Source organism: Enterobacter sp. 3U4 (assembly GCF_057224565.1).
In genome coordinates this window covers 4461661-4519331 of record NZ_CP136665.1, presented here as the reverse complement: position 1 = coordinate 4519331, position 57671 = coordinate 4461661, and the positions used below count along the sequence as shown (strand labels likewise).

Annotated in this window: 49 protein-coding genes (2 of these 49 only partly in view); 21 read left to right on the top strand and 28 right to left on the bottom strand. The window is 57.2% G+C overall.

The genetic code is table 11. The features are described 5' to 3' along the window. The 4 genes from nirB to RVY89_RS21415 form a co-directional block, all read left to right on the top strand. Positions 1–297, top strand: the 3' portion of a protein-coding gene (gene nirB, locus RVY89_RS21430; RefSeq protein ID WP_484826409.1) for a nitrite reductase large subunit NirB. It extends 2247 nt beyond the left edge of the window; only the last 297 of its 2544 coding nucleotides appear in the window; its start codon lies beyond the left edge, outside the window; its stop codon occupies positions 295–297. Further along, the gene (nirD, locus tag RVY89_RS21425; protein ID WP_202772468.1) at positions 294–620 is read left to right on the top strand and encodes a nitrite reductase small subunit NirD; all 327 of its coding nucleotides are present in this window, start codon (positions 294–296) and stop codon (positions 618–620) included. Before nirB ends, nirD begins: the two co-directional genes overlap by 4 nt. A gap of 109 nt (positions 621–729) precedes the next feature. Continuing rightward, positions 730–2103, top strand: a complete 1374-nt coding sequence (gene cysG / locus RVY89_RS21420; RefSeq protein ID WP_484826408.1) for a siroheme synthase CysG — start codon at positions 730–732, stop codon at positions 2101–2103. A 143-nt stretch (positions 2104–2246) separates the two neighbouring features. Further along, on the top strand, positions 2247–2417 hold the full coding sequence (locus RVY89_RS21415) for a YhfL family protein (RefSeq protein WP_008503029.1): 171 nt from the start codon (positions 2247–2249) through the stop codon (positions 2415–2417). A gap of 143 nt (positions 2418–2560) precedes the next feature. Here RVY89_RS21415 and trpS read toward each other — a convergent pair whose 3' ends face one another. The 12 genes from trpS to RVY89_RS21355 form a co-directional block, all read right to left on the bottom strand. Further along, positions 2561–3565 (bottom strand): tryptophan--tRNA ligase, encoded by a 1005-nt coding sequence (gene trpS / locus RVY89_RS21410; protein WP_484826407.1) that lies wholly within the window; start codon positions 3563–3565, stop codon positions 2561–2563. Further along, positions 3558–4319: a phosphoglycolate phosphatase gene (gene gph, locus RVY89_RS21405; protein WP_484826406.1), complete on the bottom strand. Its 762-nt coding sequence runs from the start codon at positions 4317–4319 to the stop codon at positions 3558–3560. Before gph ends, trpS begins: the two co-directional genes overlap by 8 nt. Then, positions 4312–4989 carry a ribulose-phosphate 3-epimerase gene (gene rpe / locus RVY89_RS21400; RefSeq protein ID WP_024907923.1) on the bottom strand — a complete coding sequence of 226 codons (678 nt, stop codon included), beginning with the start codon at positions 4987–4989 and terminating at the stop codon, positions 4312–4314. The genes gph and rpe overlap by 8 nt, the downstream gene beginning before the upstream one ends. Before the next feature lie 41 nt (positions 4990–5030). Further along, positions 5031–5843, bottom strand: coding sequence for an adenine-specific DNA-methyltransferase (dam, locus tag RVY89_RS21395; protein WP_371899023.1), 813 nt, complete (start codon positions 5841–5843; stop codon positions 5031–5033). A gap of 67 nt (positions 5844–5910) precedes the next feature. Continuing rightward, the gene (gene damX / locus RVY89_RS21390; protein WP_484826405.1) at positions 5911–7227 is read right to left on the bottom strand and encodes a cell division protein DamX; all 1317 of its coding nucleotides are present in this window, start codon (positions 7225–7227) and stop codon (positions 5911–5913) included. Positions 7228–7319: 92 nt separating this feature from the next. Continuing rightward, a complete protein-coding gene (aroB, locus tag RVY89_RS21385) occupies positions 7320–8408 on the bottom strand; it encodes a 3-dehydroquinate synthase (RefSeq protein ID WP_024907920.1) in 1089 nt (362 codons plus the stop codon). 57 nt (positions 8409–8465) lie between these two features. Beyond that, complete coding sequence (gene aroK, locus RVY89_RS21380; RefSeq protein ID WP_003861630.1) at positions 8466–8987, bottom strand: shikimate kinase AroK; 522 nt, start codon at positions 8985–8987, stop codon at positions 8466–8468. Positions 8988–9273: 286 nt separating this feature from the next. Then, positions 9274–10497: a DNA uptake porin HofQ gene (gene hofQ, locus RVY89_RS21375; protein ID WP_484827976.1), complete on the bottom strand. Its 1224-nt coding sequence runs from the start codon at positions 10495–10497 to the stop codon at positions 9274–9276. Then, entirely contained in the window at positions 10424–10828 is a 405-nt protein-coding gene (locus RVY89_RS21370) for a HofP DNA utilization family protein (RefSeq protein ID WP_484826404.1), read from the bottom strand. The genes hofQ and RVY89_RS21370 overlap by 74 nt, the downstream gene beginning before the upstream one ends. Continuing rightward, positions 10818–11273 (bottom strand): HofO family protein, encoded by a 456-nt coding sequence (locus RVY89_RS21365; protein ID WP_484826403.1) that lies wholly within the window; start codon positions 11271–11273, stop codon positions 10818–10820. The genes RVY89_RS21370 and RVY89_RS21365 overlap by 11 nt, the downstream gene beginning before the upstream one ends. A 3-nt stretch (positions 11274–11276) precedes the next feature. Further along, positions 11277–11771, bottom strand: coding sequence for a PilN domain-containing protein (locus tag RVY89_RS21360; protein WP_484826402.1), 495 nt, complete (start codon positions 11769–11771; stop codon positions 11277–11279). Continuing rightward, a complete protein-coding gene (locus RVY89_RS21355) occupies positions 11768–12544 on the bottom strand; it encodes a DNA utilization protein HofM (protein ID WP_484826401.1) in 777 nt (258 codons plus the stop codon). The genes RVY89_RS21360 and RVY89_RS21355 overlap by 4 nt, the downstream gene beginning before the upstream one ends. 120 nt (positions 12545–12664) lie before the next feature. On the opposite strand from RVY89_RS21355, the gene mrcA reads away from it, so the two are divergent. Continuing rightward, positions 12665–15217 (top strand): peptidoglycan glycosyltransferase/peptidoglycan DD-transpeptidase MrcA, encoded by a 2553-nt coding sequence (mrcA, locus tag RVY89_RS21350; protein WP_045909338.1) that lies wholly within the window; start codon positions 12665–12667, stop codon positions 15215–15217. 88 nt (positions 15218–15305) lie between these two features. Here mrcA and nudE read toward each other — a convergent pair whose 3' ends face one another. Beyond that, positions 15306–15866: an ADP compounds hydrolase NudE gene (gene nudE, locus RVY89_RS21345; protein ID WP_008503041.1), complete on the bottom strand. Its 561-nt coding sequence runs from the start codon at positions 15864–15866 to the stop codon at positions 15306–15308. 321 nt (positions 15867–16187) lie between these two features. Between nudE and RVY89_RS21340 the strand changes: the two genes are divergently transcribed. The 5 genes from RVY89_RS21340 (at position 16188) to pckA (ending at position 22339) form a co-directional block, all read left to right on the top strand. After that, entirely contained in the window at positions 16188–18323 is a 2136-nt protein-coding gene (locus RVY89_RS21340; RefSeq protein ID WP_484826400.1) for an intracellular growth attenuator family protein, read from the top strand. A 66-nt stretch (positions 18324–18389) separates the two neighbouring features. Next, entirely contained in the window at positions 18390–19073 is a 684-nt protein-coding gene (gene yrfG / locus RVY89_RS21335; protein WP_484826399.1) for a GMP/IMP nucleotidase, read from the top strand. After that, positions 19070–19471, top strand: coding sequence for a ribosome-associated heat shock protein Hsp15 (gene hslR, locus RVY89_RS21330; protein ID WP_484826398.1), 402 nt, complete (start codon positions 19070–19072; stop codon positions 19469–19471). The genes yrfG and hslR overlap by 4 nt, the downstream gene beginning before the upstream one ends. Positions 19472–19488: 17 nt before the next feature. Beyond that, on the top strand, positions 19489–20373 hold the full coding sequence (gene hslO, locus RVY89_RS21325) for an Hsp33 family molecular chaperone HslO (RefSeq protein ID WP_484826397.1): 885 nt from the start codon (positions 19489–19491) through the stop codon (positions 20371–20373). A 346-nt stretch (positions 20374–20719) separates the two neighbouring features. Next, a complete protein-coding gene (gene pckA / locus RVY89_RS21320; RefSeq protein WP_484826396.1) occupies positions 20720–22339 on the top strand; it encodes a phosphoenolpyruvate carboxykinase (ATP) in 1620 nt (539 codons plus the stop codon). Positions 22340–22429: 90 nt separating this feature from the next. On the opposite strand, the gene envZ is transcribed toward pckA, so the two are convergent. Beyond that, a complete protein-coding gene (gene envZ / locus RVY89_RS21315; RefSeq protein ID WP_010436407.1) occupies positions 22430–23776 on the bottom strand; it encodes a two-component system sensor histidine kinase EnvZ in 1347 nt (448 codons plus the stop codon). Continuing rightward, positions 23773–24492 (bottom strand): osmolarity response regulator transcription factor OmpR, encoded by a 720-nt coding sequence (gene ompR, locus RVY89_RS21310; protein WP_001157751.1) that lies wholly within the window; start codon positions 24490–24492, stop codon positions 23773–23775. Before ompR ends, envZ begins: the two co-directional genes overlap by 4 nt. A 228-nt stretch (positions 24493–24720) precedes the next feature. Between ompR and greB the strand changes: the two genes are divergently transcribed. The 5 genes from greB to feoC all read left to right on the top strand — a co-directional run bounded on the left by greB (position 24721) and on the right by feoC (position 30789). Further along, positions 24721–25194, top strand: a complete 474-nt coding sequence (gene greB, locus RVY89_RS21305; RefSeq protein ID WP_111963763.1) for a transcription elongation factor GreB — start codon at positions 24721–24723, stop codon at positions 25192–25194. Between the two features lie 88 nt (positions 25195–25282). Then, positions 25283–27613, top strand: a complete 2331-nt coding sequence (locus tag RVY89_RS21300) for a Tex family protein (RefSeq protein WP_484826395.1) — start codon at positions 25283–25285, stop codon at positions 27611–27613. 350 nt (positions 27614–27963) lie between these two features. After that, positions 27964–28191 (top strand): ferrous iron transporter A, encoded by a 228-nt coding sequence (gene feoA, locus RVY89_RS21295; protein WP_008503050.1) that lies wholly within the window; start codon positions 27964–27966, stop codon positions 28189–28191. Positions 28192–28221: 30 nt separating this feature from the next. Then, positions 28222–30540: a Fe(2+) transporter permease subunit FeoB gene (gene feoB, locus RVY89_RS21290; RefSeq protein ID WP_484826394.1), complete on the top strand. Its 2319-nt coding sequence runs from the start codon at positions 28222–28224 to the stop codon at positions 30538–30540. Positions 30541–30552: 12 nt separating this feature from the next. Continuing rightward, complete coding sequence (feoC, locus tag RVY89_RS21285; protein ID WP_063138080.1) at positions 30553–30789, top strand: [Fe-S]-dependent transcriptional repressor FeoC; 237 nt, start codon at positions 30553–30555, stop codon at positions 30787–30789. Positions 30790–30822: 33 nt separating this feature from the next. Here the strand turns inward: feoC and RVY89_RS21280 are convergent, their stop codons facing one another. Together RVY89_RS21280 and bioH are read right to left on the bottom strand one after the other, a co-directional pair. Then, positions 30823–31092 (bottom strand): YdgH/BhsA/McbA-like domain containing protein, encoded by a 270-nt coding sequence (locus tag RVY89_RS21280; protein WP_023309499.1) that lies wholly within the window; start codon positions 31090–31092, stop codon positions 30823–30825. A 111-nt stretch (positions 31093–31203) separates the two neighbouring features. Further along, positions 31204–31977 (bottom strand): pimeloyl-ACP methyl ester esterase BioH, encoded by a 774-nt coding sequence (bioH, locus tag RVY89_RS21275; RefSeq protein ID WP_484826393.1) that lies wholly within the window; start codon positions 31975–31977, stop codon positions 31204–31206. Positions 31978–32013: 36 nt separating this feature from the next. On the opposite strand from bioH, the gene gntX reads away from it, so the two are divergent. From gntX to gntT, 3 genes are all read left to right on the top strand, one after another. After that, on the top strand, positions 32014–32697 hold the full coding sequence (gene gntX, locus RVY89_RS21270) for a DNA utilization protein GntX (protein ID WP_484826392.1): 684 nt from the start codon (positions 32014–32016) through the stop codon (positions 32695–32697). Positions 32698–32758: 61 nt separating this feature from the next. After that, on the top strand, positions 32759–33334 hold the full coding sequence (gene nfuA, locus RVY89_RS21265; RefSeq protein WP_008503055.1) for a Fe-S biogenesis protein NfuA: 576 nt from the start codon (positions 32759–32761) through the stop codon (positions 33332–33334). 328 nt (positions 33335–33662) lie between these two features. Further along, a complete protein-coding gene (gene gntT, locus RVY89_RS21260; protein ID WP_024907902.1) occupies positions 33663–34979 on the top strand; it encodes a gluconate transporter in 1317 nt (438 codons plus the stop codon). A gap of 87 nt (positions 34980–35066) precedes the next feature. On the opposite strand, the gene malQ is transcribed toward gntT, so the two are convergent. Further along, positions 35067–37145, bottom strand: coding sequence for a 4-alpha-glucanotransferase (gene malQ / locus RVY89_RS21255; RefSeq protein ID WP_484826391.1), 2079 nt, complete (start codon positions 37143–37145; stop codon positions 35067–35069). 9 nt (positions 37146–37154) lie between these two features. Next, positions 37155–39548 carry a maltodextrin phosphorylase gene (malP, locus tag RVY89_RS21250; RefSeq protein WP_484826390.1) on the bottom strand — a complete coding sequence of 798 codons (2394 nt, stop codon included), beginning with the start codon at positions 39546–39548 and terminating at the stop codon, positions 37155–37157. 585 nt (positions 39549–40133) lie between these two features. On the opposite strand from malP, the gene malT reads away from it, so the two are divergent. Continuing rightward, complete coding sequence (malT, locus tag RVY89_RS21245; protein ID WP_484826389.1) at positions 40134–42839, top strand: HTH-type transcriptional regulator MalT; 2706 nt, start codon at positions 40134–40136, stop codon at positions 42837–42839. A gap of 81 nt (positions 42840–42920) precedes the next feature. Here the strand turns inward: malT and RVY89_RS21240 are convergent, their stop codons facing one another. The 3 genes from RVY89_RS21240 to glpE are packed head-to-tail and all read right to left on the bottom strand — an operon-like array spanning position 42921 to position 44906. After that, complete coding sequence (locus RVY89_RS21240; RefSeq protein ID WP_008503060.1) at positions 42921–43679, bottom strand: DeoR/GlpR family transcriptional regulator; 759 nt, start codon at positions 43677–43679, stop codon at positions 42921–42923. A 16-nt stretch (positions 43680–43695) separates the two neighbouring features. Then, a complete protein-coding gene (gene glpG / locus RVY89_RS21235) occupies positions 43696–44526 on the bottom strand; it encodes a rhomboid family intramembrane serine protease GlpG (RefSeq protein ID WP_032648308.1) in 831 nt (276 codons plus the stop codon). 47 nt (positions 44527–44573) lie between these two features. Beyond that, positions 44574–44906 (bottom strand): thiosulfate sulfurtransferase GlpE, encoded by a 333-nt coding sequence (gene glpE / locus RVY89_RS21230; protein ID WP_484826388.1) that lies wholly within the window; start codon positions 44904–44906, stop codon positions 44574–44576. A 188-nt stretch (positions 44907–45094) separates the two neighbouring features. Here glpE and glpD point away from each other — a divergent pair, with 188 nt between their 5' ends. Then, complete coding sequence (gene glpD, locus RVY89_RS21225; RefSeq protein ID WP_484826387.1) at positions 45095–46603, top strand: glycerol-3-phosphate dehydrogenase; 1509 nt, start codon at positions 45095–45097, stop codon at positions 46601–46603. Positions 46604–46690: 87 nt separating this feature from the next. On the opposite strand, the gene glgP is transcribed toward glpD, so the two are convergent. The 6 genes from glgP to asd all read right to left on the bottom strand — a co-directional run bounded on the left by glgP (position 46691) and on the right by asd (position 57411). Next, the gene (gene glgP, locus RVY89_RS21220; RefSeq protein ID WP_484826386.1) at positions 46691–49138 is read right to left on the bottom strand and encodes a glycogen phosphorylase; all 2448 of its coding nucleotides are present in this window, start codon (positions 49136–49138) and stop codon (positions 46691–46693) included. An 18-nt stretch (positions 49139–49156) separates the two neighbouring features. Next, positions 49157–50590, bottom strand: a complete 1434-nt coding sequence (glgA, locus tag RVY89_RS21215; protein WP_335245871.1) for a glycogen synthase GlgA — start codon at positions 50588–50590, stop codon at positions 49157–49159. After that, entirely contained in the window at positions 50590–51885 is a 1296-nt protein-coding gene (glgC, locus tag RVY89_RS21210) for a glucose-1-phosphate adenylyltransferase (protein ID WP_008503066.1), read from the bottom strand. The genes glgA and glgC overlap by 1 nt, the downstream gene beginning before the upstream one ends. A gap of 17 nt (positions 51886–51902) precedes the next feature. After that, a complete protein-coding gene (gene glgX, locus RVY89_RS21205) occupies positions 51903–53876 on the bottom strand; it encodes a glycogen debranching protein GlgX (RefSeq protein WP_484826385.1) in 1974 nt (657 codons plus the stop codon). Further along, positions 53873–56059, bottom strand: coding sequence for a 1,4-alpha-glucan branching enzyme (glgB, locus tag RVY89_RS21200; protein WP_484826384.1), 2187 nt, complete (start codon positions 56057–56059; stop codon positions 53873–53875). Before glgB ends, glgX begins: the two co-directional genes overlap by 4 nt. 248 nt (positions 56060–56307) lie before the next feature. Further along, on the bottom strand, positions 56308–57411 hold the full coding sequence (asd, locus tag RVY89_RS21195) for an aspartate-semialdehyde dehydrogenase (RefSeq protein WP_484826383.1): 1104 nt from the start codon (positions 57409–57411) through the stop codon (positions 56308–56310). A 179-nt stretch (positions 57412–57590) separates the two neighbouring features. Between asd and yhgN the strand changes: the two genes are divergently transcribed. Next, positions 57591–57671 carry the beginning of an NAAT family transporter YhgN gene (gene yhgN, locus RVY89_RS21190; RefSeq protein WP_003861574.1) on the top strand. It continues 513 nt past the right edge of the window, so the window shows 81 of its 594 coding nt (coding positions 1–81); it begins with the start codon at positions 57591–57593; its stop codon lies beyond the right edge, outside the window.

Below are 57671 nucleotides of genomic sequence, written 5' to 3'. Positions count from 1 at the left end.
ACCGCCTCCTGGCTCGACAATCTGGAAGGCGGCATCGACTACCTGAAATCGGTCATCATCGACGACAAGCTGGGCCTGAACGAACATCTGGAAGCTGAGATGGCGCGCCTTCGCGAGGCGGTGATTTGCGAGTGGACGGAAACCGTCAACACCCCGGCGGCGCAGACGCGCTTCAAACACTTTATCAACAGCACCCAGCGCGACCCGAACGTACAGGTTGTGCCGGAGCGTGAACAGCATCGTCCGGCGACGCCGTATGAACGTATTCCGGTCACGCTGGTGGAGGAAAACGCATGAGCCAGTGGATAAACATTTGCGATATTAACGACATTATCCCCGCCACCGGCGTGTGCGCGCTGCTGGGCAGCGAGCAGGTTGCGATTTTCCGCCCTCGCCACGATGAACAGGTTTTTGCCATCAGCAATATCGACCCGTTCTTCGAGGCCAGCGTGCTCTCCCGTGGACTGATTGCCGAACATCAGGGGGAACTGTGGGTTGCCAGTCCGTTGAAAAAGCAGCGTTTCCGCTTAAGCGACGGGTATTGCATGGAAGATGAGAGCCGCTCTGTGAAGCACTATGACGTTCGCGTGAAGGACGGCAAGGTGCAGCTGAAAGGCTAACCTCTGCCCCTTTAGGGATAGCAGCAGGAAAATCGTATGTTCCGTACGATACCTGCTGTTATCCTGACGTCAATTCTTACCCCCTCCATGCATGCTGCGAGGTAACGTCGTGGATCACCTGCCGATTTTTTGTCAATTACGCAACCGCGACTGCCTGCTTGTGGGCGGCGGCGACGTGGCCGAGCGCAAAGCGCGCCTGCTGTTAGAGGCTGGCGCCCGCCTGACCGTTAATGCCCTTTCCTTCGCCCCCCAGTTTGAGGTTTGGGCCCAGGAAGGGATGCTCACGCTGGAACAGGGCGCGTTTAATGAATCTCTGCTGGATACCTGCTGGCTGACCATTGCCGCGACGGATGACGATGAAGTGAACCAGCGCGTGAGCGATGCCTGCGAAGCGCGCCGTATCTTCTGCAACGTGGTCGATGCGCCGAAAGAGGCCAGCTTTATCATGCCGTCGATTATCGACCGCTCGCCGCTGATGATTGCGGTGTCGTCCGGGGGACGTTCGCCGGTTCTCGCGCGCCTGCTGCGGGAAAAGCTGGAAGCCCTGTTGCCCCAGCATCTTGGTCAAATTGCGCATTATGCCGGGCAGCTGCGTTCACGCGTGAAGCAAACCTTCGCGACCGTGGGCGAGCGCCGTCGCTTCTGGGAAAAATTCTTTGTGAACGACAGGCTGGCGCAGTCGCTGGCGAATCAAGACACCAAAGCCGTTGAAGATACGACCGACCAGCTGCTAAGCGAACCGCTGGACCATCGCGGCGAAGTGGTGCTGGTGGGCGCAGGTCCCGGCGATGCGGGCTTGCTGACGCTGAAAGGGCTACAGCAAATCCAGCAGGCGGATATCGTGGTGTATGACCGTCTGGTGTCCGATGACATCATGAATCTGGTCCGTCGCGACGCCGACCGCGTCTTCGTGGGCAAACGGGCGGGCTACCACTGCGTGCCGCAGGAGGAGATTAATCAGATCCTGCTGCGCGAGGCGCAGAAAGGTAAGCGCGTGGTGCGCCTTAAGGGTGGCGATCCGTTTATCTTCGGTCGCGGCGGCGAAGAGCTGGAAACCCTGTGTGACGCGGGCATTCCGTTCTCTGTCGTGCCCGGCATTACGGCGGCCTCCGGCTGCTCAGCGTACTCTGGCATTCCGCTGACCCATCGCGACTATGCTCAGAGCGTGCGTCTGGTGACGGGCCACCTGAAGACCGGCAGCGAGCTGGACTGGCATAACCTGGCCGCCGAAAAGCAGACGCTGGTGTTCTACATGGGGCTCAATCAGGCCGCCACGATCCAGACGAAGCTGCTGGAGCACGGTATGAATGCGGATATGCCCGTCGCGTTGGTCGAAAATGGCACCGCCATTACGCAGCGCGTGGTGGATGGCGTGCTGACACAGTTAGGCGAGCTGGCGCAGCAGGTCGAAAGCCCGGCGCTGATCGTGGTGGGCCGCGTGGTTGAACTACGCGACAAACTGAACTGGTTCTCCAGCCACTAACGCATATTCTCCCTTCCTGGAGTAGTCCTTAAGCGGACTACTCCCCTCTTACGGCTACCGATAACATACCGCCCCGAAGTGGAACTTTTCCCTTTATTCCCTTGAGTTACATCCAATTTTCGTTTTAAAGACAAGGAATGCGTATGTTCAAACTGGCAAAGGCCGCCGTTCTGGTTGGCCTGTTATCGACTCTGACGGCCTGCACCGGTCACGTACAGAACACCAAAAATAATTGCAGCTACGATTACCTGCTACACCCGGCGATCTCCATTTCGAAGATCATCGGTGGTTGCGGCCCGGCGGCACAGCAGTAAGCGTTTTACAGGCGTAAAAAAACCGGGATGTCCCGGTTTTTTTGTTGGCGTAGAGCGTTTTTTTATCGGGTGGCGGCTCCGCTTTACCCGACCTACACGATCCCGTAGGCCGGGTAAGCGTTAGCGCCACCCGGCAAGCAGACTCAAGGCTTCGCCACAAACCCAATCGCTTCGTACACCGCCTTCAGGGTTTCGGACGCGCGCGCGCTGGCTTTTTCCGCACCCTCTTTCATCACTTTCTGCAGGAAGGCTTCGTCGTTACGGTAGCGGTTATAGCGCTCCTGCAGCTCGGTCAGCATGCCGGAAACGGCATCTGCCACTTCGCCTTTCAGGTGGCCGTACATCTTGCCTTCGAAGTGTTTTTCCAGCTCAGGGATGCTCTGGCCGGTGACGCCGGAGAGAATATCCAGCAGGTTGGAGACGCCCGCTTTGTTCTTTACGTCGTAGCGCACAACAGGCGGCTCGTCGGAATCGGTCACCGCGCGCTTGAGTTTTTTCACCACCGATTTCGGATCTTCCAGCAGGCCGATAACGTTGTTGCGGTTATCGTCAGACTTGGACATCTTCTTGGTCGGCTCCAGCAGCGACATCACGCGCGCGCCGGACTTCGGAATGAATGGCTCAGGCACTTTAAACACATCGCCGTAGATGGCGTTAAAGCGCTGGGCGATATCGCGGCTCAGCTCCAGGTGCTGCTTCTGATCTTCACCTACCGGCACCTGGTTGGTTTGATACAGCAGGATATCCGCCGCCATCAGCACCGGATAGTCGAACAGACCGGCGTTGATGTTTTCAGAGTAGCGCGCGGATTTATCCTTGAACTGCGTCATGCGGCTCAGCTCGCCGAAATAGGTGTAGCAGTTCAGCGCCCAGCCCAGCTGCGCGTGCTCCGGCACGTGAGACTGAACGAAGATGGTGCTCTTCTCTGGATCAATACCGCAGGCCAGATACAGCGCCAGGGTGTCCAGCGTGGCTTTGCGCAGCTTCTCAGGATCCTGACGCGCAGTAATCGCATGGAGATCGACGATGCAGTAAATGCAATGGTAGTCATCCTGCATGCTGACCCACTGACGTAACGCACCCATGTAGTTACCAATGGTCAATTCACCTGAAGGCTGTGCGCCACTAAAAACGATGGGCTTAGTCATGATTCAATTCCTGATGTTCACTGTGCGAAAGCCCGAGTGCGGGCAACAAATCTTTAAAGTGGTCGAAAACGACGTCCGGCTCACTCAGCGTGATGGCTTCACCGTAGTTGTAGCCATAGGTTAACCCCACGGAAGGACACCCGGCCGCGCGGGCAGCCAGAATATCATTGCGGGAATCGCCGACAAAGAGCAGCTCCGCAGGCGTTAAGGATAATTTTCCTGCCACCAGCAGCAGCGGTTCCGGGTGGGGCTTTTTGTTTTGCACATCGTCGCCGCCCACAATCACGGAGAAATACTTCGCGATATCGAGCGCGTCGAGCAGCGGTGCGACAAACGGCGTGGGTTTGTTAGTCACCAGACCCAGCGGGATGCCCTTAGCGTGCAGCGCACTCAGCGTTTCCTGAACGTCCGGGAACAGGAAGCTGCCCTCCTCGACGGTCTCTTCATAGAAACGATTGAACAGTTTGCGCAGAATACGCAGCTGCTCTTCCTGAGGGATGTCCGCGTGATCGACGCTCGGTTTACCCTGGGCGGAACGCTGTGACGCACGTTCCTGACGCGCCCACGTCAACGCGCGCTCCATCAGAACATCGGCGCCGTTGCCAATCCACGTGACGACACGCTCTTCACCCGCAACGGGGAGTTCAAGCGCGTACAGCGCCTGGTCTACGGCACTCGTTAAGCCCGGCGCGCTGTCGACCAGCGTGCCGTCGAGGTCAAATGCGATACCTCGAATTGCCTGCAATTTATCCATGACTTACCTTCGCCAGCTCACGGCGCATTTCATCAATGACTTTTTTGTAATCCGGTTGGTCGAAAATTGCCGAACCCGCAACGAACATATCCGCGCCGGCTGCCGCAATTTCACCAATGTTATTCACTTTTACACCGCCGTCCACTTCCAGGCGAATGTCGTAGCCTGACTCATCAATACGACGGCGAACTTCACGCAGCTTATCCAGCGTGTGGGGGATAAACGACTGACCGCCAAAGCCCGGGTTAACGGACATCAGCAGAATCACGTCCAGCTTGTCCATGACATAGTCGAGATAGCTCAGCGGCGTGGCCGGGTTAAACACCAGGCCCGCCTTACAGCCGTTCTCTTTGATCAGCTGCAGGGTGCGGTCCACGTGCTCAGAAGCTTCCGGATGGAAAGTGATGATGCTGGCACCCGCCGCGGCGAAGTCAGGCACGATGCGATCAACAGGCTTCACCATCAGGTGAACGTCTATCGGAGCGGTAATGCCATAGTTACGTAATGCCTTGAGCACCATTGGGCCAATGGTCAGGTTAGGGACGTAGTGGTTATCCATAACGTCGAAATGGACAACATCTGCGCCAGCCGCGAGAGCTTTGGCAGTGTCTTCACCCAGACGGGCAAAATCGGCCGACAGAATTGAGGGAGCAATCAAAAACTGTTTCATCCGCTTCTCCTTGAAATGTGTTTACCGGCGGGCAAAACGGCTCAGGGGCGATAAAGAGCCAGAAGTTCGTCCACCTTTTTACGTGTGCCGCCGTTGCTGCTAATGCTACGCCGCACCTTAACCTGAAAATGCTTCGCGGCTTTGTACCATTCGCGCGTATCAGGCGTGTCGTGATTCGAAATTAACACCGGAATTCTTTTGCTGACCAGCTTTTCCGCCATCTCAGCCAGACGCGCCTGTTCGGCCGGGCTGAAGCTGTTGGTGTGATAAGCGGTGAAATTCGCCGTTGCAGACAGTGGTGCGTAAGGCGGGTCACAGTAAACCACCGAGTTTACGCCTGCCAGTTCCATACACTCTTCATAGGAGAGGCAATGAAACTCTGCGTTCTGCGCTTTTTCGGCAAAGTGATACAGCTCGTCCTGCGGGAAATACGGGCGCTTATAGCGACCAAACGGCACGTTAAATTCCCCGCGCAGATTATAGCGGCACAGGCCGTTGTAACCATGACGGTTGAGATAGAGGAACAGCAGCGCTCTGCGGAACGGATCCTGACTCTGATTAAACTCAGTGCGGAACTGGTAGTAAACGTCCGGATGATTATTCTCCGGCGTAAACAGTTTGCGCGCCTCGGCGACATACTCATCGGTACGCAGCTTAACGATGTTATAGAGGCTGATAAGGTCGCTGTTGATATCCGCCAGGATATAACGAGAAAAATCGGTGTTGAGGAACACCGATCCCGCACCCACGAAAGGTTCGATAAGGCACTCGCCTTTAGGCAGGTGCTTTTTAATATCATCGAGCAGGGGGTATTTCCCCCCTGCCCATTTCAGAAAAGCGCGATTTTTTTTCATGCTGACTAACTGATTACACCTTCTCCGGCTGTGGAGAAAGCTCCGACAGCATCCTGCGCTTTAAACATTACTTCAGATCGGCCTGAACCTGATGAATCGGCTTCGCCCACGGGTTCTTCGCCTGAACGTCAGCTGGCAGCGCCGCAACGGCACGTTTTGCTTCATCTTTGGACGAATAAACACCGCTCACCAGCACATACCACGGTTGACCGTTACGGGTCGTCTGATAAACAACGTAGTTTTTCAGATTTGATTTCTTCGCCCAGCTGTTGAGGTTGTCATAGTTAGACGAACTGCTCAGCTGCAGCGTGTAGTTGCTGGATGGCGCAGACTTCAGCGAACCAACGTTACCTGCCGTTTTGCCTGCGGCACTGCTGGAGGCTGTTGCCGTGGCTGCTGGAGCCGTTGCTGCAGGCGCAGCTGTGGCAGCCGGTGCCGTTGTGGTCGCCGTTGCTTTCGGCGCAGTCTGCGTGACTGGCGCTTTCGCAGTCTCGCTCACCGCAGCCGTTTCGGTGTGTTTCGGCTGTGCCGGTACGGCTTTCACTTCAGGCGCTTTTACAACTGCCTGAGGTTTGGTTTCACGCTTAGGCTCAATCACCGCCTGCTTGCGTTCAGGACGTGTCGCAGTTTGCGTCTGGCGCGGTTTGGTTTCCGCTGCAGCCGCTTGTGGTTGAGCGTTACCACCGCGAATCGGGGCAACGGTTGCCGGCTCAGTTGGCAGCGTAGAGTTAACCACGACGTTATCAACCTGCTGCTGGTTCTGCGGCTGCGTCAGCGCATTGTTCAGATCTCCCTGAACTTCTACGCGCTGCTGGCCTTCAGGCGTAGCAGGTGCCTGACCCTGAGCAGGGGTTGAAGAAACGGGCGGCAGAGAAACATCCTGCGGCGCTGTGGTGTTACCTGCGGTCTGCTCTGCAGAAGTGGCACCCGGCGCAGGCTGTGCGCCATTCGCCTGATTAGAGGCATCGTTACCGGAAAGGTTGATGCTCTTCTCAGCGGAAGCAGTTTGCTCGGTAGAGTTCGTTGACGGTGCTTTAAGCGCGGAGCCAATGCCGACAATCAGCAGCACAAGCACCAGAACGCCAAGGCCCATCATAATATACTGGCGGGAAGCCGGTTTTGGCGCAGCGGCTTTTTTACGTTTACGCGGGCGACGCTCTACAGGCTGTTCGTCCATTGAATCTTCTTCGGACTCATAATCCTCTTCTGCTCGCTCTTCGTGCGCGTTGCGGCTGCGCGAAGGACGACGATCGTCTGCATCCAGATCAACATCGTCAAAGTTGATCTGCGGCTCGTTATCACGTTCTGAAGATTGACGAGAACGACCAGTACGACGATCGCTGGGATCGGGTTTCAGCTCGTCTTCTGGTTTGAATTCATCCATTTAACACCCCACTCAAAGGCTTATGCCAACGACTTTGCATTTCACCTGAAGCTAAACGACCACCTGCGACAGTGGCCTGACCTTTCTAGTTGTTACGCCTGCTGACAATCAGCGATAGCGCCAAGAACGACATCGTGCGGCACTCCGCCGCGCACTTCACTCTTCCCTATTGCAAGCGGGAGTACAAGACGCATCTCACCTGCCAATACTTTTTTATCGCGCATCATGTGGGGTAAATACGCTTGCGCCGACATCTCCTGTGGCCCGGTCACCGGCAAACCTGCACGTTCAAGCAGCGCAATAATACGTGCCGTCTCTTCCGGTTTGAACTGTCCGAGACGTTCAGAGGTGCGGGCTGCCATGACCATTCCGGCCGCGACGGCTTCACCGTGCAGCCAGTTGCCGTAGCCCATTTCGGCTTCAATCGCGTGACCAAACGTATGCCCAAGATTCAGTAAAGCACGTAAGCCCGTTTCACGCTCGTCTGCAGCGACAACTTCTGCTTTCAGCTCACAGCAACGACGAATGCAGTATGCCAGTTTCGCCTCATCCAGGCCCAGCAACGCATCCATATTCTCTTCAAGCCAGCTAAAGAACTCGCCATCCAGAATAATGCCGTATTTGATCACTTCCGCCAGACCAGAAGCCAGTTCGCGCTTCGGCAGGGTTTTCAGACAGTCGAGATCCACCACCACCGATGCGGGCTGGTAGAACGCGCCAATCATGTTTTTGCCGAGCGGATGGTTGACTGCCGTTTTGCCACCCACAGAGGAGTCGACCTGGGACAGCAACGTGGTTGGGATTTGAATAAAACGGACGCCACGTTGATAGCTTGCGGCCGCAAAGCCGGTCAGATCGCCCACAACACCGCCGCCCAGGGCAAGCAGTGTTGTATCGCGACCATGCGGTTTTTGCAGCAATGCGGTAAAGACGGTATCCAGTACCGTCAGGCTTTTATACTGCTCGCCATCAGGGAGAATCACACTGTCGACTTTTACGCCCGCCTGCTCAAGCAGGTGGCGTACGCGGTCGAGATAAAGCGGAGCCAGCGTCTCATTGGTGACCAGCATCGCCTGATCACCCGCTTTCAGTGGTAAAAAGGAAGCTGGGTCGTTAAACAAACCAGCCGCGATGGTGATAGGGTAACTACGTTCCCCGAGAGTAACTGTAATCCTCTCCATGACGCGACATCCACCTTTAATGCTTTTACCCGCAGGCGAGTGTATATAAAGCCAGAATCAGTTGCTTTCCAGCATATGAATAATCTGGTTTGCAACCACTTTAGCGCTCTGGTCGTCAGTACGAATGGTCACATCAGCAATCTCTTCATACAGCGGATTGCGTTCATCGGCCAACGCTTCCAGAACTTCGCGTGGTGGCGTTTCAACCTGCAGCAGCGGGCGCTTTTTATCGCGCTGCGTACGTGCCAGCTGTTTCTCAATGGTCGTCTCAAGATAGACCACTACGCCACGGGCGGAGAGACGGTTGCGGGTTTCGCGAGATTTCACAGAACCGCCGCCTGTTGCCAGAACGATGCCCTGTTTTTCCGTGAGTTCGTTGATCACTTTTTCTTCTCGGTCACGGAAACCTTCTTCGCCTTCTACGTCGAAAACCCAGCCCACATCAGCTCCGGTTCGTTTCTCAATCTCTTGATCAGAATCGTAAAATTCCATATTGAGTTGTTGAGCTAACTGACGCCCAATAGTGCTTTTGCCGGCACCCATAGGCCCAACCAGAAAGATATTGCGTTTCTCTGCCATTTTATCGGTACTACTAAGACTATTCGTTAATGGTAATCCCCGCTTCGCAGACACCCGGCGTAGCAGGACATGAACTGAAACCTCATATGCAATAGAGCGAGAGTCAGACTAAAAATTATCTCAATACTCCGGCTTGTTTGGCAACTGATTAAATCACCGCGTCGGGCGCATAAGGTAATAAGACGTAAGTCCAACTCAAATCGGTACTCCTTGTATGCTAATTCATGCCCCACGTCAAACATCTGCAACAAACTGAATGCAAAATCATTGCGGGGATCGTTACCCGTCAGCGAATACCAACCAGACGTGGTGTAATAAACACCACTAACTCGCGCCGTTCATTATCCTTACCATCGTGGCGAAAAAGCTGCCCAAGCCAGGGGATTTTCCCCAGCCCCGGCACGCTGTCACTGCCGGTTTTGTTCTTCTGCGAAAAAATTCCGCCCAACGCCAGCGTTTCTCCACTTTTTACCTCCACCTGAGTTTCTATCTCCTGTTTGTCGATCGCCAGCGTTTCGCCGTCAGCCTGCTGCAGAACCTGTCCCGGCATATTTTCGCTGATGTGCAATTTCAGGCGCACGCGCCCTCCCGGCAAGACCACCGGCGTGACCTCCATCCCTAATACCGCCTCCTTAAACTCAACGGAGGTTGCGCCGCTTTCACCGCTTGAGACCTGATACGGAATTTCGCTGCCCTGCTTGATACTAGCCGGTTGCCCGTGCGAGGCCAGCAGCCGCGGGCTGGCGATGATATCGACCTGCTGTTTTTGCTCCAGCGCTGAGAGCTCCAGATCCAGCAGCCGACCATTGATTCTCCCGATATTAAAACCCACGTGGCTGGTGGCGCTGGCGACGGAAAGATCGCTGCCCACCGTCGTGAGCTGTCCAACCTTGCCCGCGTCGGTAGCGTCGGCGAGATTCCACTTCACTCCCAGCTCGCGCAGGCTTTTTTCGTTAATGGTCACAATATGCGCCGCCAGCTCGACCTGCTCGATGGGAATATCCATCTGAGCGGCCCAGCGCTGCAGCGTCTCCACCACCGCCTGGTTATCCCGAATCAGCAGCCGGTTGGTGCGTTTGTCGAGAGACAAACTTCCCTTTGGGCTCAGGAGTTTTTCCGCGTCTTTTTGCAGCTCTCCAGCATCGGCATAGGAAAAAGGGATACTGTGAGACACCAGCGGCGCATCAAGCTGTCGGCGCGTCCGCTCCTGTTCTGAGCGTTCCTGCTGTTCACGCTGCCAGGCCGCGGTATGTACATAAAAAATTCCGCCCTCCTCTCGCAAAACGAGGCCAGCGCTGGTGACAACCGTCTGTAACGCCTGTCGCCAGGGGACGCGCGTCAGGTTGAGCGAAAGCGTGCCGCCGACATCAGGCGATATCACCAGATTTCGGTTCTCCTGTTCGACCAGGCTCTGCAGTATCTGGACTACAGGCACATCATCCACCACCAGCGTGACCGGTTTTGGCGCGGCGGCCCACAGCGGATGGCTGAACGCCAGCAGCCACAGCATTATCCGTAAATTCATTATTATTCGTTCCTTCTCGTTGCCACGTCCATTTTCCTGGTTCACATGTGTCACCCACATCAACAACCAGCTCCGTTTCATTGATGGCCGTTATCGTCCAGCCCGCAGGGAAGCGCTCATGCGTTTTCAGCCGGTACCAGCGCTTTTGCCCATCCTGTAAAATGCCGATAGCCTGCTGTTCTCCCACCATGCCGCGATATCGCCACTGCACCAGCTCGCCAATGGCGCAGGGATCGTCCGGCGGGCGAAACGGATCGCGCATGCCGGTCAATAGCAGCACAGAGCAAACCAGCAAATATCGCGCGCTATTTCGCATGTTCAAGCTCCAGCCGCAGGCGCAACGCCTTACCGTGTGGGGCAATCGCGAAAGCGGCGATCTGCACATCCCGCTGCGCCAGCCGGGAAAAAAGCGCAGGAAGCGCCTGCCACTCCACCTCCAGCATCAATTCCCCCCCGCTCTGCAGCGGCTTCCAGTGAACCAGCGTCGTGTTATCGCCCTGAAAATCGAGCGGAGAAAACGGCGTCAGCGCCCGTACCTCCGCAGTTTTCGTAAGAAACGGCACCTTTCTGACGGCAGGCCATAACGCCGCGTTCGTCCTCACGTCCTGAATTAGCTGGCGTTGTCGTTCAGCACACTGCCTGTCTACCGGTCTGAGCAAGGTGCCCCAGGCGGCCAGTCCTGCTAGGAGACTCCCCAGACACCAGAAGAGCACCCGATACCACGGACGGCTTTCGCACCAGCGTTCTAACAGGGTATCCATGCGTTACCCCTCGCTTTTAAGATGAAGGGTGAACATCCAGCGCCCCTGACTGTCCTGCCGAAGCTCACCCGCCGTCGCGGGCGTAAAACCCGCTATTTGGCCAAGCGCGTCGCGCAGAGCAGACAGGGCCGGCAGGGTTAGGGCATACCCGCTCAGCATCAGAGCAGGAGGCTGATAGCGCAGCTCTGTCAGCCAGGCCTGTGTCGGAATGGCGCGGGAAAGGGATTCCAGCACCGGTTGCCATGCGCGTCGTTGAAGGGTCTGCGCTGGCTTCTGCGCCTGTGAGGCGAGCTTCTGCCGGGAGGCAAGAGCGTGCTGCACGGCCTGCATTCCCGTCAGATCCGTTTGCAGCGCGTGCAGCCTCATAAGAGGGTTTATGCGCAGGCAGAAAATGACTACGAACATCAACAGCACGGTGCCGACACACATTGCGCCCCAGAAACGCAGGCATCGCGCGCGCCTCTGCTGTCGCCAGGGCAGAAAGTTCATGATGCTCATCCGGGCACCTCGCTCATGGCCAACGCCAGCGCAACGGTATAATCAGCGCCGCAGTCCGGCAGCGGGGCATGGCAGCGCTCGAGGATTTCCCACGGGTCACGTCGGCTATCAAACAGCGCGATGTCATCCGGACCAAGCGCCAGCAGCGCCGAAAGCTCGGCCACGCTTTCGGCTTCTGTGATAAAGCGGCGTCCCCACTGGTGACGCATCGCCCACAGCCACTGCCGGTCGTCCCGCCAGGCGATGCACGTCGCTGGCGCCACCGCAGGAAGAAGATTCGCCAGCGCGCTGGCATCCGGAGTAATAGTCACCAGCCGCAAACGCAGCGTTTTCGCCAGCGCCAGTAGGGTATTAACCTCGTTGTTTTGCGCAGCGGTCACGTGAAAGGTATTGCTGAAGGTATCCTGCGCGTAATCAAAACAGAGCGTATCGGCAGACATCTCCAGTTCGCGGGCGAGCGCGGCGCCAAGCCATGAGAGCTGCTCGCTGTCGCGCAGCGCAACGGTCGGGCGGGGGAGCGACCGTTGCAAAGTGCGTGCTGCCGGGAAAGAGAGGAACACCCGGTGGTAGTGCGGCAGCGTGTTCCGCCAGCCGCGTAACGCATCAACCAGCTGTTCTGACTGACAAATTTTGCCGTCACGAATGATGCCTTCGGCGAGAGGAATCGCCCACCAGCGGCGCAAACGCCAGCCGGACTTCTCCCGGGTCAACGCAACGATCCGCACCCTATCCTGTTGAATATGAACGCCCGTTTGCCATATTTTGAAAGCCATGCTTCACGATCTCCTTATCGCCCGTCGGGTTGACGGCTATATCAATGAATCAGGCTTGCCTTTATACTACCGCGCGATTGTTTAGAAACTGCCCAAGTGAAACCAAATGGGAAATCTCCGGTGAAGTTCGTAAAGTATTTATTCATCCTTGCAGTCTGTTGCATTCTGCTGGGAGCAGGCTCGATTTACGGTTTGTACAAATATATTGAGCCACAGCTACCTGATGTCGCCACGCTTCGCGATGTGCGCCTCCAGATCCCGATGCAAGTCTATAGCGCCGATGGCGAGCTCATGGCGCAGTATGGCGAGAAGCGTCGTATTCCGCTGACCTTAAACCAAATCCCACCCGTGATGGTGAAAGCCTTTATCGCCACGGAGGACAGCCGTTTTTACGAACACCACGGTGTCGATCCGGTGGGGATTTTCCGTGCCGCGAGCATTGCGCTGTTCTCTGGTCACGCCTCTCAGGGGGCGAGTACCATTACGCAGCAGCTTGCGCGTAACTTCTTCCTCAGCCCTGAAAAGACGCTGACGCGTAAGATCAAAGAGGTGTTCCTTGCGATCCGTATTGAGCAGCTGCTGAGCAAAGACGAGATCCTTGAGCTGTACCTCAACAAAATCTACCTGGGCTACCGTGCCTATGGCGTGGGGGCTGCCGCACAGGTGTACTTCGGTAAGCCTGTTGAGCAACTCACCTTAAGCGAAATGGCCACCATCGCCGGTCTGCCGAAAGCGCCGTCCACGTTTAATCCGCTCTACTCCCTCGATCGCGCCACCGCGCGTCGTAACGTCGTCCTGTCACGAATGCTGAGCGAAGGCTACATCAGCCAGAGCGAGTACGACCAGGCGCGTAACGATGTCATTGACGCTAACTACCACGCTCCGGAGATCGCCTTCTCTGCGCCTTACCTGACCGAGATGGTTCGCCAGGAGATGGTGAACCGTTATGGTGACAAGGCCTATGAAGATGGCTATCGCGTGTACACCACCGTCACCCGCAAGGTGCAGCAGGCGGCGCAGGAAGCGGTGCGCAACAACGTGATGGACTACGATATGCGTCACGGCTATCGCGGCCCGTCAAACGTGCTCTGGAAGGTGGGCGAAAGCGCGTGGGACAGCAAAAAAATCACCAGTACGCTGAGAGCGCTGCCAACCTATGGTCCGCTCCTTCCTGCGGTGGTGACGCAGGCCGATCCTCAGGAAGCCGTTGCGACGCTCGCGGACGGTACGTCCGTCTCCCTGCGCATGGACGGTATCCGCTGGGCGCGTCCGTACCGTTCGGATACGCTGCAGGGCGCCACGCCGCGTAAAGTGACCGATGCGGTACAGACCGGGCAGCAAATCTGGGTGCGCAAGGTCGGCGAATCCTGGTGGCTGGCGCAGGTGCCGGACGTCAACTCGGCCCTGGTTTCTATCAATCCGCAAAACGGCGCCGTGCTGGCTCTGGTCGGCGGGTTTGATTTCAACCAGAGCAAATTTAACCGCGCCACCCAGGCGCTGCGTCAGGTCGGCTCCAATATCAAACCGTTCCTCTACACGGCCGCGATGGATAAGGGCCTGACCCTCGCCAGCATCCTCAACGACGTGCCAATTTCCCGCTGGGATGCCGGTGCCGGTTCCGACTGGCAGCCGAAGAATTCCCCCGCGGAGTATGCCGGCCCGATTCGTCTTCGTCAGGGTCTGGGACAGTCGAAAAACGTGGTGATGGTGCGTGCCATGCGCGCGATGGGCGTCGACTATGCCGCAGAGTATCTGCAGCGGTTCGGTTTCCCGGCGCAGAACATCGTTCGCACCGAGTCGCTGGCGTTAGGCTCAGCCTCCTTTACGCCGCTTCAGGTCGCCCGCGGTTACTCGGTGATGGCCAACGGCGGCTTCCTGATTGACCCGTACTTCATCAGCAAGATTGAGAACGATCAGGGCGGCGTGCTGTTCGAGGCGAAGCCGAAAATTGCCTGCCCTGACTGCGATATTCCGGTCATTTATGGCAATACGCCGAAATCTGAGGTGCTTGAGAATAAGGACATGGAAGACCCTGCCGTGTCGCAGGAGCAGCAGAACGGCGTAGTGCCGCAGCCGCAGCTCGAGCAGGCGAACCAGGCGCTGGTGGCGCAGACCGGCGCGCAGGAGTACGCCCCGCATGTGATCAACACGCCGCTGTCGTTCCTGATCAAGAGCGCGCTGAACACCAATATCTTCGGTGAGCCAGGCTGGCAGGGTACCGGCTGGCGCGCAGGGCGCGATCTGCAGCGCCATGATATCGGCGGTAAAACGGGGACAACCAACAGCTCGAAAGACGCTTGGTTCTCCGGTTACGGTCCGGGCGTGGTGACCTCGGTCTGGATCGGCTTCGACGATCACCGCCGCGATTTAGGTCGTACCACGGCATCCGGCGCGATTAAGGATCAGATTTCCGGCTACGAAGGCGGGGCGAAGAGCGCGCAGCCGGCGTGGGACGCCTACATGAAGTCCGTTCTTGAAGGCGTACCGGAGCAGCCGCTGACGCCACCGCCAGGCGTGGTGACGGTCAATATTGACCGCAGCACGGGCCAGCTCGCCAACGGCGGTAACAGTCGTGAAGAGTATTTCATTGAGGGCACGCAGCCAACCACGCAGGCGGTGCATGAGGTGGGTACAGAGATTATTGATAACGGCGAAACGCACGAGCTGTTCTGACAGCAAAGCAAAACGGCAACCTCTGGTTGCCGTTTTTGTGTTTGCTCCCTCTCCCGTGGGAGAGGGTTGGGGTGAGGGCATCAGGCCACTAAAGTCTCCCCTGCCCCTTCAACCACTCCCGTACCAGGAACAGCGCGCTCACGTTGCGAGCCTCATTAAAGTCAGGGTCTTCCAGCAGATCCATCAGGTGCGCCAGCGGCCAGCGAACCTGCGGCAGCGGCTCCGGCTCATCCCCTTCCAGCGATTCAGGATAGAGATCTTCAGCCACCACGATATTCATCTTGCTGGAAAAATAGGACGGCGCCATGCTCAGTTTTTTCAGGAATGAAAGCTCATTTGCCCCGAAGCCCACCTCTTCTTTCAGCTCGCGGTTGGCCGCTTCAAAGACGGTTTCACCCGGATCGATAAGCCCTTTCGAGAAGCCAAGCTCGTAAGATTCCGTTCCCACCGCGTATTCGCGGATCAAAATCAGATGATCGTCGACAATCGGCACAATCATCACCGCTTCGCGCGACGAGGGGCGCATACGTTCATAAACGCGACGCACACCGTTGCTGAACTCCAGATCCACACTTTCGACATTAAACAGGCGCGATTTGGCGACTGTTTCAACATTCAGAATGGTGGGTTTTTGTAGTGGTTTGCTCATCTTGATGGGTCTTAGCAGTGAGAACTGGGGTTATTGTGCGATACGCCGCACGGTTTCGGCAATGTCAATTGTTCTTTATTTACATTTATGCAACGTAGTTGGGATCAATCCTCAATTCAAAACAAATGTCAAGAGGTTGAAATGTTTCCAGGAATTTGCTGATATCGCGCCATAACAGGCTTTGCTATCATCACCGGTCACTGGGATGCGCTTCAGAATGCTCAAGTTCGACTCCATACTTGCCGATAGCCAACCACAGACACTCATTCAATGTAAAGGTGCTACTCACTACACCTGTAAGATAAGTAAGATGGGGAAAGCATGAGCACCATTTTGATTGTTCTCGCTGCTATGCTGGCCAGCGCATTGGTTGCAGGGTGGTTGTACAGGCGCCGCGCACAGCGCCGTTATCGTCTGCCCTTTTTAAATGCATTTGCGGGTGCGAGCACGCGTAAACTCACGCAAGACGAGCGCGATGCGGTTGAAAACTACCTCGAAATTCTGAACCGTACTCAGTTAACGCCTGGGCCAACGGGAGCCACAGCTGCGCCCGTCGCGCTAAAGCTTAATGCGCAAAGTGATACCGTGCTCTGCGTGACGCGCTCCATCACGCGCTATGGCATCACTACTGATGACCCCAACAAATGGCGCTATTACCTTGATTCCGTCGAAGTGCATCTGCCCCCGTCCTGGGAGCAATACATTAATGACGAAAACAGCGTTGAGCTGATTCACACCGATTCGTTGCCCCTGGTTATCTCGCTTAACGGCCACACGCTGAATGAATATCTTCAGGAAGCCCCGCGTTTTGCGCTGGAGCGTGCGAGTTCAACGCAGGCATCCATTCGTGGCGAAGAGACTGAGCAGATCGAACTGCTGAACATTCGCCAGGAAACCCATGAAGAGTACGCCCTGAGCCGCCCGGACGGCATTCGTGAAGCTCTTCTGATCGTCTCTGCATTCCTGCTCTTTTTTTTCTGCCTGCTCACGCCGGATGTGTTTGTTCCCTGGCTGGCTGGCGGTGCGGTGCTGCTGCTGGCGGGCGGACTTTGGGGGCTCTTTGCTCCACCGGCCAAAACCTCGTTGCGCGAAATCCACTGCCTGCGCGGTACGCCAAAGCGCTGGGGTCTGTTCGGTGAAAACGATCAGGAACATCTCAACAATATTTCGCTCGGAATTATTGACCTGATCTACCCGCGCCACTGGCAGCCGTGGATTGCGCAGGACTTAGGTCAGAAAACCGATATTGATATCTACCTTGACCGCCACGTTGTGCGTCAGGGGCGCTTCTTATCCCTGCATGACGAAGTGAAAAATTTCCCGCTTCAGCACTGGCTTCGCAGCACGGTCATTGCCGGAGGCGCGGCGCTGGTCTTAGTCATGCTGCTGCTTTTCGTGCCGCTGGATATGCCCATCAAATTCACCCTGTCGTGGATCAAAGGGGCGCAAACCATTGAAGCGACCAGCGTCAACAAGCTGGATGAAGCCGGTGTCCGCGTGGGTGACACGCTGCGCCTGAAGGGAACCGGGATGTGTAATATTCACTCGCCGGGGGCGTGGAACACGCGCCAGAACTCACCGTTCATGCCGTTCGATTGTTCGCAAATTATCTGGAACGACGCGCCGCCGCTGCCGCTGCCGGAATCCGAAGTGGTGAATAAGGCTACGGCGCTTACCCAGACTGTGAACCGCCAGCTGCACCCGAAACCGGACGATGATTCACGCGTCAGCCCCGCGCTGCGCTCGGCCATTCAGAAATCAGGCATGGTTCTGCTGGATGATTTTGGTGACATCGTCCTGAAAACGCAGGATTTATGCTCCTCTCAGGATGAGTGCATTCGTCTTAAAAACGCCCTGGTAAACCTGGGGAACAGTAAAGACTGGGACTCGCTGGTGAAACGCGCCGAAGCGGGACGGCTGGATGGCGTGAACGTGCTGCTGCGTCCGGTGAGCGCTGAATCGCTGGATAACCTGGTCGCCACCTCGACGTCGCCGTTCATGATGCGCGAGACTACCCGTGCGGCTCAGGCGCTGAATAGCCCGGCACCGGGCGGCTTTGTGATTGCAAGCGATGAGGGCAGCGACCTGGTCGATCAGCCTTACCCGCAGGTTGCGCTTTATGACTACCCGGCGCAGGAGCAGTGGAGCCAATTCCAGCGCCTGGCACAGATGCTGATGCAAACGCCGTTCAGCGCCGAAGGGATTGTCACGAGTATTTATACCGACGCCAACGGCACTCGCCATATCGGCCTGCACCGGATGCCGGACAGCGCAGGACTGTGGCGCTACATCGGTACCTCTCTGCTGATGACCGCGATGCTGATCGCCATTTTCTGGAACGGCTATATGGCCCTGCGCCGCTACCAGCGCTCGCGCACCCGGCTTGCCGACATCCAGCAATATTATGAAAACTGCCTCAATCCTAAGCTGATCCCCTCCTCTGAGAGCCTGATCTGATAACGTCGTTGCGCGACAAGATGTGCTACCCTGTCGCGCACGTTTCTTCTGGCTGGAGTTCCCCTAATGCATCTTGATATCGACTGGCAGGAGGTTGATACCGTTCTGCTGGATATGGACGGCACGCTGCTCGATCTCGCCTTTGATAACTATTTCTGGCAAACGCTGGTTCCAGAAACCTATGGCGAGCAGCAGGGGATTTCCCCGGCAGAAGCGCAGGCATTCATTCGTTCGCAATATAGCGCCGTGCAACATACGCTAAACTGGTACTGTCTTGACTACTGGAGCGAGCGCCTCGGTTTGGATATTTGTGCCATGACCACCGCCCAGGGCACGCGCGCCGTTCTGCGCGAGGATACGGTTCCGTTCCTGGACGCGCTGAAAGCAAGCGGCAAGCGCCGTATTCTGCTGACCAACGCGCATCCCCATAACCTGGCGGTGAAGCTGGAGCATACGGGTCTGGCGTCGCACCTTGATTTATTACTTTCCACCCACACATTTGGTTATCCGAAAGAGGATCAGCGGTTGTGGCATGCGGTGAGGGAAGAGACGGGTTTACAGCCAGAACGTACGTTGTTCATTGATGACAGCGAGCCCATTCTGGATTCTGCCGCAAGGTTTGGCATTCGCTACTGTCTGGGCGTCACCAATCCTGACTCTGGCCTGGCTGAAAAAAGCTATCTTCGCCACCCGGGACTGAACGACTATCGCCAGATGATCCCCTCACTGACCGTGAAGGAGACGCCATGAAAGAAAAACCCTCAGACGGGGTAAGACTGGATAAATGGCTGTGGGCAGCGCGTTTTTATAAAACACGCGCCATTGCCCGCGAGATGGTTGACGGCGGTAAGGTGCATTACAACGGCCAGCGCAGCAAACCGAGCAAGCTGGTTGAGCTAAATGCCACGTTAACGCTGCGCCAGGGCAACGATGAACGTACGGTGGTGATTAAAGCCATTACCGAACAGCGTCGACCCGCTACGGAAGCCGTACTGCTTTATGAAGAGACGGCGGAGAGCATTGAAAAGCGCGAGAAGACCGCGCTGGCGCGCAAAATGAACGCGCTGACGATGCCTCACCCGGACCGGCGGCCGGACAAAAAAGAGCGCCGCGACCTGATGAAATTTAAACACGGTGAGACTGAATAACCTCACCCGAACGAGAGATGAAAATGGCTCAACACGACCAATTACACCGCTATCTGTTTGAACAATTCGCCGTGCGCGGCGAGCTGGTCACCGTATCCGAAACCTGGAAACAGATTCTGGAAAACCACAACTACCCGCTGCCGGTGAAGACCCTGTTGGGCGAACTGCTGGTTGCCACCAGCCTGCTGACCGCAACGCTGAAGTTTGCCGGTGATATTACCGTGCAGCTGCAGGGTGACGGCCCGATGACGCTGGCGGTGATCAACGGCAATAACCAGCAGCAGATGCGCGGCGTGGCGCGCGTTCAGGGCGACGTGCCTGAAAATGCAGACCTCAAAACGCTGGTGGGTAATGGCTACCTGGTGATCACCATCTCCCCAGAGGAAGGTGAACGCTATCAGGGCGTGGTGGGTCTGGAAGGCGATACCCTGGCTGCCTGCCTGGAAGATTACTTTATGCGTTCTGAACAGCTGCCGACGCGTCTGTTCATCCGCACCGGCGAAGTGGAAGGCCAGCCTGCTGCGGGCGGGATGCTGCTGCAGGTTCTGCCTGCACAGGACGCGCAGACCAATGATTTTGAGCACCTGGCGACGCTGACCGAAACAATCAAAGCGGAAGAGCTGTTCAACCTCTCGGCAACCGACGTGCTGTGGCGTCTGTACCACGAAGAAGAAGTGACCGTCTACGACCCGCAGTCTGTGGAGTTTAAGTGCACCTGCTCACGCGAGCGCTGCGCTGGCGCACTGAAAACCCTGCCGGACGAAGAGATCGACAGCATCATGGCGGAAGACGGTGAAATTGATATGCACTGTGACTACTGCGGTACGCACTATGTGTTCAATTCGATGGATATCGCTGAGATCCGCAACAACGCCTCCCCGGCGGATCCACAGGTTCACTAAACCTCTTACCCCTCACCCTCTCCCCAAAGGGGAGAGGGTGAGGGGTAAAAACGCCACCCAAGCTGAATCGTTTTCCTAATGTAACTCTTACGTAATTTTCTTACGTGTATGCGATTACATTCACATTCTTTCCGATAAAATCACCAGCCATTAACCTTTTCGGAACATTTTCCCCAACCAAAAAGCGATTCCTGCGATAATCCGCCTGCGCTGTGACTGGAGTCGCAGCGTTTTCCGTTAGTAAGGGTTTTGTCCAGATGCGTGAATCTATGAGCCCCGTCGCGGTAAACAACCTCAGAAAAACCCTACAATTTTAGGCAGTACATATTGGCTAAGGAGCAGTGATATGCGTGTTACTGGTTTAACCCCGCAAGATCTCAAGGCTTATGGTATTCACGACGTCCAGGAAGTCGTCTACAACCCCGACTACGATACGCTGTATCAGGAAGAGCTCAATCCAGCACTGGAAGGATACGAGCGTGGTGTGTTGACGAATCTTGGTGCTATCGCCGTCGATACCGGTATCTTTACCGGTCGTTCGCCGAAAGATAAGTATATCGTCCGAGACGAAACCACCCGCGATACGCTGTGGTGGGCTGACAAGGGCAAAGGGAAGAACGACAACAAACCGCTCACCCCGGAAACCTGGCAGCACCTGAAAGGGCTCGTCACCCATCAACTTTCCGGCAAGCGTCTGTTCATTGTCGACGCTTTCTGCGGCGCTAACGCCGATACCCGTCTCTCCGTACGTTTTATCACCGAAGTGGCCTGGCAGGCGCATTTCGTGAAAAACATGTTTATTCGTCCAACCGACGAAGAGCTGCAGGACTTCACCCCTGATTTCATCGTGATGAACGGCGCGAAATGCACCAACCCACAGTGGAAAGAGCAGGGTCTGAACTCCGAAAACTTTGTTGCCTTCAACCTGACCGAGCGTATCCAGCTGATCGGCGGTACCTGGTACGGCGGCGAAATGAAGAAAGGGATGTTCTCGGTCATGAACTACCTGCTGCCGCTGCGGGGCATCGCCTCCATGCACTGCTCGGCTAACGTCGGTGAAAAAGGCGACGTGGCGGTCTTCTTCGGTCTTTCCGGCACCGGGAAAACCACCCTGTCTACCGATCCAAAACGTCGTCTGATTGGCGATGACGAACACGGCTGGGATGACGACGGCGTATTCAACTTTGAAGGCGGCTGCTATGCGAAGACCATTCGCCTGTCTGAAGAGGCCGAGCCGGATATCTTCCACGCTATCCGTCGCGATGCGCTGCTGGAAAACGTCACCGTGCGTGCCGACGGCTCCATCGACTTCGACGATGCGTCGAAAACGGAAAACACCCGCGTCTCTTACCCGATCTACCACATCGACAATATCGTGAAGCCGGTGTCAAAAGCGGGTCATGCCACGAAGGTTATCTTCCTGACGGCGGATGCGTTCGGCGTGCTGCCTCCGGTGTCTCGCCTGACTGCCAGCCAGACGCAGTACCACTTCCTCTCCGGCTTCACCGCCAAGCTGGCGGGTACCGAGCGCGGCGTGACGGAGCCAACCCCAACCTTCTCCGCCTGCTTCGGCGCGGCTTTCCTGTCGCTGCACCCGACGCAGTACGCTGAAGTGCTGGTGAAACGCATGCAGGCATCCGGCGCGCAGGCATACCTGGTGAACACCGGCTGGAACGGCACCGGCAAACGTATTTCCATCAAAGATACCCGCGCGATTATCGACGCTATTCTGGATGGTTCTCTGGACGACGCCGAAACCTTCACGCTGCCAATGTTTGACCTGGCGATCCCAACATCGCTGCCGGGCGTGGATACGCATATCCTCGACCCGCGCAATACGTACGGTTCGCCGGAGCAGTGGCGTGAGAAAGCGGAATCGCTGGCGAAGCTGTTTATCGAGAACTTCGAGAAGTACACCGATACCCCGGCGGGTGCTGCGCTGGTGAGCGCGGGTCCGAAGCTGTAGGTAAAAGCAAAAAGGCAACGAAAGTTGCCTTTTTTAATGTTTTCTCCCTCTCCCCGTGGGAGAGGGTCGGGGTGAGGGCATCAGACCGCACTATCCCTCTTTAACCTGTCCCCGCGTCACCGGTACCGGCAGCCAGGCTCGAATGCTCAACCCACCCCGCTCGCTGGTGCCAATCTCCAGCAGTCCGTTGTGGTTATCAATAATACGCTGAACAATCGCCAGGCCTAAGCCTGTACCGCTGGTGCTGCGCGCGCTGTCGCCGCGTACAAACGGCTGGAACAGATGCTTACGCTGCTCGGGCTTGATGCCCGGTCCGTCGTCTTCCACCTGGAACCAGGCGCGGTTGAGCTCAGACCCGCTGCTGACTTTAATCCAACCGTTGCCGTAGCGCGCCGCGTTGACCACCATGTTTGCCACCGCACGCTTAATGGAGAGTGGGTGCATGCGTACCTGGATCTCGCCCGCCTGAAGGTCGGTATCAATTTCACGCTCGTAGCCGCTTTCCGCCGCCACCACTTCGCCCAGCACAGCGTTCAGATCGGCCATCTCCATCGGCATCTCCTGCCCGGTGCGCAGGTAGTCAATAAACTGCTCGATGATGGCGTTGCACTCTTCGATGTCCTTGTTAATGGACTCGGCAAGGTAACCGTCCTCTTCTCCCATCATCTCCGTCGCCAGACGAATACGCGTTAGCGGCGTGCGCAGGTCGTGGCTGACGCCCGCCATCAGCAGCGTACGGTCATCCGCCAGCTGCTTCACGCCTGCCGCCATATGGTTAAACGCGCGCGTCACCGAACGGACCTCAGAGGCGCCATACTCGCGCAGAGGAGGAGGAATAATCCCTTTACCGACCTGCAGCGCAGCGTGCTCCAGGTCGACCAGCGGTCGGTTCTGTATACGGATAAACAGCCAGGCCCCGCCTATCGCCAGCAGCATGATCGCCAGGGTATAGCGGAACAGCGGCGAGAAGTCGCCCTGATGGATTTCGGTCAGCGGGACGCGCACCCAGATATTGGGTGACAGCCAGGTTTTCAGCCAGACGACGGGCGAGCTCTTGTTGACCTCAACGCGCACTTCCGTCGGGCCGCCCAGCTGCTGCGCCATCTGCTGGCTGAGAAATTCATAGTGCTGCGCCCAGCGCAGGCCCGCGTCTTCCGCCGCTTCGTTGGAGTAGAGCGAAATGCCCAGTTCACGGTAGATTTCACGGCGAAACGCCGGGGGTACAACCAGCTGCGTGCCGTCCTCCAGCTGCAGTTTGTCGGTCATCAGCATACGCACTTCGTAGGCCAGGACCTTATTAAACTGCTGGAGGCTCGGCAGGATCGCAAAGTTCAGCACCACCAGGTAGGTCGTCACCAGGCTGACGAACAGCAGGGTGACGATCAGTAACAGGGTGCGGGCAAACGAGCTACGCGGCGAGAAGCGCATTCGCCTCATGCTTTAGAGCCGTCCGGGACGAACACGTAGCCCAGACCCCATACGGTCTGAATATAACGAGGATGCGCCGGATCTTCTTCCACCATGCGGCGCAGACGGGAGATCTGCACGTCGATAGAGCGTTCCATTGCGGAGTATTCGCGACCGCGCGCCAGGTTCATCAGCTTGTCACGGGAAAGCGGTTCACGCGGGTGGCTGACCAGCGCTTTCAGTACCGCAAATTCGCCGCTGGTGAGCGGCATTGGCTCGTCTTCACGGAACATTTCGCGCGTGCCGAGGTTCAGCTTGAACTTGCCGAAGGCAATGACGGCTTCTTCCTGCGACGGCGCGCCAGGCAGCTCATTAGCCTGACGACGCAGCACGGCGCGAATACGCGCCAGCAGTTCACGCGGGTTAAACGGTTTTGGAATATAGTCGTCCGCGCCGATTTCAAGGCCCACGATACGGTCAACTTCTTCGCCCTTCGCCGTCACCATGATGATCGGCATCGGGTTGCTCTGGCTGCGCAGACGGCGGCAAATGGAAAGCCCGTCTTCGCCAGGCAGCATCAGGTCGAGAACCATCAGGTGGAAAGATTCACGGGTCAGCAGACGGTCCATCTGCTCAGCGTTCGCGACGCTACGAACCTGGAAGCCCTGCTCGGTCAGATAACGTTCCAGCAGCGCACGCAGGCGCATGTCGTCATCCACGACCAGAATTTTGTAGTTCTCTTGCATTGTGTGTACTCCCAAAGGTTCGGATAGTCTTTGTAACAGCGTATTCTAAAAAAGTGCACGTATTCGACCAGCTAATTCTGGTATAAATTCTAGTCGAAATTGTTACAAAGCATATTTAACAGCAGCTTATCTGCTCATTTCATCACATAAATCATTATTAATCCTGTCTGTTACACTGTGTGGTACGTATTGTGCGCAAGACAGAAAATCGGCAGCAAAGGCTTTACCATGAAAACGCCCCTGATCACCCGCGAAGGGTATGAGAAACTCAAAAAAGAGATGGATTACCTCTGGCGCGAAGAGCGTCCTGAAGTGACCAAAAAGGTGACCTGGGCGGCAAGCCTGGGCGATCGCAGCGAAAACGCTGACTACCAGTACAACAAAAAGCGGCTGCGCGAAATTGACCGCCGGGTTCGCTATCTGACGAAGTGCCTCGAAAATCTAAAAATTGTCGATTACTCCCCGCAGCAGGAGGGCAAAGTGTTCTTCGGCGCGTGGGTGGAGATTGAAAACGACGACGGTGACACCCTGCGTTTTCGAATAGTCGGCTACGATGAAATTTTTGGTCGTAAGGATTACATCTCCATCGACTCCCCGATGGCCCGCGCGCTGCTGAAAAAGGAAGTGGGCGATCTGGCCATCGTTCAGACTCCAGCCGGTGAAGCCAGCTGGTACGTCAATGAGATCGTCTACGTTAAATAGTCCGAGAGCGCCCTCCACGGCTGGCATTTTGCCGTGTCAGCCCGTATAACTATCCCCTGATTTTTTCGACTCAACAGATGATAAAGCCATGATGAAAGATTCGCTCTGCCGCATTATTGCGGGTGATATTCAGGCCAGAGCCGAACAGGTAGAAGCTGCCGTTCGCCTGCTTGATGAAGGGAACACCGTGCCGTTTATTGCACGCTATCGTAAGGAAGTCACCGGCGGTCTGGATGACACTCAGCTGCGTAACCTGGAGACCCGTCTGGGTTATCTGCGCGAGCTGGAAGAACGTCGTCAGGCGATCCTCAAATCCATCGGCGAACAGGGCAAGCTGACCAGCGATCTGGAAAGCGCCATTAACGGCACCCTAAGCAAAACCGAACTCGAAGACCTCTATCTACCGTACAAGCCGAAGCGCCGCACGCGCGGGCAGATTGCGATTGAAGCGGGCCTTGAGCCGCTGGCCGACCTGCTGTGGAACGAGCCGTCCCACGATCCCGATACCGAAGCGGCGAAATTTATCGACGCTGACAAAGGCGTAGCGGACACCAAGGCCGCCCTCGACGGCGCACGCTACATTCTGATGGAGCGCTTCGCCGAAGACGCCGCCCTGCTCGCGAAAGTGCGTGATTACCTGTGGAAGAATGCCCACATCGTCTCTACCGTCGTCGCGGGTAAAGAGGAAGAAGGCGCGAAATTCCGCGACTACTTCGATCACCACGAACCGATCTCTACCGCCCCTTCCCACCGCGCGCTGGCGATGTTCCGCGGCCGCAACGAAGGCGTGCTGCAGCTCTCCCTGAACGCCGACCCGCAGTTTGACGAGCCGCCGAAAGAGAGCCACTGCGAGCAGATTATTATCGACCATCTTGGCCTGCGCCTGAACAACGCCCCGGCTGACAGCTGGCGTAAAGGCGTGGTGAGCTGGACGTGGCGCATCAAGGTGCTGATGCACCTCGAAACCGAGCTGATGGGCACCGTGCGCGAACGCGCCGAAGATGAAGCGATTAACGTCTTCGCCCGTAACCTGCACGACCTGCTGATGGCCGCCCCTGCCGGCCTGCGCGCGACCATGGGTCTCGATCCGGGTCTGCGTACCGGCGTGAAGGTCGCTGTGGTTGACGGTACCGGCAAGCTGGTGGCGACCGATACAATCTATCCGCACACCGGCCAGGCAGCGAAAGCGGCCGTCGTGGTGGCGGCGCTGTGCGAAAAATACAACGTGGAGCTGGTTGCCATCGGCAACGGTACGGCGTCCCGCGAAACCGAACGTTTCTACCTCGACGTGCAGAAGCAGTTCCCGAAAGTGACGGCGCAGAAAGTGATCGTCAGCGAAGCCGGGGCATCCGTCTATTCCGCGTCCGAGCTGGCGGCCCAGGAGTTCCCGGACCTGGACGTTTCCCTGCGCGGGGCCGTCTCTATCGCTCGCCGCCTGCAGGATCCGCTGGCGGAGCTGGTGAAGATCGACCCGAAATCCATCGGCGTGGGCCAGTATCAGCACGACGTGAGCCAGACTCAGCTGGCGCGCAAGCTGGATGCGGTGGTGGAAGACTGCGTAAACGCCGTCGGCGTTGACCTGAACACCGCCTCCGTTCCCCTGCTGACCCGCGTGGCGGGCTTAACCCGCATGATGGCGCAGAACATCGTCGCCTGGCGCGACGAGAACGGCCAGTTCCAGAACCGTCAGCAGCTGCTGAGGGTGAGCCGTCTGGGGCCAAAAGCCTTTGAGCAGTGTGCGGGCTTCCTGCGCATCAACCACGGCGATAATCCGCTGGATGCCTCCACCGTTCACCCGGAAGCGTACCCGGTTGTAGAGCGCATCCTGGCCGCCACCCAGCAGGCGCTGAAGGATCTCATGGGCGACAGCAGCGCCCTGCGCAACCTGAAAGCCGTTGATTTCACCGATGACAAATTTGGCGTTCCAACCGTCACCGACATCATCAAAGAGCTGGAAAAACCGGGCCGCGACCCGCGTCCTGAGTTCAAAACGGCGACCTTCGCTGACGGCGTGGAAACCATGAACGACCTGCTGCCAGGCATGGTGCTGGAAGGTGCGGTGACCAACGTCACCAACTTTGGCGCCTTTGTGGATATCGGCGTGCATCAGGACGGTCTGGTCCATATCTCATCCCTTGCCGACAAGTTCGTTGAAGACCCGCACACCGTGGTCAAGGCGGGCGACATCGTGAAGGTCAAAGTGCTGGAAGTGGACCTGCAGCGCAAGCGTATCGCGCTGACCATGCGTCTGGACGAGCAGCCGGGTGACGCCAACGCGCGCCGCGGCGGCAATGGCGGAGGCCGCGAACAGCAGCGTCCGGCCGCGAAAACAGCAAAACCGCGCGGACGTGATGCCCAGCCTGCAGGCAACAGCGCAATGATGGATGCGCTGGCGGCTGCAATGGGTAAAAAACGCTAAGGTTGTAAATGCCCCTCACCCTAACCCTCTCCCCAACGGGGAGAGGGGATCGCACGGTGCGGTCTTTTCTCCCTCGCCCCCACGGGGAGAGGGCCGGGTGAGGGGGATAAAATCATATCGAAATATATGAAACCGATTGCACATCCATATTTAAACCACGAATTATCACCCCGTTAACAAATACTCCGCTTTTCGTTTTCCCGCCATTTCAGCAAATATTGAGCAAGGTCAAAAAGGCCGTAAATTAATATCTCAAACAACATTCCGTCACAGTTTTAATATTGCTGATAAAAACTATTCTCATTATCATCGCATAGTAGATAATTTAACCTTTCGTGGAATCAGGCGTTATGCAATTCACTCCAGACAGTGCATGGAAGATTACCGGTTTTACCCGCGAAATTAGCCCGGCCTATCGGCAGAAGCTGCTGTCGCTGGGCATGCTGCCCGGCTCGTCATTCCAGGTCGTACGCGTGGCGCCGCTGGGCGATCCTGTTCATATCGAAACCCGACGCGTGAATCTGGTCCTGCGTAAAAAAGACCTCGCGTTAATAGAAGTCGAAGCCTTATCCCGATAACAAGCCAGCGGTTTCAGTGAGTCTAAAAAAATGAAAAAGTTAACTATTGGCTTAATTGGCAATCCTAATTCCGGCAAGACCACGCTTTTTAACCAGCTGACCGGGGCTCGCCAGCGCGTGGGCAACTGGGCGGGCGTGACGGTTGAGCGTAAAGAGGGCCAGTTCACGACGACAGACAACCAGGTGACGCTGGTTGACCTTCCCGGCACCTACTCCTTAACCACCATTTCGTCACAAACTTCGCTCGATGAGCAAATCGCCTGTCACTATATTCTTGGCGGCGACGCGGATCTGCTGATCAACGTGGTCGACGCCTCCAATCTCGAGCGTAACCTTTATCTGACGCTGCAGCTGCTGGAGCTGGGTATCCCCTGCATCGTGGCGCTCAACATGCTCGATATCGCAGAGAAACAAAAGCTGCGCATCGACGTCGATGCCCTCTCCGCGCGCCTGGGTTGCCCGGTCGTTCCGCTGGTCTCGACGCGCGCTCGCGGTATTGATGCGCTGAAGCTGGCCATTGACCGTCACGCGGGAAATCGCGACGTTGAGCTTGTGCATTACGCGCAGCCTCTCCTGCGCGAAGCCAATTTGCTGGCGCAGGAGATGGACAACAGCATGCCTGCGAAACAGCGCCTGTGGCTTGGACTGCAGATGCTGGAAGGGGATATCTACAGCCGCGCCTACGCCGGACATGCGGCCGATAAGCTGGACGCGACGGTAGCCCGTCTTAGCGACGAGCTGGACGACCCTGCGCTGCACATCGCCGACGCCCGTTATCAGGCCATCGCCTCGATTTGCGACGTTGTCAGCAACGCGCTGACGGCAGAACCCAGCCGCTTTACGGCGGCAGTGGATAAGATTGTGCTTAACCGCTTCCTCGGTTTGCCCATCTTCCTGCTGGTGATGTACGTGATGTTCCTTCTCGCCATTAACATCGGTGGCGCACTCCAGCCGATTTTTGACGCCGGTTCCGTCGCGGTCTTCGTCCACGGAATTCAGTGGGTGGGTTACACCCTGCACTTCCCGGAATGGTTAACCATCTTCCTCGCGCAGGGGATCGGCGGCGGTATCAATACCGTTCTGCCTCTGGTGCCGCAGATCGGCATGATGTATCTGTTTCTCTCGTTCCTGGAAGATTCCGGCTACATGGCCCGCGCCGCGTTCGTGATGGATCGTCTGATGCAGGCGCTGGGCCTGCCGGGTAAATCCTTCGTCCCGCTGATTGTCGGCTTCGGCTGTAACGTGCCGTCGGTGATGGGCGCACGCACCCTGGATGCGCCGCGTGAACGACTGATGACCATTATGATGGCGCCGTTTATGTCCTGCGGTGCCCGACTGGCGATCTTTGCGGTCTTTGCGGCTGCCTTCTTTGGCCAGCAGGGCGCGCTGGCGGTCTTCTCGCTGTATGTGCTGGGCATCGTGATGGCTATCCTGACCGGTCTGATGCTGAAGCACACCATCATGCGCGGTGAAGCGTCACCGTTCGTGATGGAGCTACCGGTGTACCACGTCCCCCATCTGAAAAGCCTGGCGATCCAGACCTGGCAGCGACTGAAAGGCTTCGTCCTGCGCGCCGGTAAGGTGATTGTCATCGTCAGCATTTTCCTGAGCGCGCTGAACAGCTTCACCCTCAGCGGACAGGCGGCGGATAACATTAATGACTCGGCCCTCGCCTCCGTCAGCCGCGTCATCACGCCGGTTTTCAAACCGATTGGCGTGCATGAGGATAACTGGCAGGCAACCGTCGGGCTGTTTACCGGCGCGATGGCAAAAGAGGTGGTTGTCGGTACCCTGAATACGCTCTACACCGCTGAGAACATTCAGGAACAGGAATTTAATCCGGCAGAGTTTCATCTCGGTCATGAGTTGCTGGGGGCCGTAGAGGAGACCTGGCAGAGCCTGAAGGATACCTTCAGCCTGAGCGTGCTGGCGAACCCGATTGAAGCGAGCAAAGGCGACGGCGAAATGGCGACGGGTGCCATGGGCGTGATGAGCGAGAAATTTGGCAGCGCGTCTGCGGCCTACAGCTACCTCATCTTTGTTCTGCTCTACATTCCGTGCATCTCGGTGATGGGGGCGATTGCCCGCGAGTCCAGCCGCGGCTGGATGGGCTTCTCCATCCTGTGGGGGTTAAATATCGCGTACTCGCTGGCGACGCTGTTTTATCAAACCGTTAACTTCAACCAGCATCCGCGCTACAGCCTGGTCTGTATTCTCGCGGTTGTGCTGTTTAACGCGATCGTGCTCGGTCTGCTGCGGCGAGCGCGCAGCCGCGTCGACATCGACCTGCTGGCAAACCGTAAAACCGCCGCGACCTGCTGCAGCAGCCCGGCGGGCGACTGTCACTAAGGAGTACACCGCATGGCATCGTTGATTCAGGTTCGTGATCTGCTGGCGCTGCAGGGGCGAATGGAGGCGAAACAGCTGAGCCTCAGCCTGCATACGCCGCAGCCGATGATCGATGCCATGCTGGAAAGACTGGAAGCCATGGGGAAAGCGGTGCGGATTCAGGAAGAGCCGGACAGCTGTCTCTCCGGCAGTTGTAAAAGCTGTCCAGAAGGAAAGGCCTGCCTCAGGGAGTGGTGGGCACTGCGTTAATAAAGCCAGGCATCGCTGCCTGGCTTTATCGTATTACTTGTAGACGTCCGCCGTTGCGCGTACGTTTTTGGTCTGCTTTTCAGCGCTGGTGACGACGTAGTACGTTCCGCCCAGCTCATCCGCTTTCTTCGACAGCTCTTTTCTCGCGTCCATCGGCGCGGTGGTGTCAGACGTGGAAATTTCACCAATTTTCGTCAGATTCATGCCGGCAACTTTATCTTTTTCCAGCTCTTTTGCCGCAAAGACGCCAAATGACAGTGACCCAATAACCAGAGAAGTGACAATACCTGTAACAAGTTTCATAACCTGACTCTCCATAGGATTGTTGTTTTGATTATCGTAGGCAGAACAACCGCAACGACATCTGGAGTATGGTTGCGGTGTGTTACTTTTTCCAGGCTGGATAGAAAATAATCAGTCTAAACGTTGACTTAACGCAATGAGCGCTGAACAAAACTCCGTCGGATGGGAGATAAACGGGGCATGTGCGGCTTTGGCGATGATCTGCGATTCGCTGTCCGGCCAGAGTGAATCCAGCAGCGGAACCACTTTGCGCGGCACAATTCCGTCGAGGTAACCATAGATACGCAGGTGCGGCACCGTCAGCGCGGTTAGCGGCTCACGCAGGTCAACCGTTTTCAGGAGCTCAAGCCCCCCGTTAAGCACCTCAACCTCCGGCATCGGCAGCGAAAGCACGGTCTGCTTCAGCGTTCGGGCATCCTTACGCGCGGTGTCAGTGCCCATTGTCTGCAAGGCAAGGAACCGCTCTACGGTACGCTGGAAATCTTCGCTCAGCTGCTGCTGGAAGCCCGCCAGCACGTCAGGTTTGATCCCTGGCCACGCGTCCCGCGCGCTAAAACAGGGCGACGACGCCACCGTCACCAGCGCTTTTACGCGGTCAGGCCGCGACAGCGCAATCTGGCTCGCCACCAGCCCGCCCAGGCTCCAGCCCAGCCAGACAGCGTTTTGCGGCGCAGCGTCCAGAACCTGCTGTGCCATCTCATCAAGCGATAACGCGCCAAAACCGCGGCTGCGGCCAAAGCCGGGTAAATCCACCAGATGCAGTGTGAAATGCGAGGCAAGTTCCTCACGTATGCAATGCCATATCTCCGCATTCAGGCCCCATCCGTGCAGCAGCACAAGATGGCAATTTCCTGTCCCAACGGTCTGCCACCACAGCGTCTTCATCAGTTACTGTTCTCTTTTTTCACATGGAGGTTGCACATGCTAACAGTACCTGGGTTGTGCTGGCTATGCAGAATGCCGATGGCGCTCAGCGGGTGGGGAGTCTGCTCCGTCTGTACGCGAGCGCTGCAACGGCGTATCGGGATCTGTCCACAATGTGGTTTACCGGCCACTAGTCCCTCTTTGCCCTGTGGTCGTTGCCTGAAAAAGTCCCCTCCGTGGAGCGCGCTGGTGGCGGTGGATGATTATGTTCCGCCGCTGAACAGGCTGATTCACGCGCTGAAGTTTTCCGGGCAGAGCTCGCTGGCGCAGCCCCTTGCCCGCCTGCTGTTGCTGGCGGTTTTGCAGGCGCGACGTCAGCGCGCGCTGCCGAAAATCGACATGGTGGTGAATGTCCCCCTGTACCGGCGTCGTCACTGGCGGCGTGGCTATAACCAGAGTGACCTGATCTGCCGTCCCCTCGCCCGGTGGCTCGGCTGCCGATATGAGGCCCGCGCGCTCACACGTGTTCACGCCACCGCCATCCAGCATCAGCTCAGCGCCCGGCTGCGCAAAAGAAACCTCAAAAATGCCTTTCGCCTTGAATTGCCGGTCGACGGTCTCCATATCGCGATTGTGGATGATGTCGTCACCACGGGCAGTACCGTTGCTGAACTTTCCCGACTGCTTTTGCGAAGCGGCGCCGCGTCGGTTCAGGTATGGTGTCTGTGCCGTACCTTGTAGCCCTTCTTCAATGGGCGTATGATTATACCCAGGTAATTTAGTCAACTATTAGGCCAAAGCTATGATCCGTATTTCCGATTCTGCACAAGCGCACTTTGCCAAACTGCTGGCAAATCAGGAAGAAGGGACGCAGATCCGCGTGTTTGTGATTAATCCAGGCACTCCGAATGCAGAATGTGGTGTTTCTTATTGTCCTCCGGACGCTGTGGAAGCCACCGACACTGCCCTTAAATTTGAACAGCTCACCGCCTACGTTGATGAGCTGAGCGCACCGTATCTTGAAGATGCGGAGATCGACTTCGTCACTGACCAGCTGGGTTCTCAGCTGACCCTGAAAGCGCCAAACGCGAAAATGCGTAAAGTGTCTGACGATGCCCCGCTGATGGAGCGCGTTGAGTATCTGCTGCAATCCCAGATCAACCCGCAGCTGGCGGGCCACGGCGGCCGTGTTTCCCTGATGGAAATCACCGACGAAGGTTTTGCCATTCTGCAGTTTGGCGGCGGCTGTAACGGCTGCTCAATGGTTGATGTAACGCTGAAAGAAGGGATCGAGAAGCAGCTGCTGAACGAATTCCCGGAACTGAAAGGCGTGCGTGACCTGACCGAACACCAGCGCGGCGAGCACTCCTACTACTAATTCTGTGCCGATCTGTATTGCCCGGTGGCGCTGCGCTTACCGGGCCTTCAGAAATCGTGCGGTCTGATGCCCTCACCCCGTTTCCCCCCTCTATATGTTGACCTGCGTCTCATAATTCACATTTTGCCTGCCAGGGTGATTCTCAATCACGTCATGTTACCCGTATCATTCTCATGGGCACTAAGCACACCCATAACAGCCGACTAAACTTAATCGTTTAAAAGGCATCAGTATTAGTGCCGTTACTTCTCTGTTCCCAGTTGGGACAATCGGAATTTGTCGTTGAAACAATGACGTTACCCATAACAATTCAAAGGCCAGGTAAATCATGCCATTAGTCATCGTTGCTATCGGTGTTGTGTTATTACTGCTCTTGATGATCCGTTTCAAAATGAACGGATTTATCGCTCTGGTTCTGGTGGCACTTGCAGTCGGTCTGATGCAAGGGATGCCGCTGGTTAAAGTTATCAGCTCGATTAAAGCCGGTGTCGGCGGCACGCTCGGCAGCCTGGCGTTGATCATGGGCTTCGGCGCCATGCTCGGTAAAATGCTGGCGGACTGTGGTGGCGCCCAGCGTATTGCTACCACGCTTATTGACAAATTTGGCAAGAAGAACATTCAGTGGGCGGTGGTGTTAACCGGTTTTACCGTCGGTTTCGCGCTGTTCTATGAAGTGGGCTTCGTGCTGATGCTCCCGTTGGTGTTCACCATTGCGGCTGCAGCGAGTATCCCGCTGCTGTATGTCGGTGTGCCAATGGCCGCGGCGCTGTCCGTGACTCACGGCTTCCTGCCGCCGCACCCGGGTCCAACCGCTATCGCCACCATCTTCCACGCGGATATGGGTAAAACCCTGCTGTTCGGTACGATTCTGGCGATCCCGACGGTAATTCTGGCTGGCCCGGTTTATGCCCGCTTCCTGAAAGGCATTGATAAGCCTATCCCGGAAGGTCTGTACAGCGCCAAAACCTTCACCGAAGAAGAGATGCCTGGCTTTGGCGTCAGCGTCTGGACCTCTCTGGTACCGGTGATCCTGATGGCGATGCGCGCCGTGGCAGAGATGATCCTGCCGAAAGGCCATGCGTTCCTGTCCGTGGCGGAATTCCTTGGTGACCCGGTGATGGCAACGCTGATTGCCGTACTGATCGCGATGTTCACCTTCGGATTGAACCGCGGCCGCTCCATGGATCAGATCAACGACACGCTGACCTCGTCCATCAAAATCATTGCCATGATGCTCCTGATCATCGGCGGTGGCGGTGCATTCAAGCAGGTTCTGGTCGACAGTGGCGTGGACAAATACATCGCCGCCATGATGCATGAAACCAACGTGTCGCCGCTCCTGATGGCCTGGTCTATCGCCGCGGTTCTGCGTATTGCGCTGGGTTCTGCGACCGTTGCGGCGATCACCGCAGGCGGTATCGTTGCCCCGCTGATTGCCACCACGGGCGTGAGCCCTGAGCTGATGGTTATCGCCGTCGGTTCCGGTAGCGTGATTTTCTCTCACGTTAACGACCCTGGCTTCTGGCTGTTCAAGGAGTACTTCAACCTGACTATCGGTGAAACCATCAAGTCCTGGTCCGCGCTGGAAACCATTATTTCGGTGTGCGGTCTGGTCGGGGTGCTGCTGTTGAATATGGTGGTCTGATGCGATAAGTCGGGTGGCGGCTACGCCTTACCCGACCTACATGAGCACTACCGGATAATAAAAAACCCGCCACTGGCGGGTTTTTTATTACTTCTTACCGGCTGCTTTTCGCCGCTTGTCCAAATCCTTAATCAGCTTGTTCACCCCGTCATCGGCAAACATCTTCTCAAGCGTTGTGGACAGCTTGCGACGCCAGTTCTTGTACTGATAGCTGGTGCCCGGGATGTTCACCGGCTCCGCCATATCAATCCAGTCTTCCGGCTGCAGACCCAGCAGAGCGCTGTTGCTGTCGGCAATATAGCGCTGCAAACCACGATTGAGGGTCGCGGTCATCGACATCAATGACGCTTTATGTCCCGCACGTTTCGGCAGACAGCCCTGCTTGTGCAGCGCATCCAGTAGCCCCTGCTTGGAGAGCTCGCGATCCTGATACAGGCCGCGTAACACCTCTTCATCAGGATACAGGCCCAGCGTTTTGCCGAGCGTTAGATCGCCGCTTTCCCAATAGCCACGAAGCGTAGGAAGGTCATGCGTCGTCGCGACTGCCATTGACTGTTCAGGGTACGCTTGCGGCGCGCGGAAGGTTTTCTCATGGTCGTTTTCAAAATAGAGCACTTTATAGGAGTAGACGCCGCTGTCGCGGAGCTTGCTGACAATTTCCACCGGCACGGTACCGAGATCTTCACCGATCACCATGCACTGGTGGCGCTTGCTTTCCAGAGCCAGGATCGACAGCAGATCGTCAACCGGGTACTGCACGTAAGCCCCGTGATCGGCCGTTTCACCGTACGGGATCCACCACAGACGCAGCACGGACATCACGTGGTCGATACGCAGAGCGCCGCAGTTCTGCATGTTAGCGCGCAGCAGGTCGATGAACGGCTCGTAGGCGCGCGCCGCCATAACGTGCGGATCCATCGGCGGCAATCCCCAGTTCTGACCGAGCGGGCCAAGAATATCCGGTGGCGCGCCGACGGAGGCTTTCAGACAGTAAAGCTCACGGTCGCACCAGGTTTCCGCGCCGCCTTCCGCCACGCCCACGGCCAGATCGCGATACAGGCCGATCGGCATTTTATAGCCCTGGCTCACCTGCCAGCAGGCGGCAAACTGGCTGTACGCCAGCCACTGCAGCCACAGGTAGAAATCCACTTCATCGGCATATTTTTTACAGAACGCTTTCACTTCCGGCGTGTCGACGGATTGATACGCTTCAGGCCAGACCGGCCAGCCCCAGCGCATTTCGTCCTCTTTCACCTGATACGCGTGCAGCGCATCGAACGCCGCCTGCCAGTAGAGGCTCTCGCCCTCCTGCGTCACGAACTGGCGGAACGCCGCCATCTGCTCGTCATCGCGCTGCGAAAAGCCTTTCCACGCCAGGCGCAGCGCGGCCATTTTCAGCGCCGTGACGGTGGAGTAATCCACCCAGTCCGCTTCGCGCGCCTGCTTCAGCGCCTGCTGCGTGGTGCTCAGTTTCCACCAGGCCTGCGCCTCCTGGCTGTTTTTGAAATCATCTAACGCGTTAACGTCGATGTAAATCACGTTCAGCCAGCGGCGGGACGACGGACTGTACGGGCTGGCGCTCTCCGGGTTGGCCGGATAGAGCGCGTGGATCGGGTTGAGGCCGATAAACGCGCCGCCGCGCTCGCCCACGGATGCCAGCATCTTTTTCAGATCGCCAAAATCACCGATGCCCCAGTTGCTGTCGGAACGCAGCGTGTAGAGCTGCACGCAGGCGCCCCACAGTTTTTTGCCTTCAAGCAGCGCCTGCGGCTCGTAGCAGCGTTTTGGCGCGACGATCACCCGGCAGTGAAAACGGCGATCGTCCTGAGTGAGCGTTAAGGTGTGATAGCCCTCCGGCAGCTTCGCCGGAAGGTTTAGCGTTTTGCCGCCGGTGGCGTGGCCTTTGTGCTGATGCCCCTCTTCGGTCGTGAGCAGCCAGCTAAACTCGCCGCGCCCCTCCACCGCGAGCGGCATCTTTTTGCCTGCGGTGAATACCTTCACGTTCGGCACCGGCGCAGCCGACGCTTTCGCGTCGGTTTTGTGCATAGCGTCCAGCAAACGTCTTTTGGTGTCGGCGCCAATAGACTGTGGTTTGCCGTGAGCATTAATGTAACTGAGGCTTATTCCCGCCGCCTGCGCGGCACTGTCCAGACGTTTACTCTCCATCGCGCTTCCTTAGCGTTTTGCCTGCCAGATACGAGCCTGATAATCACGGATTGAGCGGTCAGAGCTGAACATACCACAGCGAGCGGTGTTCAGGATGCACGCGCGGGTCCACGCCTCCGGGTCGCGGTACAGCACGTCGACCTGCTTTTGCGCGTCGACATAGGCCGTGAAGTCCGCCATCACCAGATACGGGTCACCGCCGTGTTTGTCCATGCTGTGCAACATCTGGTCAAACGCGTGCTTGTCGCCGTCGCTGTATTTACCGCTTTCCAGCTCCTTCAGCACTGCATCAAGCACCTTGTCTTTCTTACGCCACTTCACCGGGTCATAGCCTTTGGCCTTGATGGCTTTCACCTCTTCCACGGTATGGCCGAAGATAAAGATATTCTCTTCGCCCACCTTCTCGGCGATTTCGACGTTGGCCCCGTCGAGCGTGCCGACGGTCAATGCGCCGTTCAGCGCCAGCTTCATGTTGCCGGTACCGGAGGCTTCTTTCCCTGCGGTTGAGATCTGCTCGGAGATATCTGCCGCCGGGATCAGCATTTCAGCCGCCGAGACGCAGTAATCCGGCAGGAACACCACCTTCAGCTTGTCGCCCACCTTCGGATCGCTATTGATCGCCGCCGCTACTTTGTTGATGGCGAGGATAATGTTTTTCGCCAGGTAGTAGCCCGGCGCCGCTTTCGCACCGAACAGGAACACGCGCGGCACGCGGTCGGCCTGCGGATTCTCGCGGATCTCTTTGTACAGCGCCAGAATGTGCAGCAGGTTCAGGTGCTGACGTTTGTACTCGTGCAGGCGTTTGATCTGAATATCGAAAATCGCATTCGGGTTGATCTCAATCCCGGTACGCACTTTAACGAACTCCGCCAGGCGAACCTTATTCTCCAGCTTGATCGCGCGGTACTGCTCGCGGAATTTCGCGTCGTCAGCGTATTTTTCCAGGTTGATGAGCTGGTCCAGGTCGTTGGCCCACTCTTTCTTCAGGGTCTTATCCAGCAGGCCGGCCAGCAGCGGGTTGCACTGCTTGATCCAGCGACGCGGCGTGATGCCGTTGGTCACGTTGTGGAATTTGGTCGGCCACAGCTGGTGGTATTCCGGGAAGAGATCTTTGACCACCAGATCCGAGTGCAGCGCCGCCACGCCATTCACCGCAAAGCCGCTCACCACGCACATGTTTGCCATGCGTACCTGCTTATCGTGAACCACCGCCAGCTTCGCCCAGACCGCTTTGTTGCCCGGCCAGGTTTTATCCACGAGCTTTTTAAACTGGTCGTTAATCTTGTTGATGATCTGCATGTGGCGAGGCAGCAGCGTTTTGACCAGCTTCTCATCCCAGCACTCGAGCGCTTCTGGCATCAGGGTGTGGTTGGTGTAGGCAAAGGTACGGCTGGTGATGGCCCAGGCGTCATCCCAGCTCAGCTGATGCTCGTCGATCAGCACGCGCAGCAGTTCCGGGATGGCAATAGTCGGGTGCGTGTCGTTGAGCTGAATCACTTCAAAGTCCGGCAGCTGCGCCAGCTTGCGGCCCGCCAGGTGATGGCGACGCAGAATGTCCGCCACGGAGCAGGCGCACTGGAAGTACTGCTGCATCAGGCGCAGCTTTTTACCGGCCAGGTGATTGTCGTTCGGATAGAGGACTTTAGTCAGCTTCTCGGCGTCGATGCCCTGCTGCTCGGCACGCAGGAAATCGCCGTCGTTGAATTTGGTCAGATTAAACGGATGGGCGTGCTTCGCCTGCCACAGACGCAGCGGCTGCGCCACGCCGTTACGGTAGCCAAGCACCGGCAGATCCCAGGCTTCACCGGTGATGGTGAACGCCGGTTCCCAGAGCCCCTGCTTAGTCACTTTCCCGCCAATGCCGACCTGCACATCCAGCTGCGCGTTGTGGCGGAACCACGGATAGGTGTTGCGATGCCAGTCGTCCGGCGCTTCCATCTGATGTCCGTCGGCAAACGACTGACGGAACAGGCCGTACTGGTAGTTCAGACCGTAGCCAATCGCCGACTGGCCGACGGTCGCCATAGAGTCAAGGAAGCAGGCCGCCAGGCGCCCCAGGCCGCCGTTGCCCAGCGCCGGATCGATCTCTTCTTCCAGCAGATCGGTCAGGTTGATGTCGTGTTCTTTGAGGACGTCACCCACCTCCTGATACCAGCCGAGGTTCAACAGGTTGTTGCCCGTCAGACGGCCAATCAGGAATTCCATTGAAATGTAGTTTACATGGCGCTGGCCTTTTACCGGTTTTGCCAGAGGTTGAGCATCCAGCTGCTCTGCGAGCGCACCGCTCACTGCCTGCCACCACTGGTGAGGCGTCATCTCGTTTGCAGCATGAAGGCCAAAACGCTGCCACTGACGCGTCAGGGCAGCCTGGAATTGAGCTTTGTTGAAGGTAGGCTGTGACATAGGGGATCGGCATCCTTTAGAAAGAAAACACAAGTTGGCGCTAGTGTGCCTGGCTCATTTCCCCTCTTCCTCCTCCCGAGGGGGATTAGACAGGGAGGAGTAGCGGGGATGAGCAGAAAAGTGTGATCAAGGCCACTCTCAGAGCATAGTTCGAGTGTGCCCGGAAGATAAAAAAGTAACCGAGGAGAATGTCAAAGAAATGAAATGCGGTTTCGGGTGAAATTAAAACCCGCCGAAATAATTACTTACGTAGAATAATATTTCTGCAATCGGGTAATCGCCATGGAGGTTATTAATCTCCCTTAACTTTACCAGGAGTATATTAAATTTGACGACACTATCCCTTTCTGAAACCAGTTTCAGCGCAGCCGCAGCACAGCCATACAAGCCAGCACTGGCGGGGCATCAAAGACCTTTTCAGAAAGTTCCATCCTCTGCCTGAATGTTTTGTGACAGAGTGCAAATTCACAGCCACCAAATCCAGACATAACTTGCAATAGTTAACTTATTGGCCGACCTTATATCCATTAATTACGAAGCGCAAAAAAAATAAAATCTCTCGTTACCCACAGTGAAGTGAAACCTATGTTGATTCCGTCTAAATTAAGTCGCCCGGTTCGTCTTGACCATACAGTGGTCCGCGAGCGTCTGTTGGCTAAACTTTCCGGCGCGCATAATTTCCGACTGGCGCTGGTTACGAGCCCTGCAGGTTATGGAAAAACAACGCTCATTTCGCAATGGGCCGCAGGTAAGAGCGATCTTGGCTGGTACTCTCTTGATGAGGGCGATAACCAGCAAGAACGTTTTGCCAGCTATCTGATTGCCGCGATACAGCAAGCCACCCATGGGCACTGCGTTGCCAGTGAGGTGATGGTGCAAAAGCGGCAGTACGCCAGCCTGTCCTCCCTTTTCTCTCAGCTGTTTATTGAACTGGCTGAATGGCATCGCCCGCTTTACGTGGTGATTGATGATTACCATCTCATCACTAATCCGGTGATTCATGAATCAATGCGTTTCTTCCTGCGCCATCAGCCGGAAAACCTGACTTTAGTGGTGCTGTCACGCAACCTGCCGCAGCTGGGTATTGCCAATCTGCGCGTGCGCGATCAGCTTCTGGAAGTGGGCAGCCAGCAGCTGGCCTTTACCCACCAGGAAGCGAAACAGTTCTTTGACTGTCGCCTGACCTCCCCCATTGAGGCCGCTGAAAGTAGCCGCCTGTGTGATGACGTCGCGGGCTGGGCCACGGCGCTGCAGCTTATCGCGCTCTCTGCCCGGCAAAACAACAGTCCGGCGCATCAGTCTGCGCGGCGTCTTGCGGGCATCAACGCCAGCCACCTTTCTGACTACCTGGTGGATGAGGTGCTGAACAGCGTCGATCCCTCGACGCGTAATTTCCTGCTGAAAAGCTCTCTGCTGCGTTCCATGAACGATGCGCTCATCGTGCGGGTGACGGGCTGTGAAAACGGTCAGCTGCAGCTCGAAGATATTGAACGTCAGGGCCTTTTCCTGACGCGGATGGACGATCCCGGCGAGTGGTTTAGCTATCACCCGCTGTTTGGCAGCTTCCTGCGCCAGCGCTGTCAGTGGGAACTGGCGGTTGAACTGCCGGAGATCCACCGCGCCGCTGCCGAAAGCTGGATGGCACAGGGCTTTCCGAGCGAGGCCATCCACCACGCGCTGGCCGCCGGTGATGCCAGCATGCTGCGCGATATTCTCCTCAATCATGCGTGGGGCCTGTTTAACCACAGCGAACTGACGCTGCTGGAAGAGTCCCTCAAAGCTCTGCCGTGGGAAAGCCTGCTGGAGAATCCGCGTCTGGTGCTGCTGCAGGCCTGGCTGATGCAGAGCCAGCATCGCTACAGCGAAGTGAATACCCTGCTGGCGCGCGCCGAGCAGGAGATGGAAAGCGAGATGGATACCACCCTACACGGCGAGTTCAACGCGCTGCGCGCTCAGGTAGCCATTAACGACGGCGATCCTGATGAAGCGGAACGGCTGGCGATGGTCGCGCTGGATGAACTGCCGCTGGCCAACTTCTACAGCCGCATCGTGGCGACCTCCGTGCACGGCGAAGTATTGCACTGCAAAGGCGATCTCACGCGTTCGCTTTCACTGATGCAGCAAACCGAACAGATGGCGCGTCGTCATGATGTCTGGCACTACGCGCTGTGGAGCCTGATTCAACAGAGCGAGATTTTATTCGCACAGGGGTTCCTGCAGGCCGCCTGGGAAAACCAGGAAAAAGCGTTCCAGCTGATTCGTGAACAGCATCTGGAACAGCTGCCGATGCACGAGTTCCTGTTGCGTATTCGCGCCCAGCTGCTGTGGGCATGGTCGCGTCTGGATGAAGCGGAAAGCTGCGCCCGTCAGGGTGTGGATGTTCTTTCCAGCTTCCAGCCTCAGCAGCAGCTGCAGTGCCTGGCGCTGCTGGTGCAGTGCTCGCTGGCGCGCGGCGATCTCGATAACGCCCGTAACCATCTGAACCGCCTGGAGAACCTGCTCGGCAACGGACAGTATCATAGCGACTGGGTCTCTAATGCCGATAAGGTCCGGGTGATTTACTGGCAGATGACCGGCGATAAAAAATCCGCCGCTAACTGGCTGCGTCAGACGCCAAAACCGGAATTTGCTAACAACCACTTCCTGCAGAGCCAGTGGCGGAACATTGCCCGCGCGCAGATCCTGCTGGGTGAATTAGAGCCCGCAGAGATTGTGCTGGAAGAGCTGAACGAGAACGCGCGCAGCCTGCGTCTGATGAGCGACCTGAACCGCAACCTGCTGCTGCAAAACCAGCTCTACTGGCAGGCGGGTCGTAAAAACGATGCCCAGCGCGTGCTGCTGGAGGCGCTGCAGCTGGCTAACCGCACCGGGTTTATCAGCCACTTTGTGATTGAGGGTGAAGTGATGGCGCAGCAGCTGCGTCAGCTTATTCAGCTCAACACTCTGCCTGAGCTGGATCAGCATCGCGCCCAGCGCATTCTGCGCGAGATTAACCAGCATCATCGCCACAAGTTCGCGCATTTCGATGAAAACTTCGTTGAACGTCTGCTGAACCACCCGGAAGTGCCGGAACTTATCCGCACCAGCCCGCTTACCCAGCGCGAATGGCAGGTTCTGGGACTGATCTATTCAGGCTACAGTAATGAGCAGATTGCCGGCGAGCTGGCGGTGGCGGCGACTACCATCAAAACGCATATCCGCAACCTGTACCAGAAGCTGGGCGTGGCGCATCGTCAGGATGCGGTACAGCATGCCCAGCAGCTGTTGAAGATGATGGGGTACGGAGTGTAATTCATTGCCCGGCGGCGCTACGCTTGCACGGGCCTACGGGTTTTGTAGGTCGGGTAAGCGCAGCGCCACCCGACACAACCGTTAGCACAATTCCAGCTGCAGATTATTATCCTTAATCACCTGCATCACGCCCGCCGGCGGCATCACGTCGGTATAGACCGCATCCACCATGCTGATGCTGCCCATGTTTACCATCGCGTTACGGCCAAACTTCGAATGGTCCACCACCAGCATCACGTGGCGTGAGTTTTCAATGATCGCGCGCTTGGTGCGCACCTCGTGGTAATCAAACTCCAGCAGCGAGCCGTCGCTGTCGATGCCGCTGATCCCCAGAATGCCGAAGTCGAGGCGGAACTGGGAGATAAAATCGAGTGTGGCTTCGCCGATAATTCCGCCATCGCGGCTGCGCAGCTCGCCGCCCGCGAGGATGATGCGGAAGTCGTCTTTCTGCATCAGGGTGTTAGCCACGTTCAGGTTGTTGGTGACCACGCGCAGGTTCTCGTGATCCAGCAGCGCATGGGCGACCGCTTCCGGCGTGGTGCCGATATCAATAAACAGCGTCGCCCCGTTCGGGATCTGGCTGGCGACCTTGCGGGCAATGCGCTCTTTCTCCGCCGTCTGCGTGGCTTTACGGTCGTGCCAGGAGGTGTTAACCGAGCTGGACGGCAGCGCCGCGCCGCCGTGGTGGCGAAGAATACGGTTCTGATCGGCCAGATCGTTAAGGTCACGACGGATGGTTTGTGGGCTGACGGCAAACTGCTCCACCAGCTCTTCGGTGCTGACGTATCCCTGTTTTTTTACCAGTTCGATAATGGCGTCATGACGTTGTGTTTGTTTCATCAATTATCCCTGAGAATTATGTTCGTTTTCGCGCATGGAGCGTGTCGGCAAACGCCATCGCCAGCCCCACGGCCAGCCCGGCAACGTGCGCGCCGTTGGCGATAGACATACCAAACAGATCAAACCATCCGGCAATTAGCCATATTAACGCAAAGGTTATTAATCCGCGTTGCAGATAGATGCCGCTTTCCGGGTCGCGCTCCCCGCGAAGCCAGACATAGCCCATCAGGGCATACACAACGCCCGACAGCCCGCCGAACCACGGCCCGCTGAACTTGTGCTGCACGTAGCCGCTCAGCAGGGCGCTGATAAGGGTGATAACGATCAGCTTGCCGCTGCCCAGACGCTTTTCAACGGCACCGCCGAGATACCACCACCAGAGCAGGTTAAAGAGGATATGCATCACCGAGAAGTGCATCAGCGCGTGGCTAAAATAGCGCCAGACGTCAAACTCAAGTGACGGATCATAGGGCCACGCCAGGGCAATCATCACGCTCTGGTCGCCGACCACGTTCATGATAATGAAGACGATAATGCAGGCCGCCATCAGCAGCAGCGTAAACGGGCCCGCGCGCTCGCGAATGGTGGCGAGGAAGGGAAAGCGGCTGTAGTGCAATCCGCTGCCGGTCTGGCCGGATTGCCAGCTTGCCGCCAGATAGCGCGGGTCGCCAGGGTTCTCAAGAAAACGCGCCAGCTCCTCGTTTACCCGCCCGGCCTGGCTCTCATCGGCCAGCCAGACGTCGGTCTGCGTATGTTGCTGAATAGTCAAAATAACGCCCTGCGTCGCCATATAGTCGACAAACGCCTGGGCGACGCGCGGGTTGGTAAAAGAGGTGATCATCAACATGGGCAGCGGTCGCTTATTTCCACACAAAAGGGGACAGTATAGCGGGATCAGCGCTCAAAAGCGTATTCCACTTCCGCCGGGAAATGACGATGCCAGGCATCGAAGCCGCCGTCGACGCTGTACACCGCGTCGTAACCCTGCTGCAGCAGATACTGCGCCGCGCCTTTGCTGCTGTTGCCGTGGTAGCACATGACCATGACCGGCGTCTCGAAGTCGTTATCGCGCATAAACACGCCCAGCGTGTCGTTCGTGAGATGGAACGCGCCGGGCGTATGGCCCATCGCAAAACTCTGCGGATCGCGGATGTCCACCAGCACCGCTTTTCCCTGGTGCATCTTCTGGTGGGCTTCTTCTACGTTAATACATTCAAACTGATCCATGGTGTTCTCTTTACAGTGGTCAACGACACAATTTTACCCCGTAGTGTACGTCCTGGCGGCGGGTAAACGCCATTATGTTATCCATATCACTCTAAATTGTTTTTTTGATGTTACCAAAAGCGCGTTCCTTTGCTATTATGAGCGATATCGAACATTTCTGAGCTTTAACGAAAGTGCATGAGGGTGTTATGGAAACCAAAGATCTGATTGTGATAGGCGGTGGCATCAACGGTGCCGGTATTGCGGTCGATGCCGCAGGACGCGGTTTATCCGTACTGATGCTGGAAGCTAACGACCTCGCCTGCGCGACGTCGTCCGCCAGCTCCAAACTGATTCACGGTGGCCTGCGCTACCTGGAACACTACGAATTCCGCCTGGTCAGTGAAGCGCTGGCCGAACGTGAAGTGCTGCTGAAAATGGCCCCGCATCTGGCGATTCCGATGCGCTTCCGCCTGCCCCATCGCCCGCATCTGCGTCCGGCGTGGATGATCCGAATTGGTCTGTTTATGTACGATCATCTGGGTAAACGCACCAGCCTCCCGGGTTCGAATGCTTTGCGTTTTGGCTCAGAATCGGTCCTTAAGCCTGAAATCGTGCGCGGATTCGAATATTCCGACTGCTGGGTGGACGATGCGCGCCTGGTTCTGGCGAATGCGCAGATGGTTGAGAAGAAAGGCGGCGAGGTGAAAACCCGCACCCGCGCGACCGCTGCCCGCCGTGAAAACGGCCTGTGGATTGTCGAGGCGGAAGACATCGATACCGGCGAGAAATTCAGCTGGAAAGCGCGCGGCCTTGTGAACGCCACCGGCCCGTGGGTGAAACAGTTCTTTGACGAGGGCATGCATCTGCCTTCCCCGTACGGCATCCGCCTGATCAAAGGCAGCCACATTGTGGTACCGCGCGTGCATACCCAGAAGCAGGCCTACATTCTGCAGAACGAAGACAAGCGCATCGTGTTTGTGATCCCGTGGATGGACGAATTCTCGATTATCGGCACCACCGACGTGGAGTACAAAGGCGATCCGAAGAACGTCGAGATCGACGAGAGCGAAGTGAACTACCTGCTCAAAGTGTACAACGCGCACTTTAAGAAACAGCTGTCGCGCGACGACGTGGTCTGGACCTACTCCGGCGTGCGTCCGCTGTGCGATGACGAATCGGATTCCCCGCAGGCCATCACCCGCGACTATACGCTCGATATTCACGACGTTGACGGTCAGGCGCCGCTGCTGTCCGTGTTTGGCGGCAAGCTCACCACCTACCGCAAGCTGGCCGAGCACGCGCTGGAAAAACTGGCGCCGTACTACAAAGGCATTGGCCCGGCATGGACCAAGGGCGCGGTACTGCCCGGCGGTGATATCGGCGATAACCGTGATGATTACGCCGCGAAGCTGCGCCGTCGCTTCCCGTTCATCACCGAAGGGATGGCACGCCACTATGCCCGCACCTACGGCAGCAATACCGAGCTGTTCCTGGCCGATGCGAAGGACATTGCGGATCTGGGCGAGCATTTCGGCCACGAGCTGTACGAAGCCGAGCTGCGTTACCTGGTTGAGCACGAGTGGGTGCGTCGTCTGGACGATGCTATCTGGCGCCGTACCAAAGAAGGGATGTGGCTCAACGCCGAGCAGCAGTCTCGCGTGGCGCAGTGGTTACTGCAAAATGCGGGGAAGCGTGAGTTATCACTGGCGTCGTAAATAAAAAAAGCCGGGTGGCGGCTCCGCCTTACCCGGCCAACTCGAATCCCGTAGGCCCGGTAAGCGCAGCGCCACCGGGCTTTGTTTTTACAACCTCACCGGATCAATATGCCAGATCGTCTCGGCATACTCCTTGATAGTCCTGTCTGACGAGAAATAGCCCATATTGGCGATGTTGTACATCGCGGCGCTGGTCCACTTCTCCGGCTGACGATACAGCTCGTCCACCCTATCCTGACAGTCCACGTAGCTACGGTAATCCGCCAGCACCTGGTAGTGATCGCCAAAGTTAATCAGCGAATCCACCAGATCGCGGTAGCGGCTCGGTTCATCAGGACTAAACACGCCGGTCGCGATCTGCGTCAGCACCTGACGCAACTCTTCATCCTCTTCGTAATACTGACGCGGCGAGTAGCCTTTCCTGCGCAGCGCCTCCACCTCTTCCGTCGTATTACCGAAGATAAAGATATTGTCTTCGCCCACGTGCTCCAGCATCTCGACGTTCGCCCCGTCCAGCGTACCGATGGTCAGCGCGCCGTTGAGGGCAAACTTCATGTTACTGGTGCCGGATGCCTCCGTCCCCGCCGTGGAAATCTGTTCAGAGAGATCCGCCGCCGGGATGATCAGCTGCGCCAGGCTGACGCTGTAGTTCGGAATGAACACCACCTTCAGCTTGTCGCCAATGTCCGGATCCTGGTTAACCACCTTCGCCACGTCGTTGATGAGATGAATAATGTGCTTCGCCATGTAGTAGGCCGACGCCGCCTTACCGGCGAAAATCTTCACGCGCGGCACCCATTCGGCCGTCGGATCGGCCTTGATGCGGTTGTAATGGGTGATCACGTGCAGCACGTTCATCAGCTGACGCTTGTATTCGTGGATGCGTTTGATCTGAACGTCGAACAGCGCTTTCGGGTTTGCCACCACGTTGAGGTGCATCGCCAGCCAGACCGCCAGACGTTTTTTGTTCAGCAGCTTGGCTTCGCGCACGGCTTTGTTTACCGTCGGGAAATCAATATGCTGTTCCAGCTCGCTCAGCTGGCTCAAATCGGTACGCCAGGTGCGGCCGATATTCTCGTCCAGCACCTCAGAGAGCGGCTGGTTGGCCAGCGCCAGCCAGCGGCGCGGCGTGACGCCGTTGGTCACGTTGCAGAAGCGCGTCGGGAAGATCTTCGCGAAGTCCGCAAACAGCGACTGCACCATCAGGTTCGAGTGGAGCTCGGACACGCCGTTGACCTTGTGGCTGATGACGACCGCCAGCCAGGCCATGCGCACGCGGCGGCCGTTCGACTCATCAATGATGGAAGCCCGGCTCAGCAGCCCGGTATCGTTCGGGTACTGCTCCTGCAGCGTTTTGAGGAAGTAGTCGTTAATCTCAAAGATTATCTGCAGATGGCGCGGCAGGATTTTGCCAAGCATGTCCACCGGCCACGTTTCCAGCGCTTCGCTCATCAATGTGTGGTTAGTGTAGGAGAACACCTGACAGGTCACCTCAAACGCGTCATCCCAGCTGAACTTATGCTCGTCGATCAGCAGGCGCATCAGTTCAGGAATGGAGAGCACCGGGTGGGTGTCGTTAAGGTGGATCGCGGTTTTCTCCGCCAGGTTGGCGTAGGTTTTGTGCAGCTGATGGTGGCGGCTGAGGATGTCCTGAATGGTCGCCGAAACGAGGAAATACTCCTGACGCAGGCGCAGCTCGCGGCCCGAGTAGGTCGAGTCATCCGGGTACAGCACGCGGGACACGTTCTCGGAGTGGTTTTTGTCTTCCACCGCCGCAAAGTAGTCACCCTGGTTAAATTTACCGAGGTTAATTTCGCTACTGGCCTGGGCGCTCCACAGGCGCAGCGTGTTGGTGGCGTCGGTGTCATAGCCGGGGATAATCTGGTCGTAGGCCACGGCCAGGATCTCTTCCGTTTCTACCCAGCGGGATTTTTTGCCTTCCTGCTGGATACGCCCGCCAAAGCGCACCTTGTAGCGCGTGTTGTGGCGCTTGAACTCCCACGGGTTGCCGTACTCCAGCCAGTAGTCCGGGGACTCTTTCTGTCGCCCGTCGACGATGTTCTGCTTGAACATGCCGTAATCGTAGCGAATACCATAGCCGCGGCCCGGCAGCGCCAGCGTCGCCAGCGAGTCGAGGAAGCAGGCGGCGAGACGCCCCAGACCGCCGTTACCGAGGCCCGGGTCGTTCTCTTCGTCGATCAGTTCTTCTAAATCTAACCCCATCTCTTCCAGTGCGGTTTTGACGTCGTCATAAATACCGAGCGACAACAGCGCATTGGACAGCGTGCGGCCAATCAAAAATTCCATCGACAGGTAGTAAACCTGACGCGTTTCCTGCGAGAGCTGGGCGCGGTTTGAGCGCAGCCAGCGTTCAACTAAGCGGTCACGCACGGCAAACAGGGTGGCGTTCAGCCACTCGTGCTTGTTGGCAATAACCGGATCTTTCCCGATGGTGAACATCAGCTTGTAGGCGATGGAGTGCTTTAACGCCTCAACGCTGAGCGTGGGTGAAGAGTAGCTAAATGGAGCGTTCATATCAGTAACTTCGCCTCGTTACATCAAGCGTTGATAGAGATCGCGGTATGACTGCGCCGCGACGTGCCAGCTAAAGTCCATGGACATCGCCTGACGTTGTACGTAACGCCACAGCGATGGACGGGACCACAAGACGAAAGCACGCCGAATCGCCCGAAGCAGCGACCAGGCATTACTGTCCTCAAAGACAAACCCGCTGGCGATACCGTCCGCCAGGTTTTCCAGAGAGCTGTCGGATACGGTATCCGCCAGTCCGCCCGTGCGGCGTACCAGCGGCAGCGTGCCGTATTTCAGGCCGTACAGCTGCGTCAGGCCGCAGGGTTCGAAACGGCTTGGCACCAGAATGACGTCCGCGCCGCCCATAATGCGGTGCGAGAACGCTTCGTGGTAGCCAATCTGCACGCCCACCTGCCCCGGGTGTTCCGCGGCGGCGGCAAGGAAACCTTCCTGCAGCACCGGGTCGCCCGCGCCGAGCAGCGCCAGCTGTCCGCCCTGCTCCAGTAAACCGGGCAGCGCCTCCAGCACCAGATCCAGCCCTTTCTGGCTGGTCAGGCGGCTCACGACGGCGAACAGCGGCACTTTGTCGTTAACCTTCAGGCCCATCGCAATCTGCAGCTGGCGTTTGTTTTCCGCTTTGTCTTCCACGGAATCACGGCCGTAGCGCGCCGCCAGCAGGAGATCGGTTTCCGGGCTCCAGATCTGTTCGTCAACGCCGTTCAGAATGCCCGACAGGCGGCCTTCGCGATGGCGCTGTTGCAGCAGGCCTTCCATACCGTAGCCAAACTCCGGCTGGGTGATCTCACGCGCGTAGGTTGGGCTCACCGCCGTGATGTGATCGGCGTAGTACAGCCCGGCTTTCAGGAACGAGATCTGCCCGTTAAACTCCAGACCGTGCATGTTAAAGAACGACCATGGCAGATCGATGTCATTCATATGATGGGCGTAGTACATCCCCTGATACGCCAGGTTATGCACGGTAAAGACCGATTTCGCCGGGTGGCCGCGCGCGGCGAGATACGCCGGGGCAAGCCCGGCGTGCCAGTCGTGCGCGTGCACCACATCCGGACGCCAGAACGGATCCAGCCCCGTCGCCATTTCGGCGCCGACCCAGCCAAGCAGCGCAAAGCGCAGCACGTTGTCGGTGTAGGCGAACAGGTTCGTATCGTGATAGGGGCTACCCGGGCGATCGTATAAGTGCGGTGCGTCGATCAGGTAAATCCCTACGCCATTGTAATGTCCAAACAGCAGGGTAATGCGTCCGGCAAACGTTTCACGGCGGGTCACCACTTTTGCATCGGGTATACCGCGCCGGATATCCGGAAAGGCGGGCAGCAGGACTCGGGTATCCACGCCTCCGGCGATTTGCGCCGCCGGTAATGCGCCAAGCACATCTGCCAGACCGCCCGTTTTTAATAACGGGAACATCTCAGAACATACGTGTAAAACCTGCATCATCGCTCCTGTTTGATCTGCAGCTTCCGCAACATTTCCCGTGTGACTAACACGATCCCCTCTTCCGAACGGTAGAAACGACGCGCGTCTTCTTCCGCATTCTCCCCAATAACCATCCCTTCAGGGATGACGCAGGCACGGTCGATCACGCAACGACGTAGACGACACGAGCGCCCTACCCAGACATCCGGCAATAAGACTGCCGAATCGATATTACAGAATGAATTTATCCGCACGCGCGGGAACAGCACCGACTGCACCACGACCGAACCGGAGATAATGCACCCGCCGGACACCAGCGAGTTCAGCGTCATACCGTGGCTGCCGGAGCGGTCCTGCACGAACTTGGCCGGCGGCAGCGACTCCATATGGGTACGGATCGGCCAGTTCTGGTCGTACATATCAAGTTCAGGCGTGACCGACGCCAGATCGAGGTTCGCTTTCCAGTACGCTTCCAGCGTGCCTACGTCGCGCCAGTAGGGTTCCGCATTCGGGTCGGACTGCACGCAGGACAGCGGGAAAGGATGTGCATACGCCATGCCAGCTTTCGTGATTTTCGGAATGATGTCTTTACCGAAGTCGTGGCTGGAGTTTTCGTCTTTGTCGTCTTCTTCCAGCAGCTCATAAAGATAATCTGCGTCAAAGACATAGATCCCCATGCTGGCGAGCGATTTGGTGTCATCGCCCGGCATGGTTGGCGGGTTCGCCGGTTTTTCAACGAAGTCGATAATCTTGTCGTCGGCATCCACGTGCATGACGCCAAACGCCGTCGCTTCAGCAACGGGCACAGGCAGACACGCCACGGTGCAGCGCGCCCCTTTTTCGACGTGGTCGATCAGCATGTGGGAGTAATCTTGCTTGTAGATGTGGTCCCCGGCGAGGATCACAATGTATTCCGCGTTATAGCGGCGAATGATGTCGAGGTTTTGCGTCACCGCATCCGCCGTTCCGCGGTACCAGTTCTCGCCGTGGACGCGTTGCTGAGCGGGAAGGAGATCGACAAACTCATTCATCTCTTCGCTGAAAAAAGACCAGCCGCGCTGGATATGCTGAACCAGCGTGTGCGACTGATACTGCGTAATGACGCCGATGCGGCGAATGCCCGAGTTCAGGCAGTTGGAGAGCGCAAAGTCGATGATACGGAACTTACCACCAAAGTGAACAGCCGGTTTGGCGCGCTTGATGGTCAAATCTTTCAGACGGGTACCACGCCCGCCCGCAAGTATCAGGGCAACCGTTTTTAATGGTAGCTGGCGTGCCAACATTAAGGGATCGTTCTTCTCTAATCTAACCATGACTAACTCCTTTTTTATCATCTTTGGAATACGCACACTCCGTGCGCAGGCCCGTGCCAGACAGCCATTACTACCGGATTATCCGCTCCGGCAAAGGGGGGAACGGCTCGCCACTCCCCGTCAGGTAAAACAATCTCTGCGACGTCATCCGTCGCGTTCAGCGTGACCAGCCATTTATCCGACAGCAGGATTTGCAGGCGTGGTACGCCGTGTTGCCACTCTTGCGCGCTTAACGGTTGCGCGTCTTTATTCAGCCAGCGAACGTTGCCGTCACCCTCTTCCCACCAGCTGTTGGCGGTCAGCGCGGGGATCTGCTGGCGAAGATGGATCAGCGCAGCGGTAAAATGAATCAGCCCGCTGTTGGCTTCACCCCAGTCGAGCCAGGTTAAGGTGTTGTCCTGGCAATAGGCGTTGTTGTTACCGTGCTGGCTGTGACCGTGCTCGTCGCCTGCCAGCAGCATCGGCGTGCCCTGCGACAGTAAAAGCGTTGTCAGCAGCGCATGAACGCTGGCGCGTCGCCGCTCTATCACATCCAGACTTCCGCCTAACCCTTCTATACCATGATTGAAGCTATGGTTATTGTTAGTGCCATCGCGATTCTCTTCGCCGTTCGCCTCATTGTGTTTCTGATTGAAACAAACGCAGTCCCTGAGCGTAAAACCGTCGTGCGCCGTCAACAGGTTGACGGTGGCCGACGGGCGTTTACCGTCGCGCTTAAAGAGATCGCTCGACGCGGCAAAGCGCCCGGCAAATTCCCCCAGAGACAGATTCCGTTCCAGCCAGAAGCGGCGCACGACGTCGCGGTAGTGGTCGTTCCACTCGGCAAACAGCGGTGGGAAATTCGCGACCTGATAACCGCCTTCACCGATGTCCCACGGCTCGGCAATGAGCTTCACCTGCGAGAGCACCGGGCAGTTTTTTATCGCCTCAAACAGCGGTGCCTGCTGGCTGAACGCCGGCGTGCGTCCCATGACGGGCGCCAGATCGAAACGAAAACCGTCGACGTGGAACGTTTCCACCCAGTATTTCAGGCATTCATACGCGAAATGCGTGACCGCCGGATGGCTGAGGTTGAGCGTGTTGCCGCAGCCGGTCCAGTTCTCGTAATCGCCATCCTGCCTGATCCAATAATAGCTACGGTTATCAATTCCGCGCATGGAGAGCGTCGGGCCGTCGAGATCGCTTTCTGCGCTGTGGTTCAGCACCACGTCCAGAATGACCTCAATTCCCGCCGCGTGGAGCGCCTTCACCGCATCGCGGAACTCGTCCCGCGACTTTTCCTGATGGACGGCATAGCGCGGTTCGAGCGCGAACATCGCCAGCGGGTTATAGCCCCAGTAGTTGCTCAGCCCCAGCCGCTGCAGGCGCGGCTCGCTGGCAAAATGGGCGACGGGGAGCAGTTCCAGGGCGGTGATGCCGAGGTGTTTCAGGTAGGCGATCATGGTGGGATGCCCGAGCGCCTTGTAGGTGCCGCGCATCTCTTTGGGGATCGACGGATGCAGGTAGGTCAGCCCTTTGACGTGGGCTTCATAAATAACGGTATTGCCCCACGGCGTCTGCGGCGGGGCATCGTCTTCCCAGTCATAAAGATCGTTCACCACCACGCTTTTTGGCGCAACGGGCGCGCTGTCGCGGTGGTCGGGCTCGCCGTAGCCCACGTTGAAGAGCGGGTCGTCTTTAAATTCACCGTCCACGCGGTGCGCGCACGGGTCAATCAACAGCTTTGCCGGGTTAAACCAGTGGCCCTGCGCCGGATCCCACGGACCGTGTACGCGAAAGCCATAGTGCATACCTGGCCGTCCTCCGGCCAGGTAGCCGTGCCAGGTATCCCCCGTACGCGCGGGTAAATCGTAACGGTGCTCGTTACCTTCCCCGTCAAACACGCACAGTTCTACTCGCTCAGCGTGAGCGGAAAAGAGGGTGAAATTGACCCCCTTTCCGTCAAAACTTGCCCCGAGCGATTCGGGTTTACCTGCCGTAAGCTGCGTCATTCGCCCTCCCGCATCAGCCAGATGGTGCCAAGCGGCGGCAGCGTCAGGCTCAGGGAGTTGGGTCGCCCGTGGCTTTCAATGGCGTCGCTCTGTACCAGCCCGCCGTTACCAGCGTTGCTGCCGTGGTAATGCATCGAGTCGGTATTCAGAATCTCGCGCCATTTGCCCGGCTGGTTAATGCCGAAGCGGTAGTGTTCGCGCGGCACCGGCGTGAAGTTGCTGGCGACGATGATCTCGTTACCCGCCTTGTCACGACGCACAAAGACAAACACCGAGCGCTCGTGGTCGTCCACCACCAGCCACTCAAAGCCGTACGGATCGAAGTCGAGTTCGTGCAGCGCTTTGTGGTGACGATAGGTCAGGTTCAGATCGCGTACCAGGCGCTGCACCCCATGGTGCCAGTTGTCACCGCCTTCCAGCAGATGCCAGTCGAGGCTGGCGTCGTGGTTCCACTCGCGCCCCTGGGCGAACTCATTGCCCATAAACAGCAGTTTCTTGCCCGGGAAGGCAAACATCCAGCCGTAATAGGCGCGCAGGTTGGCGAACTTCTGCCACGCGTCGCCCGGCATGCGGTCGAGAATGGATTTTTTGCCGTGCACCACTTCATCGTGCGACAGCGGCAGCATGAAGTTTTCGGTGTAGTTGTAGAGCATCCCGAACGTCAGCTTGTCGTGATGGTACTTGCGGTGAACCGGATCCAGCTTCATGTAGTCGAGCGTGTCGTGCATCCAGCCCAGGTTCCACTTATACCAGAATCCCAGGCCGCCTGATGACGGCGGACGGGAGACGCCCGCAAAGTCGGTGGACTCTTCCGCCATGGTCACGGCACCGTCCACCTGCTCGCCGATAATGCGGTTGGTATTACGCAGGAATTCAATCGCTTCCAGGTTTTCACGGCCGCCAAACTCGTTCGGGATCCACTCGCCCTCTTTGCGGCTGTAGTCGCGGTAGATCATCGACGCCACCGCATCGACGCGCAGGGCATCAATACCAAACCGCTCGATCCAGTACAGGGCATTCCCGACCAGGTAGTTTGCGACCTCACGGCGACCGTAGTTGTAGATCAGAGTATTCCAGTCCTGGTGATAGCCTTCGCGCGGGTCGCTGTGCTCGTACAGATTCGTGCCGTCAAACTCTGCCAGCGCAAAGTCATCCGACGGGAAATGGCCCGGCACCCAGTCGAGGATGACGTTCAGCCCGGCGGCGTGCGCGGCATCAATGAAATAGCGGAAGTCATCGCGCGTGCCGAAGCGGCGCGTTGGCGCATACAGCCCGGTGGGCTGATAGCCCCAGCTGCCGTCGAACGGGTGCTCGTTGACCGGCAGCAGCTCAAGGTGGGTAAAGCCCATCCATTTGGCATACGGCACCAGCTGGTCGGCAAGCTCACGGTAGCTTAGCCAGAAGTTGTTATCGGTGTGGCGACGCCAGGAGCCGAGGTGTACCTCATAGACGGAGATGGGCGCATCAAAGCGGTTGGCCTGCTTGCGCTCTTCCGTCTGGACGACCTTCTCCGGCAGGCCGCAAATCAGCGACGCGGTATCCGGACGCATCTGTGCTTCGAAGGCATACGGGTCGGCTTTAATGCGCAGCTTGCCGTGGGCGTCAATCATCTCGAATTTATAAAGCTGCCCGTGGTGCGCCCCGGGGATAAACAGCTCCCAGATGCCGGTTTCCCGGCGCAGGCGCATCGGGTGGCGGCGGCCGTCCCAGTAGTTGAACTGGCCGACGACGGAGACGCGCTGGGCATTGGGCGCCCACACGGAGAACCGCGTGCCGGTAATGCCGTCCATCGTATCGGCATGGGCACCCAGCGTTTCATAAGGGCGAAGGTGCGTTCCTTCGGAGAGCAGCCAGGCGTCCATCTCTTTAAGCAGAGGGCCAAAGCTGTAGGGATCGTCAATCAGGTTTTGCTGACCGTGCCAGAGAACGGCGAGCTGATAGCGAAAAGGGTTTTTACGACGGGGCATTACGCCCGAGAAGAAGCCACGAGAATCGAGGCATTCAAGATTACCCACTTTACGGCCGGTTTTGGGTTCAATTACCCAGACTTCTGTGGCATCCGGTAATAACGCCCGAACTTCCAGACCGGCCTCAGTACGATGCATCCCAAGCACAGAAAAGGGGTCAGCAAAATGACCCGCAATAAGCGCATTAATCACGTCTCTATCCACACGATCGGACATGGTATTCATCCTGTTTTTTATGTCGTCCTTTTTAAGCGCTCCGGGACGACTTTTAATGTGACCTGAACGGGACAGCACAAAAATGTGCATCCATTCTGCTCCGTTCGAACCTCAGGTAAGAAATGACTCTTCCTTAAAGCATAGCCAACGCTCTAGATGACTCCTGATAAAAATAAGACATACGCGTGTTACTCCATGTAGTACGCAAAAAAAAGGGGTGAAAATCACCCCCGGTAGTTAACAAATTATTACGCGAGCTGGCGCAGCATGCGGCGCAGCGGCTCGGCGGCGCCCCACAGGAGCTGGTCGCCGACGGTGAACGCGGAGAGATACTTCGGCCCCATGTTCAGCTTGCGCAGACGGCCAACCGGCGTGGTCAGCGTGCCGGTAACGGCGGCCGGGGTCAGCTCGCGCATGGTGATATCGCGATCGTTTGGCACCACTTTCGCCCACGGGTTGTGCGCGGCCAGCAGCTCTTCCACGGTCGGAATAGACACATCTTTTTTCAGTTTAATGGTGAAGGCCTGGCTGTGGCAGCGCAGCGCGCCGATACGTACGCACAGACCGTCAACCGGAATGGTGTTCGCGGTGTTAAGGATTTTGTTGGTCTCGGCCTGGCCTTTCCACTCTTCGCGGGTCTGGCCGTTATCCAGCTGTTTGTCGATCCACGGGATCAGGCCACCGGCCAGCGGTACGCCAAAGTTATCCACCGGCAGCTCGCCGCTGCGGGTCAGTTGGGTCACTTTACGCTCGATATCCAGAATAGCGGATGCCGGGTTTGCCAGCTCGGTCGCGACGCTCTGGTGCAGCTGGCCCATCTGGGTCAGCAGCTCGCGCATGTGACGCGCGCCGCCGCCGGACGCCGCCTGATAGGTCGCCACGGAAACCCACTCCACCAGATCCTGTGCGAACAGGCCGCCAAGAGACATCAGCATCAGGCTGACGGTGCAGTTGCCGCCAACAAAGGTTTTGACGCCGTTGTTCAGGCCGTCGGTGATCACGCCCTGGTTCACCGGGTCGAGAATGATGATGGCATCATCTTTCATGCGCAGCGAAGAAGCCGCGTCAATCCAGTAGCCCTGCCAGCCGCTTTCACGCAGCTTTGGATAGATTTCGTTGGTATAATCGCCGCCCTGGCACGTCACAATAATGTCGAGTGCCTTCAGCGCTTCCAGATCGTAAGCATCCTGCAACGTGCCTGTGGTACCACCAAAGGACGGAGCAGCCTGGCCGAGCTGGGAAGTGGAGAAGAAGACCGGGCGGATAGCGTCGAAATCGCGCTCTTCAACCATGCGTTGCATGAGTACAGAGCCGACCATACCGCGCCAGCCGATAAAACCAACGTTTTTCATAGCATTTTTTTCCTGCTGAGGGTGTGTGCTGATTGTGCAAGCCAGTATTGAACTGGGATATGCTTCACATTACAAAATGCTGCCAAAGTCGCAAGCGAAATTAATCGATGATTGCCCGGCAATCAGAAAAAGCGCTAATCATCGAAATAACACTACTAAGTATCAGGGATAATTTAAAGATGAGTGAAATCATTTCCGCGGCGGTTTTATTGATCCTAATTATGGATCCACTCGGAAACCTGCCTATCTTCATGTCGGTG

What these genes read in the sequence shown, in the direction of transcription:
- RVY89_RS21365 (WP_484826403.1), bottom strand. Translation starts at nt 11,273, where the DNA reads ATGGATACCCTGTTAGAACGCTGGTGCGAAAGCCGTCCGTGGTATCGG.
- RVY89_RS21300 (WP_484826395.1), top strand. Translation starts at nt 25,283, where the DNA reads ATGATGAAAGATTCGCTCTGCCGCATTATTGCGGGTGATATTCAGGCC.
- RVY89_RS21370 (WP_484826404.1), bottom strand. Translation starts at nt 10,828, where the DNA reads ATGCGAAATAGCGCGCGATATTTGCTGGTTTGCTCTGTGCTGCTATTG.
- yrfG (WP_484826399.1), top strand. Translation starts at nt 18,390, where the DNA reads ATGCATCTTGATATCGACTGGCAGGAGGTTGATACCGTTCTGCTGGAT.
- envZ (WP_010436407.1), bottom strand. Translation starts at nt 23,776, where the DNA reads ATGAGGCGAATGCGCTTCTCGCCGCGTAGCTCGTTTGCCCGCACCCTG.
- RVY89_RS21415 (WP_008503029.1), top strand. Translation starts at nt 2,247, where the DNA reads ATGTTCAAACTGGCAAAGGCCGCCGTTCTGGTTGGCCTGTTATCGACT.
- RVY89_RS21340 (WP_484826400.1), top strand. Translation starts at nt 16,188, where the DNA reads ATGAGCACCATTTTGATTGTTCTCGCTGCTATGCTGGCCAGCGCATTG.
- feoC (WP_063138080.1), top strand. Translation starts at nt 30,553, where the DNA reads ATGGCATCGTTGATTCAGGTTCGTGATCTGCTGGCGCTGCAGGGGCGA.
- ompR (WP_001157751.1), bottom strand. Translation starts at nt 24,492, where the DNA reads ATGCAAGAGAACTACAAAATTCTGGTCGTGGATGACGACATGCGCCTG.
- feoB (WP_484826394.1), top strand. Translation starts at nt 28,222, where the DNA reads ATGAAAAAGTTAACTATTGGCTTAATTGGCAATCCTAATTCCGGCAAG.
- malT (WP_484826389.1), top strand. Translation starts at nt 40,134, where the DNA reads ATGTTGATTCCGTCTAAATTAAGTCGCCCGGTTCGTCTTGACCATACA.
- nirD (WP_202772468.1), top strand. Translation starts at nt 294, where the DNA reads ATGAGCCAGTGGATAAACATTTGCGATATTAACGACATTATCCCCGCC.
- greB (WP_111963763.1), top strand. Translation starts at nt 24,721, where the DNA reads ATGAAAACGCCCCTGATCACCCGCGAAGGGTATGAGAAACTCAAAAAA.
- feoA (WP_008503050.1), top strand. Translation starts at nt 27,964, where the DNA reads ATGCAATTCACTCCAGACAGTGCATGGAAGATTACCGGTTTTACCCGC.
- nudE (WP_008503041.1), bottom strand. Translation starts at nt 15,866, where the DNA reads ATGAGCAAACCACTACAAAAACCCACCATTCTGAATGTTGAAACAGTC.
- asd (WP_484826383.1), bottom strand. Translation starts at nt 57,411, where the DNA reads ATGAAAAACGTTGGTTTTATCGGCTGGCGCGGTATGGTCGGCTCTGTA.
- RVY89_RS21355 (WP_484826401.1), bottom strand. Translation starts at nt 12,544, where the DNA reads ATGGCTTTCAAAATATGGCAAACGGGCGTTCATATTCAACAGGATAGG.
- nfuA (WP_008503055.1), top strand. Translation starts at nt 32,759, where the DNA reads ATGATCCGTATTTCCGATTCTGCACAAGCGCACTTTGCCAAACTGCTG.
- glpD (WP_484826387.1), top strand. Translation starts at nt 45,095, where the DNA reads ATGGAAACCAAAGATCTGATTGTGATAGGCGGTGGCATCAACGGTGCC.
- malP (WP_484826390.1), bottom strand. Translation starts at nt 39,548, where the DNA reads ATGTCACAGCCTACCTTCAACAAAGCTCAATTCCAGGCTGCCCTGACG.
- malQ (WP_484826391.1), bottom strand. Translation starts at nt 37,145, where the DNA reads ATGGAGAGTAAACGTCTGGACAGTGCCGCGCAGGCGGCGGGAATAAGC.
- glpE (WP_484826388.1), bottom strand. Translation starts at nt 44,906, where the DNA reads ATGGATCAGTTTGAATGTATTAACGTAGAAGAAGCCCACCAGAAGATG.
- trpS (WP_484826407.1), bottom strand. Translation starts at nt 3,565, where the DNA reads ATGACTAAGCCCATCGTTTTTAGTGGCGCACAGCCTTCAGGTGAATTG.
- glgX (WP_484826385.1), bottom strand. Translation starts at nt 53,876, where the DNA reads ATGACGCAGCTTACGGCAGGTAAACCCGAATCGCTCGGGGCAAGTTTT.
- hofQ (WP_484827976.1), bottom strand. Translation starts at nt 10,497, where the DNA reads ATGCTGTGGCTGCTGGCGTTCAGCCATCCGCTGTGGGCCGCCGCGCCA.
- aroB (WP_024907920.1), bottom strand. Translation starts at nt 8,408, where the DNA reads ATGGAGAGGATTACAGTTACTCTCGGGGAACGTAGTTACCCTATCACC.
- glgA (WP_335245871.1), bottom strand. Translation starts at nt 50,590, where the DNA reads ATGCAGGTTTTACACGTATGTTCTGAGATGTTCCCGTTATTAAAAACG.
- RVY89_RS21280 (WP_023309499.1), bottom strand. Translation starts at nt 31,092, where the DNA reads ATGAAACTTGTTACAGGTATTGTCACTTCTCTGGTTATTGGGTCACTG.
- gph (WP_484826406.1), bottom strand. Translation starts at nt 4,319, where the DNA reads ATGGATAAATTGCAGGCAATTCGAGGTATCGCATTTGACCTCGACGGC.
- RVY89_RS21240 (WP_008503060.1), bottom strand. Translation starts at nt 43,679, where the DNA reads ATGAAACAAACACAACGTCATGACGCCATTATCGAACTGGTAAAAAAA.
- hslR (WP_484826398.1), top strand. Translation starts at nt 19,070, where the DNA reads ATGAAAGAAAAACCCTCAGACGGGGTAAGACTGGATAAATGGCTGTGG.
- RVY89_RS21360 (WP_484826402.1), bottom strand. Translation starts at nt 11,771, where the DNA reads ATGAGCATCATGAACTTTCTGCCCTGGCGACAGCAGAGGCGCGCGCGA.
- glgP (WP_484826386.1), bottom strand. Translation starts at nt 49,138, where the DNA reads ATGAACGCTCCATTTAGCTACTCTTCACCCACGCTCAGCGTTGAGGCG.
- aroK (WP_003861630.1), bottom strand. Translation starts at nt 8,987, where the DNA reads ATGGCAGAGAAACGCAATATCTTTCTGGTTGGGCCTATGGGTGCCGGC.
- bioH (WP_484826393.1), bottom strand. Translation starts at nt 31,977, where the DNA reads ATGAAGACGCTGTGGTGGCAGACCGTTGGGACAGGAAATTGCCATCTT.
- gntX (WP_484826392.1), top strand. Translation starts at nt 32,014, where the DNA reads ATGCTAACAGTACCTGGGTTGTGCTGGCTATGCAGAATGCCGATGGCG.
- hslO (WP_484826397.1), top strand. Translation starts at nt 19,489, where the DNA reads ATGAAAATGGCTCAACACGACCAATTACACCGCTATCTGTTTGAACAA.
- rpe (WP_024907923.1), bottom strand. Translation starts at nt 4,989, where the DNA reads ATGAAACAGTTTTTGATTGCTCCCTCAATTCTGTCGGCCGATTTTGCC.
- gntT (WP_024907902.1), top strand. Translation starts at nt 33,663, where the DNA reads ATGCCATTAGTCATCGTTGCTATCGGTGTTGTGTTATTACTGCTCTTG.
- glgB (WP_484826384.1), bottom strand. Translation starts at nt 56,059, where the DNA reads ATGTCCGATCGTGTGGATAGAGACGTGATTAATGCGCTTATTGCGGGT.
- damX (WP_484826405.1), bottom strand. Translation starts at nt 7,227, where the DNA reads ATGGATGAATTCAAACCAGAAGACGAGCTGAAACCCGATCCCAGCGAT.
- glgC (WP_008503066.1), bottom strand. Translation starts at nt 51,885, where the DNA reads ATGGTTAGATTAGAGAAGAACGATCCCTTAATGTTGGCACGCCAGCTA.
- pckA (WP_484826396.1), top strand. Translation starts at nt 20,720, where the DNA reads ATGCGTGTTACTGGTTTAACCCCGCAAGATCTCAAGGCTTATGGTATT.
- dam (WP_371899023.1), bottom strand. Translation starts at nt 5,843, where the DNA reads ATGAAAAAAAATCGCGCTTTTCTGAAATGGGCAGGGGGGAAATACCCC.
- glpG (WP_032648308.1), bottom strand. Translation starts at nt 44,526, where the DNA reads ATGTTGATGATCACCTCTTTTACCAACCCGCGCGTCGCCCAGGCGTTT.